The sequence below is a fragment of the Rugamonas aquatica genome (genome assembly GCF_009380215.1).
In the GTDB taxonomy this organism is placed as follows: Bacteria; Pseudomonadota; Gammaproteobacteria; order Burkholderiales; family Burkholderiaceae_D; genus Rugamonas; species Rugamonas aquatica_B.
This window is the reverse complement of record NZ_WHUG01000002.1, coordinates 516140-569859: the sequence shown is the minus strand read 5'-3', so window position 1 is coordinate 569859 and position 53720 is coordinate 516140. Positions and strand designations below refer to the sequence as shown.

At 63.4% G+C, this 53720-nt stretch carries 60 protein-coding genes and 1 other RNA gene (1 of these 61 cut by a window edge); 25 read left to right on the top strand and 36 right to left on the bottom strand.

What is annotated here, in order from left to right:
* The 3 genes in view from ccmB to GEV02_RS06830 are tightly spaced (each overlapping or abutting the next) and all read right to left on the bottom strand, a layout consistent with a single transcriptional unit that may run on beyond the window.
* A protein-coding gene (ccmB, locus tag GEV02_RS06840) for a heme exporter protein CcmB (RefSeq protein ID WP_152837316.1) crosses the window boundary here: on the bottom strand, positions 1-445 show its 5' portion. 224 nt of this gene lie to the left of the window's left edge; 445 of the gene's 669 nt are visible here — the first part of the coding sequence; the start codon lies at positions 443-445; its stop codon lies off the left edge, out of view.
* Positions 439-1089: a cytochrome c biogenesis heme-transporting ATPase CcmA gene (ccmA, locus tag GEV02_RS06835; RefSeq protein WP_152837315.1), complete on the bottom strand. Its 651-nt coding sequence runs from the start codon at positions 1087-1089 to the stop codon at positions 439-441. Before ccmA ends, ccmB begins: the two co-directional genes overlap by 7 nt.
* A complete protein-coding gene (locus GEV02_RS06830; RefSeq protein ID WP_328595743.1) occupies positions 1089-2222 on the bottom strand; it encodes a sigma-54 interaction domain-containing protein in 1134 nt (377 codons plus the stop codon). The genes ccmA and GEV02_RS06830 overlap by 1 nt, the downstream gene beginning before the upstream one ends.
* 291 nt (positions 2223-2513) lie before the next feature.
* Here GEV02_RS06830 and GEV02_RS06825 point away from each other — a divergent pair, with 291 nt between their 5' ends.
* On the top strand, positions 2514-3383 hold the full coding sequence (locus GEV02_RS06825) for an RNA polymerase sigma-70 factor (RefSeq protein ID WP_152837314.1): 870 nt from the start codon (positions 2514-2516) through the stop codon (positions 3381-3383).
* A gap of 98 nt (positions 3384-3481) precedes the next feature.
* On the top strand, positions 3482-3946 hold the full coding sequence (locus tag GEV02_RS06820) for a carboxymuconolactone decarboxylase family protein (protein WP_152837313.1): 465 nt from the start codon (positions 3482-3484) through the stop codon (positions 3944-3946).
* A gap of 2 nt (positions 3947-3948) precedes the next feature.
* Here the strand turns inward: GEV02_RS06820 and GEV02_RS06815 are convergent, their stop codons facing one another.
* From GEV02_RS06815 to GEV02_RS06800, 4 genes are all read right to left on the bottom strand, one after another.
* Positions 3949-5058: a DegT/DnrJ/EryC1/StrS family aminotransferase gene (locus tag GEV02_RS06815; protein ID WP_152837312.1), complete on the bottom strand. Its 1110-nt coding sequence runs from the start codon at positions 5056-5058 to the stop codon at positions 3949-3951.
* Positions 5059-5170: 112 nt separating this feature from the next.
* Complete coding sequence (locus GEV02_RS06810) at positions 5171-6241, bottom strand: S41 family peptidase (protein WP_174999002.1); 1071 nt, start codon at positions 6239-6241, stop codon at positions 5171-5173.
* Positions 6242-6335: 94 nt separating this feature from the next.
* Positions 6336-7088 carry a LytR/AlgR family response regulator transcription factor gene (locus GEV02_RS06805; protein ID WP_152837310.1) on the bottom strand — a complete coding sequence of 251 codons (753 nt, stop codon included), beginning with the start codon at positions 7086-7088 and terminating at the stop codon, positions 6336-6338.
* Complete coding sequence (locus tag GEV02_RS06800; protein ID WP_152837309.1) at positions 7088-8419, bottom strand: sensor histidine kinase; 1332 nt, start codon at positions 8417-8419, stop codon at positions 7088-7090. The genes GEV02_RS06805 and GEV02_RS06800 overlap by 1 nt, the downstream gene beginning before the upstream one ends.
* Before the next feature lie 572 nt (positions 8420-8991).
* On the opposite strand from GEV02_RS06800, the gene GEV02_RS33095 reads away from it, so the two are divergent.
* The 10 genes from GEV02_RS33095 (at position 8992) to GEV02_RS06750 (ending at position 15541) form a co-directional block, all read left to right on the top strand.
* Positions 8992-9348 (top strand): superinfection immunity protein, encoded by a 357-nt coding sequence (locus GEV02_RS33095; protein WP_152837308.1) that lies wholly within the window; start codon positions 8992-8994, stop codon positions 9346-9348.
* Positions 9349-10519: 1171 nt separating this feature from the next.
* Entirely contained in the window at positions 10520-10732 is a 213-nt protein-coding gene (locus tag GEV02_RS06790; RefSeq protein WP_152837307.1) for a hypothetical protein, read from the top strand.
* Positions 10733-10751: 19 nt separating this feature from the next.
* On the top strand, positions 10752-11180 hold the full coding sequence (locus GEV02_RS06785) for a hypothetical protein (RefSeq protein WP_152837306.1): 429 nt from the start codon (positions 10752-10754) through the stop codon (positions 11178-11180).
* A gap of 137 nt (positions 11181-11317) precedes the next feature.
* A complete protein-coding gene (locus GEV02_RS06780) occupies positions 11318-11551 on the top strand; it encodes a hypothetical protein (protein ID WP_152837305.1) in 234 nt (77 codons plus the stop codon).
* Positions 11552-11553: 2 nt separating this feature from the next.
* Positions 11554-11874: a hypothetical protein gene (locus GEV02_RS06775; RefSeq protein ID WP_152837304.1), complete on the top strand. Its 321-nt coding sequence runs from the start codon at positions 11554-11556 to the stop codon at positions 11872-11874.
* Positions 11867-12079, top strand: a complete 213-nt coding sequence (locus GEV02_RS06770) for a hypothetical protein (RefSeq protein ID WP_152837303.1) — start codon at positions 11867-11869, stop codon at positions 12077-12079. Before GEV02_RS06775 ends, GEV02_RS06770 begins: the two co-directional genes overlap by 8 nt.
* Positions 12079-12561: an HNH endonuclease gene (locus tag GEV02_RS06765; RefSeq protein WP_152837302.1), complete on the top strand. Its 483-nt coding sequence runs from the start codon at positions 12079-12081 to the stop codon at positions 12559-12561. Before GEV02_RS06770 ends, GEV02_RS06765 begins: the two co-directional genes overlap by 1 nt.
* A gap of 364 nt (positions 12562-12925) precedes the next feature.
* Positions 12926-13450: a hypothetical protein gene (locus GEV02_RS06760; RefSeq protein ID WP_152837301.1), complete on the top strand. Its 525-nt coding sequence runs from the start codon at positions 12926-12928 to the stop codon at positions 13448-13450.
* A gap of 436 nt (positions 13451-13886) precedes the next feature.
* Positions 13887-14480 (top strand): recombinase family protein, encoded by a 594-nt coding sequence (locus GEV02_RS06755; RefSeq protein ID WP_152837300.1) that lies wholly within the window; start codon positions 13887-13889, stop codon positions 14478-14480.
* A 386-nt stretch (positions 14481-14866) separates the two neighbouring features.
* The gene (locus tag GEV02_RS06750) at positions 14867-15541 is read left to right on the top strand and encodes a DUF2971 domain-containing protein (RefSeq protein ID WP_152837299.1); all 675 of its coding nucleotides are present in this window, start codon (positions 14867-14869) and stop codon (positions 15539-15541) included.
* A 4-nt stretch (positions 15542-15545) separates the two neighbouring features.
* Here GEV02_RS06750 and GEV02_RS06745 read toward each other — a convergent pair whose 3' ends face one another.
* The gene (locus GEV02_RS06745; protein ID WP_152837298.1) at positions 15546-16088 is read right to left on the bottom strand and encodes a hypothetical protein; all 543 of its coding nucleotides are present in this window, start codon (positions 16086-16088) and stop codon (positions 15546-15548) included.
* Between the two features lie 262 nt (positions 16089-16350).
* Here GEV02_RS06745 and GEV02_RS06740 point away from each other — a divergent pair, with 262 nt between their 5' ends.
* Positions 16351-16566, top strand: a complete 216-nt coding sequence (locus GEV02_RS06740; protein WP_152837297.1) for a helix-turn-helix transcriptional regulator — start codon at positions 16351-16353, stop codon at positions 16564-16566.
* Positions 16567-16605: 39 nt separating this feature from the next.
* On the opposite strand, the gene GEV02_RS06735 is transcribed toward GEV02_RS06740, so the two are convergent.
* Both GEV02_RS06735 and ssrA read right to left on the bottom strand, forming a co-directional pair.
* A complete protein-coding gene (locus GEV02_RS06735) occupies positions 16606-17877 on the bottom strand; it encodes a tyrosine-type recombinase/integrase (protein ID WP_152837296.1) in 1272 nt (423 codons plus the stop codon).
* Positions 17878-18038: 161 nt separating this feature from the next.
* Positions 18039-18398, bottom strand: a transfer-messenger RNA (tmRNA) gene (gene ssrA / locus GEV02_RS06730).
* Positions 18399-18699: 301 nt separating this feature from the next.
* On the opposite strand from ssrA, the gene GEV02_RS06725 reads away from it, so the two are divergent.
* Genes GEV02_RS06725 through GEV02_RS06715 form a run of 3 tightly spaced genes read left to right on the top strand, consistent with a single transcriptional unit; the run spans position 18700 to position 20013 of the window.
* Entirely contained in the window at positions 18700-19344 is a 645-nt protein-coding gene (locus GEV02_RS06725; protein ID WP_152837295.1) for a TetR family transcriptional regulator, read from the top strand.
* Positions 19345-19371: 27 nt separating this feature from the next.
* Positions 19372-19671 (top strand): antibiotic biosynthesis monooxygenase family protein, encoded by a 300-nt coding sequence (locus GEV02_RS06720; RefSeq protein ID WP_152837294.1) that lies wholly within the window; start codon positions 19372-19374, stop codon positions 19669-19671.
* A 39-nt stretch (positions 19672-19710) separates the two neighbouring features.
* Positions 19711-20013, top strand: coding sequence for a hypothetical protein (locus GEV02_RS06715; RefSeq protein ID WP_152837293.1), 303 nt, complete (start codon positions 19711-19713; stop codon positions 20011-20013).
* Here GEV02_RS06715 and GEV02_RS06710 read toward each other — a convergent pair whose 3' ends face one another.
* The 5 genes from GEV02_RS06710 to GEV02_RS06690 form a co-directional block, all read right to left on the bottom strand.
* The gene (locus GEV02_RS06710) at positions 20014-22314 is read right to left on the bottom strand and encodes an EAL domain-containing protein (protein WP_152837292.1); all 2301 of its coding nucleotides are present in this window, start codon (positions 22312-22314) and stop codon (positions 20014-20016) included. It lies immediately after the preceding gene.
* Between the two features lie 242 nt (positions 22315-22556).
* Complete coding sequence (locus GEV02_RS06705; RefSeq protein WP_152837291.1) at positions 22557-23399, bottom strand: LytR/AlgR family response regulator transcription factor; 843 nt, start codon at positions 23397-23399, stop codon at positions 22557-22559.
* Complete coding sequence (locus GEV02_RS06700) at positions 23396-24493, bottom strand: sensor histidine kinase (RefSeq protein WP_174999000.1); 1098 nt, start codon at positions 24491-24493, stop codon at positions 23396-23398. The genes GEV02_RS06705 and GEV02_RS06700 overlap by 4 nt, the downstream gene beginning before the upstream one ends.
* Before the next feature lie 155 nt (positions 24494-24648).
* On the bottom strand, positions 24649-25866 hold the full coding sequence (gene pncB / locus GEV02_RS06695) for a nicotinate phosphoribosyltransferase (protein ID WP_152837289.1): 1218 nt from the start codon (positions 25864-25866) through the stop codon (positions 24649-24651).
* A complete protein-coding gene (locus GEV02_RS06690; RefSeq protein ID WP_152837288.1) occupies positions 25863-26750 on the bottom strand; it encodes a cysteine hydrolase family protein in 888 nt (295 codons plus the stop codon). The genes pncB and GEV02_RS06690 overlap by 4 nt, the downstream gene beginning before the upstream one ends.
* Positions 26751-26875: 125 nt before the next feature.
* Between GEV02_RS06690 and GEV02_RS06685 the strand changes: the two genes are divergently transcribed.
* Positions 26876-27406, top strand: a complete 531-nt coding sequence (locus tag GEV02_RS06685) for a DUF3455 domain-containing protein (RefSeq protein WP_152837287.1) — start codon at positions 26876-26878, stop codon at positions 27404-27406.
* An 84-nt stretch (positions 27407-27490) separates the two neighbouring features.
* Here GEV02_RS06685 and GEV02_RS06680 read toward each other — a convergent pair whose 3' ends face one another.
* On the bottom strand, positions 27491-28102 hold the full coding sequence (locus GEV02_RS06680) for an FMN-dependent NADH-azoreductase (protein ID WP_152837286.1): 612 nt from the start codon (positions 28100-28102) through the stop codon (positions 27491-27493).
* Between the two features lie 128 nt (positions 28103-28230).
* Here GEV02_RS06680 and GEV02_RS06675 point away from each other — a divergent pair, with 128 nt between their 5' ends.
* On the top strand, positions 28231-29373 hold the full coding sequence (locus GEV02_RS06675; RefSeq protein WP_152837285.1) for a LysR family transcriptional regulator: 1143 nt from the start codon (positions 28231-28233) through the stop codon (positions 29371-29373).
* On the opposite strand, the gene GEV02_RS06670 is transcribed toward GEV02_RS06675, so the two are convergent.
* The 4 genes from GEV02_RS06670 to GEV02_RS06655 form a co-directional block, all read right to left on the bottom strand.
* Positions 29351-29668: a chaperone modulator CbpM gene (locus tag GEV02_RS06670; protein ID WP_152837284.1), complete on the bottom strand. Its 318-nt coding sequence runs from the start codon at positions 29666-29668 to the stop codon at positions 29351-29353. The genes GEV02_RS06675 and GEV02_RS06670 overlap by 23 nt on opposite strands.
* A gap of 3 nt (positions 29669-29671) precedes the next feature.
* Positions 29672-30622, bottom strand: a complete 951-nt coding sequence (locus tag GEV02_RS06665) for a DnaJ C-terminal domain-containing protein (RefSeq protein WP_328595742.1) — start codon at positions 30620-30622, stop codon at positions 29672-29674.
* Between the two features lie 67 nt (positions 30623-30689).
* Entirely contained in the window at positions 30690-31025 is a 336-nt protein-coding gene (locus GEV02_RS06660) for a beta/gamma crystallin-related protein (RefSeq protein ID WP_152837283.1), read from the bottom strand.
* A 49-nt stretch (positions 31026-31074) separates the two neighbouring features.
* Positions 31075-31731, bottom strand: coding sequence for a beta/gamma crystallin-related protein (locus GEV02_RS06655; protein ID WP_152837282.1), 657 nt, complete (start codon positions 31729-31731; stop codon positions 31075-31077).
* 177 nt (positions 31732-31908) lie between these two features.
* Here GEV02_RS06655 and GEV02_RS06650 point away from each other — a divergent pair, with 177 nt between their 5' ends.
* A complete protein-coding gene (locus GEV02_RS06650; protein WP_152837281.1) occupies positions 31909-33303 on the top strand; it encodes an MATE family efflux transporter in 1395 nt (464 codons plus the stop codon).
* 145 nt (positions 33304-33448) lie between these two features.
* Positions 33449-35662: a S9 family peptidase gene (locus GEV02_RS06645; protein WP_152837280.1), complete on the top strand. Its 2214-nt coding sequence runs from the start codon at positions 33449-33451 to the stop codon at positions 35660-35662.
* 59 nt (positions 35663-35721) lie between these two features.
* On the opposite strand, the gene GEV02_RS06640 is transcribed toward GEV02_RS06645, so the two are convergent.
* From GEV02_RS06640 to GEV02_RS06630, 3 genes are all read right to left on the bottom strand, one after another.
* The gene (locus tag GEV02_RS06640) at positions 35722-35913 is read right to left on the bottom strand and encodes a CsbD family protein (RefSeq protein ID WP_152837279.1); all 192 of its coding nucleotides are present in this window, start codon (positions 35911-35913) and stop codon (positions 35722-35724) included.
* 119 nt (positions 35914-36032) lie between these two features.
* Positions 36033-36656 carry a class I SAM-dependent methyltransferase gene (locus GEV02_RS06635; RefSeq protein WP_152837278.1) on the bottom strand — a complete coding sequence of 208 codons (624 nt, stop codon included), beginning with the start codon at positions 36654-36656 and terminating at the stop codon, positions 36033-36035.
* A 194-nt stretch (positions 36657-36850) separates the two neighbouring features.
* Positions 36851-38887: a M13 family metallopeptidase gene (locus tag GEV02_RS06630; protein ID WP_152837277.1), complete on the bottom strand. Its 2037-nt coding sequence runs from the start codon at positions 38885-38887 to the stop codon at positions 36851-36853.
* A gap of 232 nt (positions 38888-39119) precedes the next feature.
* On the opposite strand from GEV02_RS06630, the gene GEV02_RS06625 reads away from it, so the two are divergent.
* Together GEV02_RS06625 and GEV02_RS06620 are read left to right on the top strand one after the other, a co-directional pair.
* The gene (locus GEV02_RS06625; RefSeq protein WP_152837276.1) at positions 39120-39947 is read left to right on the top strand and encodes an HDOD domain-containing protein; all 828 of its coding nucleotides are present in this window, start codon (positions 39120-39122) and stop codon (positions 39945-39947) included.
* Between the two features lie 162 nt (positions 39948-40109).
* Positions 40110-40388, top strand: coding sequence for a flagellar protein FliT (locus GEV02_RS06620; protein WP_152837275.1), 279 nt, complete (start codon positions 40110-40112; stop codon positions 40386-40388).
* 122 nt (positions 40389-40510) lie between these two features.
* Here the strand turns inward: GEV02_RS06620 and GEV02_RS06615 are convergent, their stop codons facing one another.
* Complete coding sequence (locus GEV02_RS06615; RefSeq protein ID WP_152837274.1) at positions 40511-41737, bottom strand: aminotransferase class I/II-fold pyridoxal phosphate-dependent enzyme; 1227 nt, start codon at positions 41735-41737, stop codon at positions 40511-40513.
* Between the two features lie 90 nt (positions 41738-41827).
* Entirely contained in the window at positions 41828-43324 is a 1497-nt protein-coding gene (locus tag GEV02_RS06610) for a type IV pilus assembly protein FimV (RefSeq protein ID WP_152837273.1), read from the bottom strand.
* 154 nt (positions 43325-43478) lie between these two features.
* Between GEV02_RS06610 and fumC the strand changes: the two genes are divergently transcribed.
* Positions 43479-44870, top strand: a complete 1392-nt coding sequence (fumC, locus tag GEV02_RS06605; protein WP_152837272.1) for a class II fumarate hydratase — start codon at positions 43479-43481, stop codon at positions 44868-44870.
* Positions 44871-44872: 2 nt separating this feature from the next.
* On the opposite strand, the gene GEV02_RS06600 is transcribed toward fumC, so the two are convergent.
* Complete coding sequence (locus GEV02_RS06600) at positions 44873-45793, bottom strand: hypothetical protein (protein ID WP_152837271.1); 921 nt, start codon at positions 45791-45793, stop codon at positions 44873-44875.
* A 191-nt stretch (positions 45794-45984) separates the two neighbouring features.
* Here GEV02_RS06600 and GEV02_RS06595 point away from each other — a divergent pair, with 191 nt between their 5' ends.
* Together GEV02_RS06595 and GEV02_RS06590 are read left to right on the top strand one after the other, a co-directional pair.
* Entirely contained in the window at positions 45985-46203 is a 219-nt protein-coding gene (locus tag GEV02_RS06595; protein WP_008446085.1) for an RNA-binding S4 domain-containing protein, read from the top strand.
* A 149-nt stretch (positions 46204-46352) separates the two neighbouring features.
* Entirely contained in the window at positions 46353-46643 is a 291-nt protein-coding gene (locus GEV02_RS06590) for a DUF883 family protein (RefSeq protein ID WP_070361578.1), read from the top strand.
* Here GEV02_RS06590 and GEV02_RS06585 read toward each other — a convergent pair.
* From GEV02_RS06585 to GEV02_RS06540, 10 genes are all read right to left on the bottom strand, one after another.
* On the bottom strand, positions 46640-47098 hold the full coding sequence (locus tag GEV02_RS06585; RefSeq protein WP_152837539.1) for a DoxX family protein: 459 nt from the start codon (positions 47096-47098) through the stop codon (positions 46640-46642). The genes GEV02_RS06590 and GEV02_RS06585 overlap by 4 nt on opposite strands.
* A 30-nt stretch (positions 47099-47128) precedes the next feature.
* Positions 47129-48808, bottom strand: coding sequence for an MNIO family bufferin maturase (bufB, locus tag GEV02_RS06580; RefSeq protein WP_152837270.1), 1680 nt, complete (start codon positions 48806-48808; stop codon positions 47129-47131).
* 23 nt (positions 48809-48831) lie between these two features.
* Entirely contained in the window at positions 48832-49104 is a 273-nt protein-coding gene (locus GEV02_RS06575; RefSeq protein WP_152837269.1) for a BufA1 family periplasmic bufferin-type metallophore, read from the bottom strand.
* Between the two features lie 283 nt (positions 49105-49387).
* Positions 49388-49588, bottom strand: a complete 201-nt coding sequence (locus GEV02_RS06570) for a YjfB family protein (RefSeq protein WP_152804488.1) — start codon at positions 49586-49588, stop codon at positions 49388-49390.
* Between the two features lie 53 nt (positions 49589-49641).
* Positions 49642-50187 carry a molybdopterin-guanine dinucleotide biosynthesis protein B gene (gene mobB, locus GEV02_RS06565; RefSeq protein WP_152837268.1) on the bottom strand — a complete coding sequence of 182 codons (546 nt, stop codon included), beginning with the start codon at positions 50185-50187 and terminating at the stop codon, positions 49642-49644.
* 66 nt (positions 50188-50253) lie between these two features.
* A complete protein-coding gene (locus GEV02_RS06560) occupies positions 50254-50448 on the bottom strand; it encodes a hypothetical protein (RefSeq protein ID WP_152837267.1) in 195 nt (64 codons plus the stop codon).
* Positions 50449-50517: 69 nt separating this feature from the next.
* Entirely contained in the window at positions 50518-51201 is a 684-nt protein-coding gene (locus GEV02_RS06555) for a general secretion pathway protein GspB (RefSeq protein ID WP_152837266.1), read from the bottom strand.
* A 1-nt stretch (position 51202) separates the two neighbouring features.
* On the bottom strand, positions 51203-52870 hold the full coding sequence (locus GEV02_RS06550; protein WP_152837265.1) for an ExeA family protein: 1668 nt from the start codon (positions 52868-52870) through the stop codon (positions 51203-51205).
* 18 nt (positions 52871-52888) lie between these two features.
* Positions 52889-53404: a hypothetical protein gene (locus tag GEV02_RS06545; RefSeq protein ID WP_152837264.1), complete on the bottom strand. Its 516-nt coding sequence runs from the start codon at positions 53402-53404 to the stop codon at positions 52889-52891.
* Positions 53404-53589 carry a hypothetical protein gene (locus tag GEV02_RS06540; protein ID WP_152837263.1) on the bottom strand — a complete coding sequence of 62 codons (186 nt, stop codon included), beginning with the start codon at positions 53587-53589 and terminating at the stop codon, positions 53404-53406. Before GEV02_RS06540 ends, GEV02_RS06545 begins: the two co-directional genes overlap by 1 nt.
* Positions 53590-53720: the final 131 nt, after the last annotated feature.

Genomic DNA, 53720 nt, shown 5'->3' with positions numbered 1-53720 from the left:
CGATGGCGCCCACCAGGCTCAGTGCCGGCGTGCCGACCAGCAGGCTCAGTGCCAGCGACGTTGTCGCCTGCCCGTCCAGGCCAAACTGCAAGGCCAGCAAGGGCGTCAACAGCACCAGCGGCAGGCCGCTGATGAGCCAATGCGCAGCCACCTTGCCGGCCACGATCAGCACCAGCGGTTCGGACGACAGCAGCATCTGCTCCAGCGTGCCGTCGGCGTGATCGAGGCCGAACAGGCGGTTCAACGCCAGCGTGCTGGCCAGCAGCGCGGCGACCCACAGCACGCCGGGGCCCAGTGTGCGCAGCAGTTCCGGCTCCGGCCCCACGCCCAGCGGGAACAGGGTGCAGACGATGACGAAAAACGTCAGCGTGCTCAGAATGTCGGTGCGGCGGCGGAAGGCCAGCAACAGGTCGCGCCGTATCACATGCGCCAGCGCGGTCAGCATGGCAGTAGCCGGTCCAGGTCGAACTGCTCCAGACGCCGCGCCTGCAAGGCCTGCGCCTGGTGCGTGGTGTAGATCAGCATTCCGCCCGACGCCAGGTGCCGGTTCAACGTGCGGCACAGGGACTGCACCGCCGTCTGGTCCAGCGCGACGAATGGTTCATCCAGCAGCAGCAACGGCGGCAGCGGATCGATCGCCAGCCGCGCCAGAGCGACCCGGCGCCGCTGCCCTTGCGACAGCGCGCGCGCAGGCAGGTCGGCGGCGCTGCCCAGTCCCACGCTGACCAACGCCACCACGGCCTGCTCACGGCTGCATGCGGTACCGGACAAGGTGCTGGCGGTGGCGACGTTCTCCCAGGCTGACAGGTCGTCCTTGACGGCGCTGGCGTGGCCGCAGTAAATCAGCTGGCGGTGGTAGTCCTCGCGCAGTTGCTGGATAGGACGGCCGTTCCAGCGCACCTCCCCCGCCAGCGGCCGTCCCAGGCCGCACAGCAATCGCAGCAGGCTGGTTTTGCCGCTGCCGTTGCCGCCCTTGAGCCACAAGGCTTCGCCGCTTTGCAGTTCGAAATTGAGATCGCTGAACAGCTGCCGCTCGCCGCGCGCGCAGGCCAGCCGGTGCGCCTGTAGACGCATGGTTGCGGCCCCCATCAATGCTGCAGCAGTTCGCCGTGGCCGGCGGCGCCGCCCACCGCACCCAACTCGCCCACCGCTTCGAAGCCGATCAGGCCAAAGCGCTTCAGGTGCGTGCGCAGGATGTTGCGGCTGATACCCAGCACCCGCGCCGTCTGCACCTGGTTGCGGTGGCAGGAGTCGAAGGCGGTGCGCACCACGGCTTCCTCGAAGCGGTCGAACAGGTCCGGCTGGTCGCTGTCTATCATGCTGTTGACCAGCGCCGACAGCTGCTGCTGCAAGCTGTCCGCACTCGGAGGCGGCAGCGCGGGCGGCGCCTGACGCGCAAGGTGTGTGTGATGGCGGTGCGAGATGCCGGTCAGCTTCAGGTCTTCGGCCTGGATCTGGTTGTCGCGGCAGACGATCAGCGCGAAGTGGATGACGTTTTCCAGCTCGCGGATATTCCCCGGCCATTCGTAGGACAGCAGCGCCACCTTGGCGTCCGACGACAGCGTGACATCCTCCAGTTTCAGCTTGCCGCTGTAGACGTCGATGAAGTGGCGGGCCAGCGGCAGGATGTCGCCGGTGCGTTCGCACAGCGGCGGCAGGTGCACGGTCGCCACGCCGAGGCGGTAGTACAGGTCGGAGCGGAAGCGGTCGGCCGCAATCGCCTTGTGCAGGTCGACGTTGGTGGCGGCCACCAGCCGCACGTTCAGCGGTATCGGCTGGCGCGCGCCCAGGCGCACCACCTGCCGCTCCTGCAGTACGCGCAGCAGCTTCACTTGCAGCGCCAGCGACAGGTCGCCGATCTCGTCGAGGAACAGGGTGCCGCCGTTGGCCGCTTCAAACCAGCCGGAACGCGCCTGCGTGGCGCCGGTGAAGGCGCCCGCTTCGTGGCCGAACAGCTCCGCATCAATCAGCGTTTCGCTGAAGGCGCCGCAGTTGACCGCGACGAAGGGACCGCGCCGCCCGCTCTGGTTGTGGATGTGGCGCGCGATCAGCTCCTTGCCGGTGCCGGTCTCGCCGACGATCAGGGTGGTGGCGTCGCTGCGGGCGATACGCTCCACCTGCTGCAGCAGTTCCGACGAGCGCGGATCATGGAATAGCAAGGCCTTGGCGCGGATCGACAAGGTCATCCCGGACTGGTCGGGGAAGGTAAGTAGTTTGTCCACGGCGGTTCCCGTTATTGTTGAGTAGTCATGTCAGAGTAGGGAAAATTTGTTGCGCCGCACACGAATCATTACGTACATCTAAATTCACATTCTGGATAAAGAGGCATCACCACTGCTGTGCATTGGTGCGGTTTGCGGCGGGAACGTAAAATGATTTTTCGGACAGTGTTGTATTTCATTTGCTGCACTGCGGGGTGCTGCAAAACCAACACGGGATCAACAGTTGTGCAACACTGTCACAAAATGGAATGCCGCCACGTCTAAGCTGGACGACGACTACTTTTACCCGCCATGACAGACACCATCGCCTTCGACGCCCTGCGTCCACGACTGTTCTCCATCGCCTACCGCATGCTCGGCACGCGCGCCGACGCCGAGGACGTGGTGCAGGATGCCTGGCTGCGCTGGCACGGCAGCGCGCAGGAGGCCGTGCAATCGGCCGAGGCCTGGCTGGTGACGATCACCACCCGCCTCGCCATCGACCGCCTGCGCGGGCGCATGGCGGAGCGCGAGTCCTATGTCGGCTGGTGGCTGCCGGAACCCATCGTGGAGCTGGACGAGCGCACGCCCGAGAGCAGCGCGGAGATGGCGAGCGAGGTGTCGGTGGCCTTCCTGTGGGTGCTGGAGCGCCTGTCGCCGGAGGAGCGCGCGGCCTTCCTGATGCGGCAGGTGTTCGATCACGACTACGCCGATATCGCCGATGTACTGGGCAAGAGCGAGGCGGCGTGCCGGCAGATGGTGCACCGCGCGCAGGAGCGCGTGCAGCAGCAGAAGCCGCGCTTCGACGTGCCGAAGGACCGGCACCGCGACCTGCTGGGCAAATTCATCGAGGCGGCCAAGGTCGGCGACCGCGCGGCCATGAAGGCGATGATGGCGGGCGACGTGCAGCTCGTGGCCGACGGCGGCGGCAAGGTCAACTCCTTCCTGCACATCCTGCATGGCGCGGGGCGCGTGGCCGGCGTGTACTGGTCGCTGGAGCACCAGAATCCGAACAAGGTCGCCTACCGGGCGGCGCGCGTCAACGGCGCTCCGGGGCTGGTGCGCTACGTGGGCGGCAAGCTGGAGTCGGCGCAGTCCTTCCTGGTGGAGGATGGCCGCATCGTGTCGATATTCATCGTGCGCAATCCGGACAAGCTGACCGGCGTGCCGCAATTTATTTGAGATTTTTTCTGAAAAGCTGTCACAGCATGGAAAGCCGGGGCGTCTAACAGGTATGGAGGGCGCAATGGTGTGCCCTCAAACGACCGAAAGGCACCATCATGAACCACTCCGCACGCATCCCCTTCTTCCAGCTCGCACATGCCAACCTGCAGGCGATGATCGCGCTGTCCGGCACCGTCAAGAAAAGCTCGCTGGGCCCGCGCCTGGTGGAGCTGATCAATCTGCGCGTATCGCAGATCAACGGCTGCGGAGTGTGCATCGATATGCACTGGCGCGATCTGATCAAGCAGGAAGCCAATCCGCGCCACCTGAACGCCATCGCCGGCTGGCGCGAGGCGCCCTTCTTCAGCGACCGCGAACGCGCTGCGCTGAACTGGGCCGAGGTGGTCAACGCGCTGCCGCACCAGCATCCGAGCGATGACGATTTCGCGCTGCTGCAGCAGCACTTCACAGACAACGAGATCGCCGAAATCAGCTACACCATCGCCGTCATCAAAGGTTGGAACACCATCAACGCCAGCCTGCGCAACCAGATCCCTGAAGTGCCGGCGCCCGGCATGTAAGGTCAGGCCTTGAGGACTTGCGCGACCACGGCGCACACGTGGTCGACATCCTGCGCCGTCATCGACGCGTGCAGCGGCAGCGTGACGGTTTCGCGCGCGATGCGTTCGGCGTTGGGGAACTGGCCGTCGGTGTAGCCGTAGCTGCGGCCGACGGTGGTCAGGTGGCAGGCCTCGTACGACATGCCGGTGCCGACGCCCTGCTCCTGCAGGGCGGCGCGGAAGCTCTTACGGGTGTGGCCGAACTGTTCGTAGGGGATCAGTACGTTGAACATATTCCAGCTCTGGCGCGGCACGCCTTGCGGCGGCAGCACTACGCCTGGCACTGGCGGGAATTTTTCGAAATAGCGTTCCACCAGTGCGGCGCGCTGCGCCAGGAAGCGCGGCAGCTGCTTCAACTGGTGGACGCCGATCACCGCCGAGACATCAGACATATTGAATTTGCCGGCGGCGACGGCGACATCGCGCGTGTCGTCGGGCAGGCGCTGGATGCCGTGGAAGCGCAGCAGGTCCACCAGCTTGGCCTCGTCCTCGCTGGCGACGACGATGGCGCCGCCTTCGATGGTGGTCATGTTTTTATTCGGGTGGAAGCTGAAGGTGGCGATGTCGCCGAAGCCGCCGATCGGCTGATCCTTCCAGTAGGAGCCCTGTACCAGCGCGGCGTCTTCGATCACGCGCAGCTGATGGCGCCTGGCCAGCGCGTACAGTACGTCGATGTCGCCGAGCGCGCCGGGGAAGTGGGTCGGCATGATGGCCTTGGTGCGCGGCGTGATGGCCGCCGCCACCTGCGCCAGGTCGATGGCGCGGGTGTGCAGCTCGCAGTCGACGAACACCGGCGTGGCGCCGACCTTGACGATCATGTTCATCGCGGAGAAGAAGCTTTGCGCGGAGGTGATCACTTCGTCGCCGGGGCCGATGCCGCATACTTGCAGCGCGATTTCCATCGCCCCCGTGGCCGACGTCAGCACGCGCGTTGGGCGGCCGCTGAAGCTTTCCGACAAGGCGCGTTCCAGTTCAGCCACGTTGGGGCCGGTGGCGATCCAGTTGGAACGCAGCACGGCGGCGACGGCCTGGATGGTGTCTTCATCGAGTTGGGGCTGGGCGAATTTGAGCATGGGGCGGGGCTTGGGCTGTGGAGGAATTGGGGGACAATTCTAACAGCGGCTTGCCACTTCCGCCCTGTGGACGGAAGCATCCGCGCCTTTCGCCTAACCGGTCAGCAGAGATTTACAAAGCCGTTTCCAACTCGGCGAGCTTTTTCTCAAGCATAGTCCGCTCCCTCGGGTTGCTGATTTTCGGCAGCACCTGACGTAGGGCCAGTGCATTTGCCTTAGTCATGGCCTTGTCTGCGGCGACGGCAACATCGGGTTTAACTCCGCTTCCTTCCCAATCGCCTTTTGTGATCAGGTTGATTGAGCGTCCTACCGGTATCATGGCGACCAGGTTCGGATCGATACGGAATGGCTGGACCGGATGCGCACCACCTCCGGTCGTTTCACCAACGACAGTGATGCGCTTGATAGCCTGGAGGTTGTACGTGAAATCTTCGGCTGCGGAAAAAGTTTCGCCGCTGGTCAACACATAGACCGGCTTGTCCGCGCCAAAGCGCGCGCCTGGAACGGCGGGATCACTCCAGAACGAATTGGTTTCGTTCTCGGCGCGGAAGTAGATGTCCGACAGATGAACCTTGTGATCGCCAAGCAGGTAACTTGCCACATGGGCCACCATGCGCGGGTCGCCGCCGCGGTTTTCGCGCAGGTCTATGATCATCGCGTTGCCATTGGCTGCCAGATTCATTGCGGCTGTAGCGGCTGCCTTGCCGATATCCGCTTCAAAGAACCCGTTGAGCTTGAGGTACATAATATTGCCAGGTAGGCGCTCCACCTTTTCAAAAGCGAAATTCAAGTATTGCCCCATGTCGGTTATACGCTGCCGCATTTCGGCAGGCATGCCTTGGTTAAGTGAGGGCCGAGGCCGATCAGGTGGCGCGTTGAGGGCATAGCGGATGCTCAAGTGTTTGTCCGGGTGGGCAGCCTGGATATGGGTCGTCAGCAAGCCGGCGAATTCAGCACCCGTCGCAGCCTTTTCGTAGTCGCCCTTGAGCAAATGATCGCGGACGGCGGCGGCCATCTTGCTGCCTTCGTCAGCGAAAACATATTTGTCGGACAGGCGTTGGGCTAACAGGTCTACGGCAGCGGCCTTGTCTGCTGCGCTCAACGACCGGGACTGTTGCTCGGTTGCGGCAGGCCGCTGTTCTTGTGCGCCTGCGATGGGGAGAGCGATGACGCAGAGGATCATGACTGCTGCGGAAAGGAGGTGTCGCATAATAGGATTTGGCTCCATAAAAAATGAATCAATCAAAAGGCGAAAACGCGGTATTGCTCTTGCTCAGCTACATCTGGCGGAACTGCCTGGTAAAGGCTTCACTCACAGTCAGGCGCTCGGACCGGCCTTTCAGTATCACCTCCAGGCCGGCGCCGCCGCGCCCTCCGTGCTCGCTGCGTTCGATCCGGTCGACAGCCTGGAGGTTGATGATGGCGCTGCGATGGATTTGCGCGAACAGCTGCGGGTCCAGCTGCCCGAGCAGGGACTTGATCGGCAGCCGTATCAGCGCATCGCCTTGCTCCGTCACCACCCGTGTGTACTTCTCGTCCGACTGGAAGTACAGCACTTCGCTCACCATCACCAGCCTCACCGTATTGCCGCTCGAAGCCTTGATCCACTTGAGGTAGACCGGCGCGCTCTCCTGCTCGAACAGCTTTTCCCACACGGCCGGCGGCGGGCTGGCGGCCGCGCGCGACTTCAGGCGGCGGATCGTCTGCAGCAGGCGCGCGGTCGTCACAGGCTTGACCAGGTAGTCGGCCGCGCCGGCATCGAAAGCGGCCAGGGCGTAGTCCGCGTAGGCCGTGACGAACACCACCTGGCAGGACTCGGGAATATGGCGTGCCACCTCCATGCCGTTCAGGCCGGGCATCTGGATGTCCAGGAACACGATGTCCGGTTTCAGTGCATCGATGCACGCCACCGCGTCGATGCCGTTTTCGGCTTGGCCCGCGATATGCAGCTCGGGCCACAGGACGCGCAGCTGGTCCGTCAGCTCCGCCCGCAGCAGAGGCTCGTCTTCAACGATCAGGGCGTTCGGCATCAGGCTTGCTTTCCTGCCACAGGCACCGTCAGCACGGCGCGCACGCCTTGTCCGTCGCCGGGCTCCACGACCAGGCTGGCCTCGCGCCCGTACAGCAACAGCAGGCGTTCTACGATATTGGCCAGCCCCGTGCCCTGCCCGGCCTGTTCGGTCAAGCCGACGCCGTCGTCGACCACATACACGCTCAGCAGCTCGCCTTCTGCCTTGCGCTCACCTTTTGCGCTGATGGCGATCAGGCCCGGCCGGCTGGCCCGCTCCAAACCGTGTTTGACGGCGTTTTCCACCAGCGAGATCAGCATCGCCGGCGGGAACGGCAGGCGGCGCAATTGCTCGTCGACGTCGACTGAGAAACGTAAGCGCTCGCCCATGCGGATACGCATCACCGCCAGGTAGTCGCTGACCAGATCCATTTCTCGTCCCAGGGTCGACGACACCGAGCGCATATCCGGCAGCGCGTTCTGCAGGTAGCCGACCAGGTGGTCGAGCATGTCCTGCGCGGCCTGCTGGTTGGTGCGGATCAGGTACTTCAGATTGGCCAGGGTATTGAACAGGAAGTGCGGCTCGACCTGGGCCTGCAAGGCCGAGAGGCGCGCCTGCAGCGAGGTGCGTTCCAGCTCGCGTTCACGCCGGGCCGCATCCAGTGCGCTGGCATGCCGCGTGAGGTGCTGGCGCAGCTGGACGCTGACCATCTCGGCGGCCCTCAGCGACTCGCCGCGCTGGATCGCGAACCAGGCCAGGCCCGGGCGGCAGCGCAGCTCGACGTGGCAGCTGGGACCCAAATCGGACGATACCCTCACCTCGACGTGGCGCCCCAGCGCCAGCGGGCGCCAGCGGCCGAGCACGATCCGGCCCTTGAATGGGTCGTGGAAGAACGCCGGCGGGCCGGCGTAGCCGAGCGCCGTGCCGAGCGCGAGTCCCGACAAGGATTCGGTGCACAGGTCAAAGGTGGTGTAGGGATTGAACGGCGCATCGATGCGGCGCGTCACCGAGGACGCCATGCTCTCGGCACACAGCGGCTTGCCCTCCTCGACCAGCCGGGCAAGAAAGCTGCGGGCGATCCCGCTCGACATCAGCGCGAACCAGGCCATCACCGCCAGCACGACGCCGCCGATCATGTAGGGATTCAGCTTGCGGGCCCCGAGCTCACCCGGCGCAGCCGTGCCGAAGTTCAGCCACAGCGGCATCAGCGCGATCGCCAGCGACAGAAACAGCAGCGAACCGGCGTTGAAGCGCAGCGCCGATTGCAGCAGGTAGCGGCGCACCAGGCGGCGGTCGTGCCTGACTTCCGGTACGGGAGGAGCGTTGAACGGCAGAAATGCGGGAGAACTCATTGAATCCCTCAAGTTGAACTAGTCCCGCCATTCTAGCGGCTCGGCTGCGCGTGTTTTCGCCCATGCGACGAATGCCCGCAAATCGGGGAGGAATCCGGTGCCGGCCGGATGAATGCCGCCGGTCGAATCGCTGCCTGGAGGAAAGTCCGTACCGGACGCGGATTCGATTCCCGGCCAGCGCCAGCGATAGGATTCAAAACAAAGGCCCCCGTGCTTTCGCACGGGGGCCTTTGTTTTGAATCCAGTGGTGGAGACGGCGTCACTCAAACTCAACCACGAAATTCTCTTTAACTTCATGTACTTACATGATTATAGCAGGGTTCGATTTTTCATAGTTACCCCCAGTGTTACCCCCAGATTGATTGGTCTGCTCTGGACTCGTCTGGACTATCTATCGACAGTGCAATTACCTTGCCTCGCGTTGTTTACCGCCAACAGACTACCGACGAAGTTAAGAGAAAGAGAAGAAAGATTGCTAACGCGCAACCGGGTCTGTATACTTTTCCACAGACCAACAATCACAGCGGTCGAACCATAACGCAGTCCCGGCACAACCTCACTTTGGAAACCAAATGGAAGCACTGTTACCGTTCCTCGTCGTATTCTTCATCGCCTTCTACATGCTGCCCCTGATCGTAGCCATGAACAGGAAGCACACCAACACTACGGCCATCGCCGTCCTGAACGTGCTACTGGGCTGGACCTTGCTGGGCTGGGTTGGTGCTCTGGTGTGGGCGTTCTCGTCCCAGCCTGCGGCAGAGGAAGCAGCTACGGACGGTGCTGCACCTGAAAAAGCCGTTCCCAAAAATTTGGGGGCCGCTTCTGACGACCTGAAAGACTGCCCGTTCTGCGCTGAACCGATCCGGGTTGCTGCTATCAAGTGCAAGCACTGCGGGTCCAGCCTGACCACCGAAGCACAGCCAGCCTAACCCCGCCATACAGCTACGGGGCCATCCGGCCCTGTACGCTTCTCGCAGCACCTTCCCCAGCAAATCAAGTAGACGCCGTTAGAAATTACGGCGTTGGCAATTCATCCACTCCCGTTTGCTTCCCCGTCTTGGGAAGCAAAGGCGAGATGCCCTTCACCTCAAGGGCGTTGTCAGTTTTGCATTTCCCCCAAGTTCGGGGAATATTGCGCTTCCGAGACTTCGGACGCTCAAACCGGCCTCGACATCGCCTATCGACACTTGCCAGCAGTCAAGGATGGGCCTGCGGCTTGAATATAGCCCCGTGGCGACGACTTCTCCACCCACTGACTACCCTCGTATACCCTTGGCACGAAAATCGCTTACAGAGCCTCTAAATCGTTCTTGATGGGAAGGTGTTGGTTGGCAGGACTGCCGGGGATGGTGGAGTGTGGGTAGCGACCTACGCCGGGATAGCTCTTGAGTAGTATGACCACTGTAGCTACTCATGTTGTACAGCCTTGGTATATAACTAGGTTCTCTATACAACTACACACTACCACTCTATAAAATAACTAAGAGTTATACCTTATGTAGTACAACTTATTACATAAGTTATATAACATAAGTCACTCGCTGCGCTCGTTCCGGGGTGAAGTGTATCATGCCGACTGAGCTCTGTCAAACAAGCAACTTCATCTGCTTGAGCATCATAGCACACTGGAATCTGATCGTGCAAGACCTTGGACCGTGCCAATCGAAGTTTTCCGGCTTCGGTTGCTCAATCAGTAGGCAGTTGACGTGCAAGGTAGCGACTTTCGTAGGTTGGCATCAACGCTCGCTTGGTTTAACAATACCCCCTGTTTTCCCACATATAGCTGAAATCCCATTTTTTCACTGGAAAGTTGCTTCTTTTGCCACTGAAATGCAGCCGGAAGCCGCATTCTGTCGTCGCAGTTGCCAAATTTACACCCCTCCGAAACACCCTGAAAATGACCGTTTTTGACCGTTTTCAGAACCTCAAAATAACGCTTGACAGATGCTATAACTGGTGATCTATTTACTTGACAAAGTAGCCGACTTGTCGTATAATGTGTACATATGTTGATGAGTGTACAGACCTATCAACAGCCCTCCTTGCAGCACCCCATTCCCACGCCAATCCGATCAATCCTGAACCATAGGAGCTACAGCTATGCCCGCACTACAAGCACCGCCTACGTTCGGCGGAAAACTGAACAACGACCGCTACTACGAAGCGGTAATGAACACGATTAACGCGCTACGCCCAGCCTCATCGCTGCGCGCTATCGCCAACCACCTGACCGCAGCCGGTTTCCTGACCCCTACCGGGTTGCCGTGGAACCGCCTCCGGGTAGCAGCATTCATCCGCAACACAACCCTCTAACGTTAATAGGAAAGCAACCATGACCAACCAAACCGAACCAGTCGCACAAGCAGTCCAAGCACGCCCTTACCTGATCCAGATTCACGACTACGCCCCAGCCGCATTCGATCAATCTGCGGTTCATGTCCGTAACGGCTATCACTTCGATCCAACAATGGCCCCGCAGTTCTTCGACACGAACGGGCAAGTCGCTATCACGCTGGTGCTTGGCTCCCCATCCCCGGAAGCCGTTACCGCCGCTGCTGCCACCATCAGCATCACTACGCAATTGATGGAGGCAGCGCGTCAGCGCGAAATCGAAGCAGCAGCTAAGCAGATGGCTACCGCCATGCGACTTGACGATGACATGGCTGGCATCAAGGCTCAGATCGCGGAGCAAGAGAAGGTCATGCGCAAGCTGAAGGACGAGGAAACGAAGAAGCGCAAAGAGCAAGCCGCAAACACCTAAGCATCACGTCCCAGCCTTCGGGCATTCCTGGGCGTCCTGCCCACCGTACTACCAATCACACCCCTGCCGCAGTCGTTCCCGTCAATCCGGCTGGATCGTCACGTCTGCGCGCAGGCCAAGAACAAAGGAAAACACTAATGAACGTAACTCACCAACGGGCGAAAACAAGCGCCCTCTCCATGCACCCACGAGCGCAGCGCGCTGCCCGTGTTGCCAACGCGCCAGTAGTCACGCAACGAGCGGTACACATGAAAGCGAGTGCATGGGAGGCGTTGCAGCGCCTGTGCAACTCCTACGACACCAGCGTAAGCAAAGTGATTGAAAGCCTCGTGATTGAGGCCGACCACTTCCACGCATCACAAGAGGATTGAACATGAAGAACGAATACCGCAAGACAGCAGCACCAGCAGCGAAAGCCACAGCACCAGCCGCAATCCAAGCCCCGGACTTCGCCAAAATGCGAGCGATGGCGCAGGAAATCACAGCTAAGCTTGACAGTGTGAAACAAGGATTTGAAGCAATCGGCACCGAGCTTACCCAGATCGGCACCGGGTTTGCGGACATCCGCAAGAAGCTGGCGACACTGAAGGTTCAGACATCAGCACCGAAGGCCACCACGCCTTCACAGACCCGGTTTGATGCCTTCGTGAGCAAGCACTTCGCCCACTACACGAAAGGGGCGTCGAATGCTTGAGAAATACACCCCGTTCCACGAACCACACCAGCAGCGCCGCACTGTTCAAGGCGATACCGGCGCACTTGAGCGGGGCATCATCATGCTACCGCCTGCCACATGGCGCGCTCTGAACCGGCTTAGTAAGGCCCAGCAGCGCACCGGCAGCGACATCATCGGCTCACTCATCAACTTAGCCGACAAGGCGCAAGGAGGTGGACGGTAATGACAGCAACGATCAAACGAGTGCGCAAGGTAAAGCGCGCCTCAAAGTGCATGCTGTGCGATGCCACCACCGGCCTGCACCGGCACCACGTCAAACCCCGCTCACTGGGCGGGACCGATGACCCGGACAACCTGATTACACTGTGTGAGCGCCACCATGACGTAGCTCACAGCTTAGACGACGAGTTCAGCCGTTCCAACCTGACCAAGATAGGGCTTGAGAAGGCGAAGGAGCGGGGCGTCGTGATCGGCAACCGCGTCAACCTGAAAGAAGCCGGTATCAAGGGTGGAGAGACAACCAAAGCCAAGTCTGATGCCTTCGCGCAGCGCTTCCGCCCTATCATCGTGCGATTGCAGCAGACAGGCATGACCCAGCAGGAGATTGCAGACCAGTTCAACGTGATGGGTGTGCCAACACTGCTGAACGGGCTGTGGCGTCAAACGACGGTCAGCGGCGTACTGAACCGACCAACGTATCATTGATGCGCAAACACTAGATATAGTGCCTCAGAGCTTATTTTGTCGCCTCAGAACACTATATGGCCGTAAGTAGCTAGGTAAGTAGGTAAGTAAGATCACAGAAAATTGAATTCGTCAATACTTTCATAAAAAAATGTTTGACGGTATACAATCTTGCCAGTTAGAATGACTTCATCAGTGCAGCAACACCGCTTATTGACGCTTGCCAGTTCTGTTGCTCCCCGCTTCATCCTGCCTGCTTCTGCCAACTTCCCGGCATCGCTGTACCTATCCCACGTCCCGTACACAACTGAAACTTGCACAGCCCACTGTGGGACTAAGCACGTCTGTACGGGGCGCTTTCAACCCAAACTAGGAGTATCAAACCATGACCAAACACATCACCCCTGCTATCGCCTTTACCTTCCGCAATCTGGGCTTCACCCCAGTAGACGCAAGCGAGGTAATGTCCCTCAACGACGCGGAACCACTGGCCGACGCTGACATGCCAGCCATTTTCTACCACGCCGGTATCGACACCTACGTTGCTTACGCCTCGGAAGTCGTGGACGGCATGTATGACGGGAACCTGCAAGGGCTGCGCGCAATCGCTGTTGTTGATAACGACGTGTCAGCAGCGAACATCACCCACTTCCGTGATGTCCCGATGGAACTGATTGCCGTGGGCGACCTCGCAGAGTTTGTAGCACAGCGCGCCTTCAGCCCGAAGTTCTTTGACCTTCGCGTTGCAAAGCAGTGCGTTGCCCACGCTAAGCAGGAACTGCGCGACTTGCACGGCGACCTGAACCAGACCCGCGACGACTTCCACCAGTGCCGTAAGAATCTGGACGAGGCTTTAACGCATCTGCATGCCTTCCCTGTGCCACGCTACGACGCGGTAGTGGCGATCTAACCCAGTAGCGCCCAGCGAGGCCGGAACTGACCCTCACAGGTTGGCTCCGGCCTTTGTCGTTTCTACGGCCAGCGTATCGTATGCACGATCTGCACTGTCAGCAGCACGACTATCAGGATAGGCCGCACTTGGTCAGCCAGCTTCGATAGTTCATCCAGACTCATGATTGCCCCTTGTGGCGTCACCGGATTGATGACAGGCCGAATGTATGACCGACCTACCCAGCGCTGCAATAGCGCAGGCCCGAGCCTGTGTACCCCACCCATCGACGGAACCTGAGCGCTTGCGCTGTCTGTCAGTCTGTGCATCAGGGTAGCTCAACAGGGTATACCGTAGCGCACCTAGTCAAATGAGCCACCCACCTAGCTCAATAGGGTTGACTGTGTGTGAGCCAGTGTGTATTATTGAGCCACTTACCCAACTGAGCCACCCAGCCATGAAAACGATCTACTACGGACGCATCAGCACCACCGAAGGACAGACCAGCGCCAGCCAGTACGAGGACGCAACCAAGCACGGCGTACAAGCCAAGCACACACACATTGATGAAGGCGTGAGCGGCTACCACGTAGCGCCTATGGACCGCGCAGAGTGGAAGCGGGTCATGGACAAGCTGTCTGACGGTGGTGTGCTGTACGTCCGCTGGTTGGACCGCATCAGCCGTCGCTACGACGAACTGCACACGGTCATGCAAACCCTGATGAAGATGGGCGTCAAGGTGGTCTGCACCCTGAACGGGATGGAGTTTGACGGCACCGCTACGGAACCGATGCTGAAGGCTACTCGTGATGCGGTGCTGGCCTTCATGGCTGCACAGGGCGAGGCTGACTACATCAATCGCAAGGAGATGCAGAAGCGTGGTATCGAGGTAGCCAAGGCAGCAGATGACGGACGCTACAAGGGCCGTGCTAAGACGCTGGACCCTGCTACGGTCAAGGCATGGCGCGCTGAACAGAAGGCCAGCATAGCCACCACTGCCGAACACTTCGACATCTCGGTAGCAACCGTCAAGCGGTACTGTGCAGCATAGGACGCGATAAGAGGCCGTAGGAGCCTCGTTAGTCGGTGGGCAGTGCAACGCTGCCTACCAGCGCCAGCAAAGCGCCCACAGATATTTTAAAAAGCTGTGTGGCGCATTCTCCCCGGTCCACAACGCATTAAGCAACCCGGTGGACCTCCCGACTTTCCAGACCACGCCCGAATCCCTACAGATATCTTGCTGCGCTTGACGACGGTTTCTGTACGGCTGGCAAGGTGTTTAACGAAACGCTGGAACTCCCGACTTTTCCAACCCTTCGATTCCTGGCCCTCTATCGAGTGCCAGTTCTGAAAATTTTTATTATTTTTTCAACCGGGAAACTCACTCTGTCACCACTTGCTGTAGTATGGCAGTTAATACATTATTGAGGATAAGCGATGCGCGTCTATTACATGACCTCTTACGAAACTGCTACTCAGTATATTCTCCCAGAGCATCGCATGAGATTATCAAGATTCGATAAATTGAACGATCCCTTTGAGCTTCATAGTGTACGAGTAGAGGGAAAAAGAGGACGCGCCGAACTAAAGGACATAATCAAAGATTGGCATAACCAGATAGGCATTATCTGCACCGGGAGGCATTGGAAAAGCCCGGTAATGTGGGCGCATTACGCTAACAGTCATAGTGGCGTGTGCCTAGGGTTCGACGTGCCGGATAAAGTTGCGCATCAGGTAGTGTATGCCCCAGAGCGCCCGATACTCAAGCTGAACCCCAAGCTGCCACTAAACGGCATTACCGAAGATATACTCAAGACAATGTTAATGACCAAATACGCTCAATGGTCATACGAGGAAGAATGGCGATTATCGTATAAACTCACAGACCCTGACCCAGTTAACGGATGCTACTACATTCCATTTGGGGAGCACTTAACCTTGCGAGAGATTATTATAGGTGCGAGGTGCAAACACTCTGCGATAGATTTCGATAAGCCACTTGGAAGCGTCGATCAGTCAATTACCATTATAAAGGCCCGTCCTGCATTTGAATCTTTTACGATGGTTCAGCAATTGAAAGTTACGCCGGTGATTATTAAGACGAGGAAGTAACTACTTACGTTTCTTTTTTGAGACGGTCCCATTCTCGCTTTAACACCGTCTTACACAAGCCTCTGGCCTCATCCACGAGATCAGGGACGAATATATGCCGACGACCGGGCTCGTTTTGTTGAAAGCAGCCACGGCGCACGCGATTCAGGGCGTCCATCAGCGCAATATGATCGGCCTCTTTCGGGTTGAGCATCATATCTATTTGGTTGAGCATAAAGACCATCTTACGATCCACCTGCTGTATTTGCAGTGACTCGTGTTCTTCAAACTTATCCTCATCATCAGGCGATGGGATGACCTGATCGCCGCCAGCGACGTAGTACCAGTGCGCTGTACTCAGAAATTCCGCAACCCGATCCCGCAACGAGTCGATCCACTTCTGACGCATCGGCGCTATTACCTGCTTCTGCGCCACTATCAGGGATGTCTTAGCTTGCCGTTTCGCCACTTGCCAGCTTACGAACGGGGCAACCACGATGGCAAGCGCCGCGACGATGAGGGAGCAGATAGGTAGCCAGAAGGCAAGCGCGGGATCGGTGGGTTGCATCAATGTCCTTTAAGTGGGCGACCAATCATAATCTAACATGACCAAGCTAACCCAGCTAAGGCAGCAAGTACGCATTCCCAACTCGCCTGACAGCAATAGGGGTGTTGCGCCCCAGCGTCGTATCAAATCTAAACGGGTCCAGAATGCACTTGTGCGGCCTGTAACGCCTCGTTATGATGGCACCCGCTTGGCAGGCATCAGCCTACCAGCACCAACCCCAACCACTCTTAAGGAGCCGATAAACACGTAACAAGGAGGTACAATGCAACACGAATTCCAAGAACATCGCCACATCCAACTGCTCACCGACAAGCAGGTTGCCGGACTACTCGGCATCAGCAAGTCCGGCGTCTGGGCCAAGGCCAAACAAGATTCCGGCTTCCCCCAGCCATTCAAACTCTCTGAAAATCAAACACGCTGGAAGCTGTCAGCGGTTGAAGCCTTCATCGACCTGAAAGCAAGCAGCACCATGCACTAACAAAAAAGCCGCTACGACATCGCAGCGGCTTTGTGCTTTCTACGCAGCTTCCGCTACGGGTGGCCTGTGCATCGGGACCACCTTCCCGCCTCGCTGGGCGGCAGACAACTGCTCTCCCCACCACTTGTACAGCGCAATACGCTGCTCAAAGCGTTCCCCACGGTCGTAGGCCCGTACTACCTCGTTGTCATGGGCGTGATCCAGCGCCAAGTCCACGACATCACGCTCAAAGCCGTTATCACGCGCCTGCGTCGTTAAGGCGCTGCGCCAACCGTGCGGAGTGTGCTTATTCCTCAGATGCAGCGTTTCACGATACAACTTTTCGACGGCTTCACAGCTGATGTGCTTGCTGTTGTCAGTGGGCGACGGGAATAGGATGCCCCGACCGCCGATCAAATTACGCCATTGACGCAACTCTTCAGCAATCTCTGGGCAGAGCGGAAGGCGATGATCCAGTTCCCGGTTCTTGAACTTCATCTTATGGCGCGGAATCGTCCAGACTGGCTGAACGCTGTCCAGATCAAACTGACGCCACTCTGCCTCAATTACGTTACCGATCCGTGCGGCGGTGAAGGCACACAGGCGATGCGCCATGCGGACGGAATGCGATATTCGAGCCAACTCAGCACGGCGCAGCAGATCGCCCAGTGACACGAAATCAAGCAGTGCTGGCATACGTGCGTTATCCTTCTTGCGGGGCAGCACCTCACGCGCAGCTAATGCCGGGTTGTCGCGAACATGCCCCTTCGCTTGGGCGTACCTGAATACCCCGTTCAAGTGCTGAAGGATGCGGGTAGCGGTTTCCAGTACATCGCGCTTGTTGATCGCCAAGACAGCAGTAGCGACTATCGCAGGCGTCAGGCTGCTTATCGGCAGCTTGCCCAGCGTGGGGTACAGATCGCGCTCAAACGCCCGCACCGACTTGACGTAGTGGACATCGCTCCACTCCTTCTTCTTCATCGCAAACCACTCGGCAGCAACGATCTGGAAGGTGTTGTCGGAACTGGCAGCATTAGCAGCACGGTTGACCTGTCGATTGCTTACGGGGTCTTTGCCTTCCAGCAGCAGCGCCTTCACCTCCCCCAGTTCGACACGCGCAGCAGCAAGCGACACTTGCGGGTACGGTCCAATCGAGAACAGCTTTTCCTTGCCTTCAATCCGGTACTTGATGCGCCATGTAGCGCTGCCAGCAGGCGTAATGAACAGGTGCAGGCCACCGCCGTCTGCCAGCTTCTTGCCCGGTTCTGCTGCGGTTGCGAACGCCTTCACAGCCTTGTCACTCAGCTTCGATAACCCGATACCCCCAGCCATCCAATTCTCCTTGGTTCGTTTTCCGGGGATACCCCCGCTAATACCCCCATTGTGCTTGGACTGGGCTGGACTTGGCAAGACTTGCTTGGAGGGTAAGTGCTTGAACTTACAAAAGAAAACGCCGTCACTTGGACGGCGTTAGATGCTACTAGATGATTCGGTGGTGGAGACGGCGGGAATCGAACCCGCGTCCGCAAGCACTCTACAGACAGTTCTACATACTTAGCACTATCATTTAATTTAACCAGTACAACACGGACGTGCACGTTTTGGACTAGCGATTCACCTTAGATTTAGCACGGATTGAAGTGACCCCTCACAGTGCGATTCCCTGTAAATGACTCCATGACTTTTAACGGTCCGCCCCAGGGAAGAAGCGTTTAGGAGCTAACAGCAATTAAGCTGCCAGTGCGTACGAGTTATCGTTTGCAGTTAAGTTTTTCTGGGTGTATTTACGAGGTAGCCAGGCCTCGGTATGCCCTGTTCTGCTTTGCAACCCACGTCGAAACCAGGTCGTCCCCACAGATCTCCATTCTACCGCACTTTGCCCGGCCACGCACCTTCCCTCTGAACAGCACGTCAAACGCCCGTCATATTTGCCCGTTATAGTGGGCGCAGTTCTCACACAGAACGACCAATTAGCGCCTCTTGAGGCGGCTACTACCGGCGCCGGCGGTCGGGAAATATACCGGCACCAATTCCCCCCAATCTGCCATTTTGCTGCGGCGCAACACAAAATCTCGCGCCACGGACGAGATTCTGCAACTTGCCCGAGTCCCTGCATTAAAATGGCAGCTATCATCTCTGCGCCTGCCCTACGCCATGCCCGATGCCGCCATCCATGCCGCCCCCAGCCCGAAGAAACGCGGCCGGCCCCAGAAAGGGGAAGGCGGCGGCTTGCGCGCGGAATTGATCGAGAAATCGGCCCAGCTGTTCCGCACCAAGGGCTACGACAACACCACCGTGCGCGATATCGCGGCCGCCGCCGGCATCCAGGCCGGCAGCTGGTTCTACCATTTCAAGACCAAGCAGGACATCCTGGCCGCCATCATGGAGCAAGGCCTGGCCCATTCGCTGGCCGAGATCGAGGCCATCGCCCGCCAGCCGCTGCCGCCGTGCGAACTGCTGCGCAAGCTGGTCGAAGCCCACCTGCACACGCTGCTGGCGCCCGACCACCATTTCATCGCCGTGCTGCTGTACGAATGGCGCTCGCTGGACGCCGCCTCGCGCGAACGCATCGTCGCGCTCAAGGACCGCTACGAGGCCGTCTGGGACCACGCCATCGCCGCCCTGCACCGCTCCGGCGACTGGGCCATGCCTTCGCAATTCGACCGCCTGCTGATCTTCGGCGCGCTGAACTGGACGGTCCAGTGGTACAAGCCCGGCAGCGGCGCCGATATCCAGCAACTGACGCAACAGGCGATGTTGTTCATCCTGCGCACGCCGGCCGCGCTTGAGGCACAATAGAGGCATATATCTTGAAAGGAATGCCTGATGATTTATGAAGTCGCCGAGCTGTACATCAAACCCGAATCGCACGCAGCCTTCCAGGCGGCGGTGGCCGAAGCGGTGCCAGTGTTTAAGAACGCCACCGGCTGCCTGTCGATGCGCCTGGACCGCGATATCGAGGTGCCCGATACCTATCATCTGGTGGTGGGCTGGCAGACGATCGAGCATCATACGGCAGATTTTCGCGGCAGCCAGGGCTTCCTGGCCTGGCGCGGGCTGGTGGGCAGCCATTTCGCCCTGCCACCGAAAGTGGAACATTTCGAAACCGTGGTCTCCGGCTTTTAAGCCGCCCACGGCCGTGCAGTCTCAAGAAGGAGGCTCATCATGACCCGCACCATCCATCGCAACTTCGAACAGGTGACGGACGCCGAGAGCGCCCGCAGCGCCCTGCTGGCCAGCGGCTTTCCGCCGTCCTGCGTCAAGCTGACCAAGCATACGACGCTGCCGCCGAGCGTGTCGACCAGCATGGTCGGCAACCTGCTCGACTCCCTCACGCCGGGCGGCCCGGCCGCCGCCGCGCAAGCCCGCCAGCGCAGCGGCGCCATGCTGACCATCGATATCTACGATGAAGACGAGGGCCAGAAAGCCGACGCCATCATGGGCGGCTTCGGCTCCCAGGCGGCGTAGTCAGCCGGCCAGCAGCCCGGCCACTCCGCCGCTGTCGGCGCCGGCCTGCTGGCGCCGCATCCATTCGCCGGCGTCGGCCACCGTCAGCGGCCGCGCGTAGAAGAAGCCTTGCAGCGCGTGACATCCGGCGTCGCGCGCGGCCACCGCTTGCTCCAGCGTTTCGATGCCTTCGGCCACCACTTGCAGGTCGAGCGCGGCCGCCAGCTGGCAGATCGCCATCACCACCGCCACCGCGTCCGGCGCCGGCAGCGGGTCGATCAGGCCGCGGTCGATTTTCACTGTGCTCAGCGGCAGCTGGCGCAACATGCTCAGCGACGAAAACCCCGTGCCGAAATCATCCATCGCCACATCGATGCCCAGCGCGCTGAGCTGCTGCAACTGCAGCTGCGTGTCGTCGAGGTTGTCGACCGCCGCGCTTTCGGTGATCTCCAGCGTCAGGCAGCGCGGCGGGATGCCGGTCTCGCTCAGCACGCGTTCGACCAGTTGCAAAAAGCCCCGGTTCAGCAGCTGCATCGGCGAGACGTTGACCGCCACCGGCATGCAGTCGCCCAGCTCGGCGCACCAGGCGGCGATCTGGCGGCAGGCTTGCTCCAGCAACATGGCGCCCAGCTCCGGGATCAGGCCGGTGCGCTCGGCGATGGCGATGAATTCCACCGGGCTGACCATGCCCACGCCCGGCCGCATCCAGCGCGCCAGCGCCTCGAAGCCGAGCAGCCTGCCGCTGACGGCGTCGATCTTGGGCTGGTAGTCGAGGTAGATTTCGTGGTTGCGGATGCCCTTGCGCAGCGCCTGTTCGTTGTCCAGCGACTTGCTCGACATCTGCTCGAAGCGCTGCTCGGCCATCGCCAGCGCCGTGCCCGGCGTGCGCTTGGCCTGGTACATGGCGGCGTTGGCGGCGCGCAGCAGCGCTTCGGCGTTGCCGGCGTTCTCGGGGAAGACCGCCATGCCCATCGAGGCGTCGATGAAGTATTCGCCGGCCGGCACCTTGATCGCCTGCACGCAGGCGCTATGCAGGCGCTCGGCGATGTCGCGCGCATTGCCTTCGTCGGGGTCGACGATGGCAAATTCGTCGCCGCCCAGCCGTATCAGTTCGGCGCGCGCGCCCAGCGCTTCCTTGAGCTTGGCGGCGAAGGCTTTCAGCACGTGGTCGCCGGTGACATGGCCCTGGCTCTGGTTGAACAGCTTGAAGCGGTCGATGTTCAGCACCACCAGCGTGCAGTGCAGCGAGCCGTCGGCCAGATAGCAGTATTCGCGCAGGCGCTGCATCAGCACGGTGCGGTTGGGCAGGCCGGTCAGCTTGTCGTGCGTGGCCTGGTGCACCAGCGCGCGGGCGCTGGCGTTGCGTTCGGTGTCGTCGGTGATCAGGATTTGCGTGGCGGCCACGCCGTCCCATTCGACCCGCCACGCTTCGAAGCGCAACTCCAGCTCGCGCCCGCCCGCCACTTCGCGCCGGCCTTCCCAGTTGGCGATGTCGAGCTTGCCCTCCTGCAGCAGGCGGTGCTGGCGCTGCAACTGCTCGTCGCTGAAGCTTTCCGGCGGCAGGTCGGCAAACACCACGTAGTTGCCCTGCCCCAGCGGCATGCCGTAGATGCCGCGCACCGCCGGGTTGGCGTACAGGATGCGCAGGCCGTCGGTGACGACCACGCCCTGCACCGAGTGTTCGGTCAGCAGCTGGAAGCGCGCCGCCAGCTTGCCGGCGTCGCGCAGCGCGCCTTCCAGCGCCGACAGCACGGAGACGGTGCCGATGGCGGCGCGCAGCAAGGTGGCGAAGAAGATGTTGGCGGCCACGCCCCGCTCGCCGTACAGCACCAGCAGCAGCTGGTTCAGCGCGAGCAGGATCAGCAGCGGTCCGACCAGCCGTTCCAGCGCATGGGTGCGCCACAGCCAGCGCACCGCCAGCACGCCGGTGCCCATCAGCACGGCCATGTTGAACAATGGCCAGAACAGCAGCTTGTCGGCCGCCGCCGGCGCCAGCAGCGCGACGGCGGCGCCCACGCCGATGGCGATGGCGGCGTTGCGCGGCAGGCGGCGGGCCGCCAGCTGGGTCACGCTGGACGCGAGGAAGATCAGGTTGCCGATGGCGCCGGCCAGTATCAGCGGCAGCCCCAGCATGCCGTACGGCGCGGCCGCTTCGGTGTGCACCAGGTAGCCGAACGCCAGCAGCGAGGCGAACAGCGTCGAGCAGCCCATGTCGCGGGCGAAGCCCTGGCTGCGGTGGCGGCGCCACACCAGCAGCAGCGCCACCCCGATCACGACAAACATGGCGGCGTTGGTCAGATAGAGGTAGCGCATGCCGTCCATGTCAGGCCGCCCGATGCTGGCATGCCCGGCGCATGGCGGCCAGGCAGGTGAAATCCATACCCTGCGCGCGCTGGGCGCGCGCGCCATGGACATGGCTGCGTGGCCCGCCAGCGTAGCGAATTCGGCAGTCGGTCAATATCCTTGGCATAAAGTCATTCTAACCGTAAATCGGGCGTGGATGTCCATGGCCTGGCGATGCAGCGGGACGGCATGGCCAGATTCGCGCCTCATTGTTGCTGAACTCACATCTGGCGGAACAGATGCGCGAACAGCGGACTGACCGGCAACCTGGCCGCCGTCCCGCGCACGTGCAGTGTCAGCCGGCCGTTGTCTTCGCGGCTGGCCGCCGTCAGGTGCTGCAGGTTGGCGATGCAGCTGCGGCTGATCTGGGCAAATTGCGCGCTGTCGAGTTGTGCCAGCAATTCCTTCAGGCTGACGCGGATCAGCGCATTGCCTTCGACGGTGACGACCTCGACATACTTGTCCAGGGCCTGGAAATACAGCACGTCCGCCACCGGTATCAGCCGCACCATATTGTTGCCCACCGACGCGCGGATCACGTTCAGCCGCGCCTTCGCCGCTGTGGCCGGCGCAGGCAGCAGCGCGCGCATTTGCGCCGCCAGCCGCGCCAGGCCGTCGTCGCCGAGCCATGCCGGCGCTGCCGGCGCCGCGTCGGCCGCCAAGCGGGCTTGCAAGCGATGGACGGTGCGCGCCAGGCGCGCGGCGTCGACCGGCTTCAGCACATAATCCAGCGCCGCCTGCTCGAACGCCTGCACCGCGTAGCCATCGTAGGCGGTGACGAAAACGATCAAAGGAAAGGCGCCGCCGTCCCAGCGCTCGGCCAGTTGCTGGGCGGCCTCCAGTCCCGTCTGGCCGGGCATCTTGATGTCGAGGAACAGGATGTCGGGCCGCAGTGACAGCGCCGTCTCCACCGCGGCGACGCCATTGGCCGCGATCGGCAACAGTGCAAGCTCCGGCCACAACTGCCGCAGCGTTTGCGCGAGCACATCCGCCAGGATCGGTTCATCTTCGGCGATCAGCGCGCGGACCGTGCGCGCTTGCCGTTCAGGGCTGGTGGCGTTCATGCAAACTCCAATGGCAGTGTCAGGCGGGCCAGCACGCCGTGTGGTTGATGGGCCGCCAGCACCAGGCTGGCGCGTTCGCCGTACAGCACCTGCAGGCGCTCGCGGGTGGTGCCGACGCCGACGCCGCGGCTGTCGTCGGCACCGGGCGCGGCGGCGTCATCGTCGGGCAAACCCAGGCCGGTGTCGATCACGGTGATCTGCAGCGCGCCGTCGCGCTCGGCGGCGACCACGGCGATCTCGCCTCCTTCGATCTTCGGTTCCAGGCCGTGGACGATGGCGTTCTCGACCAGCGGTTGCAGCAGCATCGGCGGCACTTGCGCGGCGCGCAGCGGCTCCGGCAACACGCAGTGGTAGCGCAGGCGCGCGCCCATGCGCATGTTCATCAGCGCCAGATAGGCTGCGATCGCGTCGAACTCCTGCGCCAGCGCGATGTGCTCGCGGCGCGTCGCGGCCAGGTTGGCGCGCAGGTACAGCATCAGCTGGCCGAGCATATGCGTGGCCTGGCGCGGATCGCGCTCGATCAATCCCTGCAGATTGGCCAGGGTGTTGAACAGCATATGCGGTTCGATCTGCGCCTGCAGCAAGCGCAGCTGCGCCTGCAGGGCCTGGCGCTCGACGGCGTCGGCGCGGGCCCGCGCTTCGCCGCGCTCGGCGCTGATGCGCTCCAGCCGCTCGCGGTTCAGTATCAGCAACATGGTCGCGCCGACCGACAGCAGCGCGAACAGGATGGTATGGAATTTCCAGGCCGGATAGCGCGCCTGCGCCGGCCAGCTGTCGCCCATGACCAGCCCGCCGATCAGCAGCGCGCTGAAATGGCCGACCAGCGCGCTGGCGACGCCCAGCGCCAGCAGCGGCATGCGCCAGCGCCGCTGCTGCGCCGGATGGTCCCCCAGCAGCAGCCGGGCGCCGTCGATGATCGCCACCGCGACCACGCCGACCGTCAGCGAGTACACCACCTGGCTATACAGCTCTTGCCGCTGGCCGAACACCAGGTCCACCAGCACGCCGGCGCAGGTGTTGAGCAGGATGGTCAGAAGCAGGTCGTCGGCAAAGCGGCGCCAGCGCGACCTGGACGGTGGGGTAAGCGGGATCATGATGGATGTCTGGATGGATGTCTGGATGGGCAACGCCCGACAGTGTGCCGGATGCGCCCCGGGGCAACAAGGCCGGTGCGACCAAGCCGGGTCAAACCGGCGTGTAGCGGGCGCCATGCGGAGCGAAAGTCCGCGGGCCCCCGCCCCCGGGGCCGCTAGCGGCTGCCGCCGACGTCGAACACGCTGCGCAGATAGGCGAGGAAGGTCTGGTCGTCGCAGATGGTCTTGCCCGGCGAGTCGGACAGCTTGGCGACCGGCTTGCCATTGCAGCGCACCAGCTTCATGACGATTTCCAGCGCCGGGAACTGCGGGCCGAAGTCGTGGGTCAGGTTGGTGCCGATGCCGAACGCGACCTGGGTGCGCGGCGCGAAGCGGCGCCACAGCTCGATGGATTTTTCGACGTTGAGACTGTCCGAAAACACCAGCAGCTTGGTGTGCGCATCGATGCGCAGCCTGGCATAGTGGGCCAGCGCCTTCTCGCCCCACTCGGCCGGATCGCCCGAGTCGTGGCGCAGGCCGTCGAACAGCTTGGCGAAGTACAGGTCGAAGTCGCGCAGGAAGGCATCCATGCCGACCACGTCGGTGAGCGCCACGCCGAGATCGCCCCGGTACGTCTGCACCCAGGCCTCCAGCGCCGCCTTTTGCGAATTGCGCAGCGGCACGTCGTGCACGGCTTGAAAAGTCTGCATGAATTCATGGGCGACCGTGCCGATCGGCGTCAGCCCCAGCTTCATCGCCAGGTAGACGTTGCTGGTGCCCTTGAACAAGCTGGGCACCTGCGCCACCAGCGTCTGCACGACTTCCTCGTGCCAGTCGCTGCTGAAGCGGCGGCGCAGGCCATAGTCGGCCAGGCCGAACGGGTGGACATCCTCCAGCGTGGCCGCCTCGGCTTCGAAGGCGCGCAAGCGCGCGATCTTGGCGGCCAGCCGGCGCCGGCCCTCTTCCAGCGCAGGCTGCTGCGGATAGCGGCGGGCGTGCAGCTGGCCGACGATGGCCAGTATGAAAATCTCGAAGAACATCACATGCATCTGCGGTCCGCGCGCGACGATGTCCAGTCCCTCGCCGTTCACTTCGATACGGATGAAGCGCTGCTGCAAGCGGAAGATGGACAGGAAGTCGACAAAGCTGGACTTGATGTAGCGTAGCGAGCGCAGGTAGTTGAGCTCTTCCTCGCGGAAGCTCAGCGAACACAGGTGCTCCACCTCGCGCACCAGGGCGTCCTTGAGTTCCGCCAGCGGCATGGCGGGCGGCTTGCGGCAGACGAAGCGGTATTCCGCCTCGTTGTCGTTGTAGGCGCTGGTGAACAGCGCCTGCCACATGGTGAATTTGTATAAATCGGTTTCCAGCAGGCTGCGGATGATGGGCTGGTTCATGCCGGATCCGTTCCGAGCCCGCGGCTGGCGTTGGCCAGCAGTTCGGGCAGCACGTCGGCCGCCTGCATCAGTTGCACGCCGCGCGCCTGCATCGCCTGCAGGAAGGCCTGGTATTGCGGCGCGAAGCCGGCGACCGGGCTGATGCAGTCGGTCAGCAGCACCAGCTTGGACAGCGGCTGGCCCAGGTGCTCGACGATGTGCTCGACGGTGGCCTTGACGCAGTGGCTGCCGGCCTCGCCGGCGATGTAGACCTGGTCGGCCTCGGCCAGCGTGGCGATGAAGCCGGTGTTGAGCTGGGTGTCCGGGTCGTCGGCGTCCGGCACTTCGGCCATGACGGCGGAATAGTGTTCGGTCCACGGATTGGAACCCTTGGCCAGCTTGGCGACGATGCCCAGCGACGCTTCTTCCCAGGCGCCGTAGGCGGCGCGCACGTCGTCGTGGACGTTGTTGCCCCAGGTGCCGATTTCGCAGTGCACCGGCCACACCATCAGGCGGTAGCGGCCGGCCGCTTCCAGCTTGTCGAGGTAGTTCAGCGCCAGCGGCAAGGCGGCCGGATGGCGCGGCAGGAATTTTTCCGCCCGCACGTCGGCCGCGCTGATCTCGGTGAACGGCGCCACCGGCGCGCCGTCCCGGGCGATCCAGAAGGTCGGGTGGGCGATGTCGAAGCGGTGGTGGGAGTCGAGCGTGATGCTGATGGCGGTCAGGCCGGCGCGGCCGCGGTTGATCAGGCCGGCCAGGCGCAGCATGTCCTGGTGGGCGCCCGGCACCGGCAGCGCCGGCGCGTGGCGCGCGCGGGTGGCCGGGTTGTCGGGCAGGTAGCTGGCCGGCAGATCGCAAAAATCGTTTTGCGGATCGATAATCAGCAGATGCAGGTTCCGTTTCATGTGGGCTCCGAGGCTTGCTTAACTGTAGGTGATTTTGCCCGATAGCGCGGGCCGATAGTGATGATTATCGGTCAAGCCGCAGGAATTTGCGTAAAATGCTTTTTCAATAAGATGAAGGGAAACCTATGAACGCTCGCATTTTCCACGCCGCAGCCATTGCGGCGGCCCTGTCCGGCTGCGCCAGTGCCGCTTTCCCGCCGGTGGCGGTGCCGGACGCGCTGCAGCCGCCGGCCGGGCAGCGGCTGTCGCTGGAGGCCAACGCCACCGGCGTGCAGATCTATGTGTGCAGCGCGGCCAAGGCCGGTCCGGCGCAGGCCGAATGGGTGTTCAAGGCGCCCGAGGCGGCGCTGTTCGACGCCGCCGGCGCCGTCATCGGCAAGCACTACGCGGGGCCGACCTGGGAGGGCAATGACGGCGGCAAGGTGGTCGGCGAGGTCAAGGCCAAGCAGGACGATCCGGCCGGCAAGGCCATCCCGTGGCTGCTGCTGGCGGCCAAGTCGGCCAGCGGCGACGGTGCGTTGGGCCGCGTCAGCTACGTGCAGCGCGTGGCGACCGAAGCCGGCAAGGCGCCGGCCGACGGCTGCACCGCCGCCGACCTCGGCAAGCAGGCGCGCGTGCCGTACAAGGCGCTGTACCGCTTCTACGTGGCCGGCTGAGGCGCCGCGCCGCAGCGCGCCGGACGCAAAAAAACGCCCTGCCGGCGCAAGCCGGCGGGGCGTTTTGCATGGCGCGGCCGGCAATTAGGCGGCGATCGCTTCGATCTTCGAGCGGCCCTTGGCGACGGCGGCGGCCACCGCTTCTTCGCCCATGGCCACGCCTTCGGCCACGACGAAGGTGATGTCGGTCATGCCGAGGAAGCCCAGCACCGAGCGCAGGTAGGTGGTGACGTGGTCGTAGGCGGCGGCAGGGCCTTCGCTGTAGACGCCGCCGCTGGCGACGAACACGATCACTTTCTTGCCGTGCACCAGGCCTTCAGGGCCGTTGGCGCCGTACTGGAAGGTGCGGCCGGCGCGCGCGATGTGGTCGATCCACGCTTTCAGGCCCGAGGTGACGGAGAAGTTGTACATCGGCGCGCCGATGACGATGGTGTCGGCGGCCAGCAGTTCGTCGACCAGCGCGTCGGAAGTCTTGATGGTGTGGGCCTGGTCGGCGTTGCGCTGCTCGGCCGGGGTGAAGTAGGCGCCCATCATCTGCTCGGTCAGGTGCGGCACCGGGCTGCTGGCCAGGTCGCGCGTGACGACCGTGCCCGACGGGTTGGCCGCTTGCCATTTGGCGACGAACTCGCCGCCCAGCTGGCGCGACAGGGAGCCGTTTTGACGAACACTGCTGTTGATGTGGAGTACGGTTGCCATGATGCTAAACCTTTCGTGTGGGGAGGGATTGCTTACATCATAGAACGGGTTTAATATCGACGAAATACCATAAATTTAAATCCTACCTATCGATATATTCGATATCAAACCTCCAACAAGGTGTACTTATGCGCGATCCCGGCCTGCCTTCCCTCGACCAGCTGCGGGTGTTTATCGCCGTCATCGACCATGGCGGTTTCGCCCACGCGGCGCGGGCGCTGCACCGCACGCAGTCGGTGATCAGCTACACCATCGCCAACCTGGAGGAGCAGCTCAACGTCGAGCTGCTCGACCGCAGCAAGCGCAAGCCGGTGCTGACCGAGGCCGGCAAGGCGCTGCTGGCCGACGCCCGCGCGGTGTCGCTCAAGGTGGACGGCATGCGGGCGCGCGCCAAGGCGCTGTCGGCCGGGCTGGAGGCGGAAGTGTCGGTGGTGGTCGATGTGATGTTCTCGACCTGCAAGCTGGTGCGCATCCTGCACGCCTTCCAGAAGGAATTCCCGACCGTGGCGATGCGGCTGCGCACCGAGGCGCTGGGCGCGGTCACCGAGCTGGTGCTGGAGCGCGAATGCCACATCGGCATCAGCGGCTGGATGCCGGGCACGCCGGACACCATCGAGCGCCAGAGCTGCGGCTTCGTCACCATGGTGCCGGTGGCTTCGCCCGAGCATCCGCTGGCGCAAATCGAGGGCAAGATCCCGAGCGCGGTGCTGCGCGAGCACACCCAGCTGGTGCTGACCGACCGCAGCACGCTGACCAAGGGCCAGGACTTCGGCGTGCTGGCCCTGCGCGACTGGCGGCTGGGCGACCTCAGCTCCAAGCACGCGCTGCTGCGCAGCGGCATCGGCTGGGGCAATATGCCGGTCGAGTTCGTGCAGTGGGATCTGGATGCGGGACGGCTGGTGCAACTGCACATCAGCGAGGGCAGCGCGTTCAGCTTCCCGCTGTACGTGATACGGCGCGGCGACGAGGAGCCGGGCCCGGCCACGCGCTGGCTGATGCAGCAATTCCTGGAGCTGGAGCAGTCCGGCCAGCCGCTGCCCAACCACGACATGCGGCCGGTGCCGGTGCCCGGCGACGCCAGCCTGAGCCATATGTATCACCGGCTGCGCGACGGGGCCGAGCCGGACCAGCCGGCGCCGGTGCCGGCCAAAGCCAAAGCCCAGTCCAAAGCCAGGGCGGGCGCCAGGGCCAGGCCCGGCCCGCCGCCGCCGAGGGCCGACGCCCCGGCCGGCCTGAGCGCGCCCGCCCCTATTTCACTCCGGCGGCGCTGAGCTTGCGGCGCAGGCGGCGGATCTCTTCCGACAGATCGACCACCAGCGCGGCGACGTCGTCGTTGGCGTCAAAGTCGCGCTCGACCTGGCACAGCCGGCGCGCGCGCACCAGGTCGGCGCTGGTGAAGCGCCAGGCGACCACGTCCGCGCAGTCCGGCTCGGTACTGTCGAGCAGGATGCCGGTGCGCACCCGCTGCACCACCCAGTCCGGCTCGACGGCGCAGGCTTGCGCCAGTTCTTCCACGGTCAGCGCGGCGTCGTCGACCAGCACCGCATCCAAGATAGCCTGTCCCATCGTTCATCCTCCCGCGCGCGGGTTGAAAGCCAGATCGCGCGCCATCGCTTGATACAGTTCGCGTGCCTTGTCGGTGCTGGCCGGCGGCAGCACCACTTCCAGCAGCAGGTATAAATCGCCGGCCTGTTTGCCGGGAATGCCGCGCCCGCGCAGGCGCAGCTTGCGCCCGCTCTGCGAGCCGGCCGGCACCGTCACGTTGACCTTGCCCGACGGCGTGGCCACTTCGATCTCGCCGCCCAGCGCCATTTCCCACGGCGCCACCGGCACCGTTTCGTAGACGTCGCGGCCGTCGATGCGGTAGCGCGCGTGCGGCCGGAACTGGATTTCCAGATACAGGTCGCCCGGCCCGGCGGCGCCCGGCTGGCCCTGGCCCGACAGCCGCAATTGCTGGCCGGCCGTCACGCCGGCCGGGATGTTGACGCTGAGGTTGCGCTCGCGCGTGACGATGCGGTCCTGGGCGTCGCGCTCGGCCACGGTCAGGGTGATGGTGCGGGTCGCGCCTTGATAGCTGTCGGCCAGGTCGATGGTGATGGACGCGTGGCTGTCCTCGCCGCGCTGCGGCGGCGCCTGGCGCCGGCGGCCGCCGCCCAGGTTGGCGAACAGGTCGGCAAAGAAGTCGCTGCCCATGGGATCGCCGCCGAAGCCGCCGGCGCCGGCATGGCCGCCCGCCCCGCCGCTGCCACCGAAGCCCCGGCCCCAGTCCGGCGGCGGACGGAATTCCTGGCCGGCGCGATAGTGCTGGCCGCGCCCGAGCTCGTCGTAGGCGGCGCGCTTTTCGGCGTCGCCCAGCACGCCGTAGGCTTCGTTCAATTCCTGGGTCTTGCCCTGCGCGTCCGCCTCCTTGCTGACGTCCGGATGGTATTTGCGGACCAGCTTGCGGTAGGCTTTCTTGATGTCATCCTCGGTGGCCGTCTTCGGCACGCCCAGGGTCTGGTAGTAATCCTTGTATTCCACGTTGCGCGCTCCTGTATTGCGTCAGCCACAGTCTAGCGCCAAATGGCCGAAGGCGGCGCCCGCCGCCTCACTTGTGCCCGGGCTTGTCCTTGGCGGCCGGCCTGGCGTCGACTTCGCGCACCGACGACATCATGTCGTTAAAGTTCTTGAGTTCGGCGTATTCGCCCTTTTCCAGGATCAGGCATTTACCCTTGTAGTGCTTGTTCTCGCACACTTCCCAGGTGCCGTTCTGCACGATCACGCTGGAGGTGCGGTCGTTGAAGCCCAGCTTGTCCAGGTCGGGCTCCGAGCCGTGCAGCTGCAGCGCCGGGCCGCCGAAGTGCGTGCGCGTGTACAGCGTGATGTCGCCGGCCGGCGCCGCCGCGGCGGCGCCCAGCAGCGCCAGGCCTAGAATTCGCTTCATGAACGGTACTCCGAAAAGTGGCGGTGTCCCGCATGATAGCGCACGCCGCTCAACGGATGCGGCGCAGCGAGGAGATGCGGTTGTTCATGTCGTCGAGGAATTCGTAGCGGCCCGGCTCCAGCACGATGCAGCGGCCGCCGAAGTCGGCGTGCTCGCACAGTTCCCAGCGGCCTTCGTTGACGATGACGGAACCGGCCACGTCGTTGAAGTCGTAGCGGTCCAGCGTGCGCACTTCATTGTTGTGCAGCTCCAGCCGGGCGCCGTTGAAGCGCGACTTGGAGAACAGGATGATGGCTTCGCGGCGTTGGCCGTAGCCGCGGTCGTCGTAGCCGCCACGGTTGTCGTCGCGGTCCCAGCGGCCGCCACGGTCGTCGCGGCCGCCGCCGCCGACTTCGCGCACCGACGAGATGACGTCGTTGAAGCCAGGCAGCGATCGATATTCGCCGCGCTCGACGGTCATGCAGCGGCCGCGGTATTCGGAATGTTCGCACAGCTGCCAGGTGCCGGAGCGCACGATGACGCTGGAAGCGCGGTCGTTGAAGCCGAGCGGGTCGAGGTCGGGCGCGCTGCCGCGCAGCGTCAGCGGCTGGCCTTCGAAATTCGAGTCGGTGAACAGCGTCAACTCTCCGGCGTGGGCCGACAGGGCCAGCAGGGGGGCGGCCAGCAGCAGGGCGGCGCGGGTCAGACGGTGCAGGAATGGTTTCATGATAGGGATCGCCAAGGTAAAAAAGTTAATCGGCCGGTGCATGGACCGACAACGCGCATGCTAACGTTTCAGACGACACGCCAGTATGGCTAAATTGCAAGAAATTGTAATGATAGCCTCTGCAGGCAAAATAGTGCCGGGGTAAAATGATCGCCCGCCCTTTTCCGATCGCCGCGCATGCCCCACTCGTTCACGCTGCCCAACCTCCGTCGCGAAGCCGCCGCCCTGTGGCGCCTGGCCTGGCCCATGCTGATCGGCCAGCTGGCCACGGTGGGCATGGGCGTGGCCGACGTGGCGATGACCGGCCACGCCAGCGCCGACGAGCTGGCCGCCGTGTCGCTGGGCGCGTCGATCTGGTCCATCATCCTGGTCACGGTCAGCGGCACCATGATGGCGATTAACAGCGTGGTGGCGCACGACGTCGGCGCCGGCGAGCTGGCGCGCATCCCGCACGCGGTGCGGCAATCGCTGTGGAAGGCGCTGGGCGTAGGCGTGCTGGCGATGCTGCTGGCCAACCTGGCGACGCTGCTGTTCGAGCACCTGTACCTGACACCCCATGTGCAGCGCCAGGCCACGCTGTTCGTGCACGCTATCAGCATCGGCCTGCCGCCGTTCGCCGCCTACCGCGCGCTGTACGGCTACAGCACCAGCATCAATGAGACCAAGCCGGTGATGCTGATCGCCATCCTCGGCCTGCTGTTCAACGTCTTCGTCAACTGGCTGCTGGTGTTCGGCCACTGGGGCCTGCCGCGGCTGGGCGGGGTCGGCTGCGCGGTCGCGACCGGCCTGTGCATGTGGCTGATGCTGGCCGCCATGCTGGTCTGGATGCGCCTGGCGCCGGCCTACCGCGCCACCTACCCGTTCACCCACTGGGAATGGCCGCACTGGCCCGAGATCCGTTCGATGCTGCGGCTGGGCCTGCCGATCGGCGTGACTTACTTCGCCGAAGTCAGCGCGTTTGGCGCGGTCAGCCTGCTGGTGGCGCGCTACGGCGTGGTGCAAGTGTCGGCGCACCAGATCGCGCTGAATTTTTCGTCGCTGGTGTTCATGGTGCCGCTGAGCTTTGGCATCGGCCTGATCACCCGCGTCGGCCAGGCCGTCGGTGAAGGCAATCCGGTGCGGGCGCGCTTCGTGGCCTGGGTCGGCGTGTGGATGTCGCTGGCGTTTGCCGTGCTGTCGGCGCTGTTCATCGTGCTGTGCCGCCGGCAGATCGCCGCCGCCTACACGTCGGACGCGGCGGTGCAGGCGCTGTGCGAGCAGCTGCTGCTGTTCGCCGCCCTGTTCCAGCTGTCGGACGCCACCCAAGTCGCCACCTCGTGCGCGATCCGCGGCTACAAGGTCACGCGCCAGCCGATGCAGATCCAGCTGCTGGCGTTCTGGGGCTTCGCGCTGCCGCTGGGCTGCTGGCTGGGGCTGGCGCCGCAATGGCTGCCGTGGTCGCCGGCGCAGCCGATGGCGGCGGCCGGCTTCTGGATCGGCCTGGTGATCGGGCTGACGGTGGCGGCGGTGCTGCTGAGCTGGTCGCTGCAGCGGCTGTCGCTGGCCCGTGTGGCCGAGGGGCGGACCGGCTGAGGGGCGGACCGGTTGAGGTCCGCCGGCCGAAGCGCTACCGAAGGAAAAACGGTTTTCCTGCGCGGATTCAGAACATTGCCGTCTCGCCACAGGCGGGCCGGTCTGGTATCGTCTTGGGTTCTGATAACCAAGAGACACTCACTCCATGCGCTTCATCCTCTGCTTCCTCGCCCTGCTGGCCGGCTCCCAAGCCTCGGCCGAAAAACTGACCCTGGACCGCCTGCATTCCGACCCGTCGCTGAGCGGCCCCGGCGTGCGCAGCCTGAAAGTGTCGCCGGACGGCGCCCGCGTCACCTTCCTGCGCGGCCGCGACGACAACCAGTTCCAGCTCGATCTGTGGGAATACAACCTGAAGGACAAGACCACGCACCGCCTGGTCGATTCCAAGATCCTGGTGCCGGAAGAGAACCTGTCGGACGCCGAAAAGGCCCGCCGCGAACGCGAGCGCACCGCCAGCCTCAAGGGCATCCTCAGCTACAGCTGGTCGCCGGACGGCAAGCAGTTGCTGGTGCCGATCGCCGGCAATCTGTACCTGATCGACGCCAGCAAGCCGGACGCCGCGCGCATGGTGGCCTCGGGCAATGTGCTCGATCCTAAGATTTCGCCTAAGGGCCGCTACGTGTCCTTCGTGCGCGACCAGAACCTGTTCGTCATCGACCTGAGCACCGGCAAGGAAAAGCAGCTGACCACCGACGGCGCCGGCACCATCCACAACGGCGAAGCCGAGTTCGTGGCGCAGGAAGAAATGGGCCAGACCAGCGGCTACTACTGGGCGCCGGACGACTCCGCCATCGCCTACAAGCGCTACGACGAAGCGCCGGTGCCGGTGGTGCGCCGCTTTGAAATCTTCGCCGACCGCACCGACGTGGTCGAGCAGCGCTACCCTGCCGCCGGCGATCCGAACGTGCTGGTGCAGCTGAAGATCGTGTCGCCGACCAGCGGCGAGATCCGCAACGTCGAGCTGGGCGCCAACCCGGACATCTACCTGGTGCGCGCCGACTGGAGTTCCAGCGCCAAGGCGCTGCTGTTCCAGCGCCAGAGCCGCGACCAGAAGACGCTGGAACTGGTGTCGGTCGACGCCGCCACGCTGGCGCAGAAAGTGCTGATCACCGAAACCTCGCCGACCTGGGTCAGCATCTTCGACGACCTGCGCTTCCTGGGCAATGACAAGGGCTTCGTCTGGGCGTCCGAGCGCAGCGGCCGCAAGCACCTGTACCTGTACGACATGAACGGCAAGCTGCAGCACGCCATCACCAGCGGCGAATGGGGCATCGACCGCCTGCTGGCGCTGGACGAAAAAGGCGGCCGCCTGTTCGTGCAATCGAACCGCGACGCCGTGGTCGACAGCCAGACTTATATGCTGAAACTGGACGGCAGCAGCGCCAACAAGCCGGTGCGCATCACCCAGGGCGACGGCTGGCACGATTCCTCGTTCGCCCGCAACGGCGAAGTGTTTGTCGACACCTACTCCGATCCGGACACGCCGCCGCAGGTCAGCATCCGCCGCCCCGATGGCGCGATGATCAGCTGGCTGGAACGCAATGAGCTGAACGCTTCGCACCCGTACGGCAAATACCTGGACGCCCACCTGCACACCGAATACGGCACGCTGAAGGCCAAGGATGGCCAGACCTTGTACTACTCGATGATCAAGCCGAGCGGCTTCGATGCGTCGAAAAAATACCCGGTCTACCTGTCGACCTACGGCGGCCCGCACTCGCAGCACGTGGCGCGCAAATGGGGCAACTTCTTCGACCAGTACATGGCGCAGCAGGGCTTCGTGGTCTGGCGTCTGGACAACCGTGGTTCGTCGCGCCGCGAGCGCGTGTTCACCGACGCCAACTACCACAACCTGGGCAAGGTCGAGGTGGAAGACCAGATCACCGGCATCGAATGGCTGGGCAAGCAGAGCTTCGTCGACGCCAAGCGCGTGGGCGTGTTCGGCTGGAGCTACGGCGGCTTCATGACCTTGCGCCTGCTGGCGGAAGCGTCGGACAAGATCGCGATGGGCGTGTCGGTGGCGCCGGTGACCGACTGGTCGCTGTACGACACCCACTACACCGAGCAGTTCATGGGCACGCCGAAGGAAAACGCGGCGGGCTATGCATCGGCGGGCGTGTACTCGCATCTGGACGGCTTGAAGTCGCCGCTGCTGCTGGTGCACGGCATGGCCGATGACAACGTGCTCTTCACCAACACCACGCGCATGATCGACGCGCTGGTCAAGCGCAATGTGCACTTCGAGCTGATGACCTATCCGGGCGCCAAGCACGGCATCTCGGGACGCGGTCCGCAGCGCCATGTGTACGGCAACATCGAAGCCTTCTTCAAGAAGAACCTGATGCCTGAAACGAAGTAAAAAAAACCACGTGGCTTGGGACGGCCTTGGCCGTCTTAAGCGCACGTGGTTTTTTACGCTTAGTTGCGGTTGCCTTTAGCGATATCTTTGACGGCTTCTTGGGCGTCGCCCAGGCCTTTTTGCAGCTTGCCTTCAGCTTGCTTGTTCAGGCCCTTGGCTTGCTGCTCCGAGCTGCCGACCAGTTTGCCAGCCTCTTCCTGGATTTTGCCGCCAACTTCCTTAGCCGTACCTTTAACTTGATCCTTGTTCATGGTGAACTCCTTAGTGGGTGATGAAGCTACAGGACACGCAGCGATGTGCTGTGTGCATGGGTTCCACTATAGGCAATCGGCCGCCGAGGCTCTGTGCGCTTACGCACCCTGCACGGCAATCAGCTTTTACGCCAGACGCTGGCCAGCCAGGGCTGCTGTTCGCGCGGCAGGCCCGCCGGGCGGTAGTAATGTTGGACTGCGATAAAACCCGCTGCCAGCAAGTAACGCTCCCAGGTTTCGTAATCGTAGTAGCTGCCGTAGCGCGGGCCGTTCCAGCCTTCGCGGTTGTCGCCGCGCGGGTTGGAGCTGAACAGCACGCCGCCGGTTTTCAGCGCGGCATGCAAGTCGCGCAGCACTTGCGGCAGCGCGGCGCTCGGCACGTGGAACAACGAGGCGTTGGCATAGACGCCATCGAAAAAACCGGCAGGCAGATCGAGTTTGACGAAGTCCTGCTGCCAGGCCTCGCAGCCGCTGTAGGCGCGCGCCATCTCGACAAATCGCGCCGAGCCATCAACGCCGATCGCTTCGTGCCCCATGTCCTTGAAAGTCTTCAAATCGCGGCCGGGGCCGCAGCCCAGGTCCAGCAGGCGGTACGGCGCCGGGCCGTGTATCGCCGCCAGCAAGGCGGCGATGTTCTGGCTCACATCATGGTCGATGGTGCCGGCGAAGAATTGCTCGGCGGTGCGCTCGTAATGCTGCAGCGTGGTCTGCGTGATCTGCTCGATAGGGTCGTCGGGTTCCATGCCGCCAGTATATACGGCGGGTGCGAAATTCGGCCTGTGCGGCATTCGTGCTCGTTTGGATGTCTCGTTCTGTCTCGTTTTGACTCGTTTGAACTTTGTGCAGCGCACAAGATCTAACGAGACAGAACGAGACAAAACACGACACAACGAGCAAGGAGAACGAGCATGAATGCCGCACAGACCCGTGAGCTAACTTACCAGACCCGCACGCGGTCCTTCGGTGCAAGGTACAAGGTCTGCCCCGGCTGTACATTGAAGGCCTGATACCACGCATCCATATTGCGGACGGTGGCCGTACGCCACTTGTCCGGCGCATGGCCGTCGGTCAGGATCGCGCGGCGCAGCGCCGCTTCGCGCGACTTCTCGCGCCAGCTCATCGCATAGCCGATGAAGAACTGCTGGTCCGCCTCCGCCGCCGCGCTCTGCTTGGACAGCGTGGCCCGGTAAGCATCATGCGATGCCGCCAGACCGGCCAGATCGGCCAGGTTCTCGCTCAAAGTCTGCTGACCGTTGATCGCCAGATCCGGGAACGGCTTGTACGCCGAATACTGCGCCGCCAGCGCCGCCGAAGCGCGCTTGAAATGTTTGCCGTCGGCCGCCGTCCACCAGTCGCGCAGACGGCCTTTGGAATCGAACTGCGCCCCCTGGTCGTCGAAGCTGTGGCTGATCTCGTGGCCGATGGTCGCGCCGATGCTGCCATAGTTCACCGCGTCGCTGGCCTGCGGATCGAAGTACGGCGCCTGCAGGATCGCCGCCGGGAAGTTGATGGCGTTCTGCATCGGCATGTTGACCGCGTTGACCAGCTGCGCCGGCATGCACCACTCGCCACGATCCACCGGCTGCTTCAGCTTGGCCAACTGCTGCTGCGTGTGCACGCGTTCCGAGCGCAGCAGATTGCCCAGCGCATCGTCCGGCGTCACTTCCAGCTGCTCGTAGCTGGCCCACTTGTCCGGATAGCCTATGCCCACGTACAAGGTCTTGAGCTTGGCGTGCGCTTCCAGCTTCGTGGCCGGGGCCATCCACGCCAGCTGGTCGATGCGGGCATGGAAGGCGTCGACGATCTTGCCCACCATCTGCTGCAAGCGCTGCTTGGACTCGGGCGGGAAATACTTGGCGACATACACCTTGCCCAGCGCATCGGGCATGGCCATGTTGACGGCGTTCAGGCTGCGTTTCCAGCGCACCGATTGCTCCGGCGTGCCGTTCAGCGTGCGGCCGTAGAAATCGAAGTGCTGCTCGGCCAGCGCCTTGGGCAGCGCGCTGCTCACACGGTTCACGCTGTGGAAGGCGAGGAAATCCTTCCACGTTTCCAGCGGCACCGACTGCACCAGCCTGGCCGCGCCCACCACCGCGCCCGGATGCCAGACGATGAATTTTTTCTGCTCACCCAGACCGGCGCTGGCAAAGAAAGCCTTCCAGTCCAGCCCCGGCGCCTTGCGCGCGAAATCGTCGGCGTTCCAGTTGTTGTTCGCCTTCAGCACGTCGGACGACACTTCGCGGCTGGCGTGCGCCATGGCGATGCGGCGTTCCAGTTCGAACACGCGGGCGGCGCGCGCATCGGCGTCGGCGATGCCGGCCAGCTTGAAGGTGGCGGCGATGTGCGCCTGGTACTGGCCGCGCAGCTTTTTCATAGCCGGTGCGTTGTCCAGATAGTAGGCGCGGTCCGGCATGCCCAGCCCGCCTTGCAGCAGGTAAGGCGTGTAGTGTTCCGAATCTTTCAGGCCCTGCGCGATCCACAGGCCGAACAGATTCTCGGTGAAGAAGTTGGTGGCGTTGAGCGGGTCGACATCGGCCCGCAGCGTGCCGCCCAGCGCCTTGGCCAGCTCGCCCTTGTCGCGGATGGCGGCGATCTGTTGCAGCAGCGGTTGCAGCGGCGCCAGGCCCTTGGCTTCGATGCCGGCTTCGTCCATGAAGCTGGCGTAGAAGTCGGCGATTTTTTTCGCCTCGGCGTCGGCCGGCTGCGCCGCCATCGCTTCGATCAATTTGACGAGGCGCTGATTGGTGTCCTCGATCAGCGCGTTGCCCACGCCCCAGCCGCTGCGGTCGGCCGGAATCTCGACGCTGTTGAGCCAGTCGCCGTTGACGTAGTCGAAGAAATCGTCGCCCGGCAGCACGGCGGTTTTGGTGGCGGCGGCCGGCGGCGCGGCGACGGCCGGCTCGGCGCGCAGCGGCGCGGCCAGCATCAGGGTGGCGCAGACGGCCAGGCGTAAAGCGGTAGCGGATGGGTGCATAAAAGTCCCTTGATAATGGATCTGGTTGGATGACAGGCGTGATACGCCAGCCTGCACTCTATCGTCTGCGCATGCACGCCGCCGCCGGTTTGCGACGAACGGCGGATTCCGCGGAACAGAAGGTCGCTACACGGCAGAAAAGAGACGCTCCCCCAGCAAAATTGCTTCATTCATTTTACAAATCGCTATATAGTTAGCCTATAGCAACGCGCTAACCACCCAGGAGATAAATATGAAACTTGATGCCCTGTTCCAGAATCCAACTGCGTTGCCCACCGCGCCTAAAGTCGTGGAAGAGCTGATCAGCAGTTTCGACAAGGCCAGCGTCTCCACCGAAGAGATCGCGAAGAAATTGTCGACGGACCCGGTGCTGAGCGCCAAGCTGCTGCGACTGGCCAACTCGGCCTACTACCATGTCTCGCGCAGCATCGGCACGGTGGAAGATGCGGTGCTGATGCTCGGCTTCGTCACCGTGCGCACGCTGGTCATCAGCTCCGGCCTGGTCAGCGGCTTCAAGACCGTGCCCGGTCTCGACCTCAAGCAATTCTGGCGCTACAGCCTGCACACCGCCGTCTGCGCCAAGTGGATCGCCAAGAAAACCAAGGAAAACACCGACCTCGCTTTCACCATCGGCATGATGCACGCCATCGGTCAGCTGGTGATCCACTCGGCGATGGCCGAACAGGCGATGGCGCTGGATAAAGTGGCCGGCCCGATGGACGCGCGCCGCCTGGACGCCGAGCAAGCCTCGTTCGGCTTCACCTTCGCCGATGTCGGCGCCGAACTGGCCAAACGCTGGAAATTCCCGCTCACCTTCTCGGAAACCATCATCGCCTTCCCGGAACCGCACCACAACGGCGAGCTGAACCGCCTGGCCGCCGTGGTCTCACTGGCCGCCTGGCGCGCCCGCGTCGAGCAGGCCCAGCTGAGCGACGAGGAAATCGCCGCCTGCTACCCGGCCGACCTGGCCGAGGAACTGGGCCTGGACGACAACGCCCTGATCGACGACATGCCGCCGCCGGACGAGCTGAGCGCGGGCCTGGAGGAGCTGGTCAAATAAGCCAGCTTGCCTGAACAGCCACAAGAAAAGCCGCAGGTTACGCACCGCGCGGCTTTTTTTTTCGATTTTTTCAAATATTTTTTCAAAACACCCTAAAGTTCCCATTGAAGGCGACGTTAATCAGGACATGCGGTAATCCGTTTAACTAGCCAGGGTGAGAACATGACCTCCACCGAAGTCCTCTCGATGTACGAAAACATTGCCGGTTTGACCAATCAGATGGCCGCCGCCGCACGTCTGGGAGACTGGGACGGCCTGAACCGCCTGGAAGCACAATGCGCCACCGAAGCCCGCGCAGCCGGCAACGGCACGCCAGCACTGAGCGGCGCCCCGCGCCTGCGCAAGATCGACCTGCTGAAACAAATCCTGGCCAACGACCGCGAAATCCGCGACGTCACCGAGCCATGGCTGAACAACGTTCCCGGCATGGCTCGCCAATAAGCATTACCCCCACTGCCCCAAGCGCCTCCCCGGCGCTTTTTTTTCGTCCGCATCAAACGTCAAGGGCCGGATCCCTGACGAGATCCGGCCCTGTTTTACCGCTGCCGCCCCGCGGCGCGGAATCAGGCGCCCAGCGCCACCCGCAGCGACAGCGCGATACCCTGCGCCGCCTTGGTGATCTCATCCAGCGAAGGGAAGCTAGGCGCGATGCGGATATGGCTGTCCTTAGGATCGTTACCATAAGGGAAAGCCGCACCGGCCGGCGTCAGCGTGATGCCGGCTTCCTTGGCCAGCGCCACGGTGCGCTTGGCCGAGCCTTGCGGCGTGACCAGATCGATGAAGTAGCCGCCCTGCGGACGGGTCCACGACACGCCCGGCACCTCGCCCAGATAGTGCTCGAACTGCGCCAGCACCGCTTCGAACTTCGGCTTCAGCAGCAGGCGGTGCTGTTCCATCAGCGCCTCCACCGTCGCCACATCCTTCAGCAGGCGCACGTGGCGCAGCTGGTTGATCTTGTCCGGGCCGATGCTGCGGATGCCCGCATGCTTGGTCCACCACGCGATATTGGCCGGCGACGCCGCCAGCGCCGCGATGCCCGAACCGGCCCACGTCACCTTCGACGACGACGCGAACACGATCGCGCGGTCCGGGTTGCCGGCCTGGGCGCAGGCGTCCAGGATGTTCGCCACTTCCAGCTTCTGCTCGCCCAGATGGTGGAAGCGATAGGCGTCGTCCCACATCAGGCGGAAGTCCGGCGCGGCGGTCTTCATCGCCGCCAGCCGGGCCACCACGGCGTCGGAGTACACCACGCCGCCCGGATTGCTGTACTTCGGCACGCACCACATGCCCTTGATGCTGGCGTCCTCGGCCACCAGTTTTTCCACCAGGTCCATGTCCGGGCCGGCTTCGGTCATCGGGATGTTAATCATCTTGATGCCGCGCGCCTCGCAGATGGCGAAGTGGCGGTCGTAGCCCGGCACCGGGCACAGGAAAGTCACCGGCTCGCGCACCCACGGCGCATTGCCGGGCGTGCCGTTGAGCAGGCTGTAGATAATCACGTCGTGCATCAGCGACAGGCTGGCGCTGCTGTCGACCACCACCTGGGCGGCCGGCACGTCCAGCAGCTTGCCGAACAGCTCGCGCGCTTCCGGCAGGCCGATGGTGCCGCCGTAGTTGCGGCCGTCGGTACCGTCGACGGCTTTGTAGCCGTCCAGCGACGCCATCAGGGCGTTCGACAGATCCAGTTGCTCGGGGGCTGGCTTGCCACGGGACATGTCCAGCTTCAGGCCGAGTTGCTTGAAAGCTTGGTATTGCTCGTGATGCTGAGACGGGAGATCTACTGCGGTCATAAGGCTCTTTCAGGGATGGTGGGAATATAGGCGTCGAATACTATACCCCAGAACGTCCCGCTTGGATAAGAGCCGGCAGTTATATGCTTATTACCGTTCCACCATTGATTCCGGCGTGACTTCGTGCAGTGGCGGCGCCTCCACCGGGGGCGCTTCCTCGGCGGCGGGCTTTTTCTTGCGGAATCCTTGCCAGATTTTCAATGGCCCGCTGCCGCGTTTCTTGCGCAGATAGAAGTAGCCGCCGGCGCCGAGCAGCAGCGCCAGCACCCCGGCGCCGGCGCCGAGCAGCGGCAGATTGCTGGAAGGCTGCTCCGGCGGCTTTTCCTTTTTGTACTTCAGCTTGGGCAACACGCGCACCTTCTTGACCGGCGCCGACGCCTCAGCCGCCGACGCCGCAGATGCCGCCTCGCCAGCCGAGGCCGACGCGCCATGCTCATCGGCATGCCCCTCGGCGCCTTTGGCCGCCGCCGAGCCATGCTCAGCCGACGCAGACGCGGAATGTGCCGCCGATGCCGCTGGCGCACTCGATGCCTCCGACGCAGCCGATGCAGCCGGAGCAACTGATGCTGCGTGCGCCGCAGAAGCCGCCACGGCATGCCCGGTAGCCGGACCACTTGCAGCTCCGCCATGCGCGCTCGAAGCCGCCGGCTGCGCAGCCCCACTGGCCGCCCCGCCCTTCGCCGCCAGCGCGCCCTGCAGCACTTTCACCTTGTCCTCCAGCTCAACCAGCTTGCTGGACAACTCCACACTATGCGTATCCAGCACCGCGCATTCCTTCGCGCTCATGCCGGACGGTGTACAAGCCGCCGGAGCCGCCGGCCGCTTCACGCCCTTAGGCAACGGCAACGGAGGCAAGGGCAACAAAGCCTGCGCCACTCCCAGCGGCACACCGCCATCAGCCTGCGCCGCCTCGCCACTAGCCGCGGGCTTGGGCGGCACGGAACGCACCGCCGGCCGCCGCGTGGCCGCGGGCGCAGGCGCGGGCGCCGTCCTCAAGCCGCCCGGCTCGCCCACCTCCGACTCATGCGCCGACGGCATCGGCGCCGGCCGCGTCCGGTCGCGCACAGGCGCCGGCGCCGGATCAACCGGAGCAGACGCCGCCACCTCAGCCGCCTTGGCCGCCCGAGCCTGCGCTGCCATCTGCGCCGCCGTCAACACCGGCGCCGCCAACGGCAACGGCGCCGGATTCGGATCCGGCTGCAACCACACCGTCGCCGCGCGCACGTCATGACGCCCGGCAGCACTCAGCTCCAGGAACAAATGGACATATTCCGCATCGATATTGCGGGTCGTCGTCAGATGCAGGAACTGGCGCCCGTCGCGCCGCACCACCGACATATGAACGCTGGCCAGCGCCGGATTCATCGTAATGCTGGCGCCGCGGAACACATCCGGCTGCGCCAGCCGCACCTGCAGCGCCGACACCTCGTCCGGCGCCAGCTGCACCAGCTCGATATCCGCCGACAAGGGCTGGCCGATGAACGAACGCACCGCCACCTCCCCCAGTTCCGCCGCCGAAGCGGCAGCCGCCAGCGACAGCGCGCCGGCGCAAGCAAAGATCAAGGTCAGGAATGGTGTGCGCTGCATGTTGTGGTCGCTTGGTCGCGAATTCTAAAAGTGTATCAGCTATAACGGCTGAATTTCCCGGTTTTGTAGCCCTAGGTTAATTTTTCCAGACTGCGCTACACTAGAAAGCACTTAGCAAACGCACATGATTGCCTAACCGCGCAGAGGAAAAACCATGAACACCAGAAGTGAACGTGACAGTTTTGGCCCGATCGACGTCCCCGACCACCAGTTGTGGGGCGCGCAAACCCAGCGCTCGCTGGAGCATTTCCACATCTCCACCGAACGCATGCCGCTGGAGCTGATCCACGCGCTGGCCAGCGTCAAGCGCGCCGCCGCCCGCGTCAACCTGGACCTGGGCCTGCTCGAAGGCGCCAAGGCCATCGCCATCACCCAGGCCGCCGACGAAGTGCTGGCCGACAAGCACCCGAGCGAGTTCCCGCTGGCCGTGTGGCAGACCGGCTCCGGCACCCAGTCGAATATGAACATGAACGAAGTGCTGGCCAACCGCGGCTCCGAGCTGATGGGCGGCGTGCGCGGCGAAAGCCGCAAGCTGCACCCCAACGACGACGTCAACAAAGGCCAGTCGTCGAACGACATCTTCCCCACCGCCATCCACGTCGCCGCCGCGCAGGCGCTGGCCAACACCGTGCTGCCGGCGCTGCGCCAACTGCGCGACAGCCTGCACGCCAAGGCCGACGCCTTCGCCGACATCGTCAAGATCGGCCGCACCCACCTGCAGGACGCCACGCCGCTGACGCTGGGCCAGGAATTCTCCGGCTACGTCGCCCACCTCGACTTCGCCGAGCGCGCCATCAGCACCGCCCTGCCCGGCGTGCTGCAACTGGCGGCCGGCGGCACCGCCGTCGGCACCGGCCTCAACGCGCACCCCGAATACGCCCACCGCATCGCGGCCGAACTGGAGCACACGCTGGCCCTGCCCTTCCGCAGCGCCGACAACAAATTCGCCGCGCTGGCCGGCCACGACGCCCTGCTGCTGGCCCACGGCGCGCTGAAAACCCTGGCCGCCGCGCTGATGAAAATCGCCAACGACGTGCGCTGGATGGCGTCCGGCCCGCGTTCGGGCCTGGGCGAAATCACCATCCCTGAAAACGAGCCGGGCAGCTCCATCATGCCGGGCAAGGTCAACCCGACCCAGTGCGAAGCCGTCACCATGCTGTGCTGCCAGGTATTCGGCAACGACGTCGCCATCACCATGGGCGGCGCCTCCGGCAACTTCGAACTGAACGTCTACAAGCCGCTGATCGCCCACAACTTCCTGCAAAGCGCGCGCCTGCTGGCCGACGGCATGCGCAGCTTCGAAGAGCATTGCGTGCACGGCATCGAACCCAACCGTGGCCGCATTGCCGAGCTGATGGAGCGTTCGCTGATGCTGGTGACGGCGCTGGCGCCGCACATCGGCTACGACAAGGCCGCCACCATCGCCAAGCAGGCGCAGCACGAAGGGACAACGCTCAAGCAAGCGGCGCTGGCGCTGGGTTACGTCAGCGCCGAGCAGTTTGAACAGTGGATTGTGCCGCTGGACATGACCCGTCCGGGCACCTGAGGCTAGAAGCCGTACGAGTAGCGGACGCCGGTCAGCCAGTCCGGCCGCGCGTTGGCGTCGTGGCCGGGATTGACGCGCCACATCACGGCGCCGGTCAGCTTGCCCATGCGGCCATCGCGGCCAAACATGGTGGTGTAGCCGATCTCCAGATCGCGCTCGGTGGCGGTCGGCCGCAGGTTCAGCGTCGGCGCGCCGAAGGCCGGTGCGCCGGGGTCGCCGTTCTGCGGCGACGCGCCGCTGTATTGCAGCGTGCCGGTCCTCACCTTGGCCGGCACCGACAGGGTGATCGCCAGGCGGTCGTGACTGTTGAACACCTGGCGCGTCGACAAGCCCATGCTGTAGGCCACGGTGCGCACCGACGATACCTGCGCGATCAGGCTGTCAGGATTGCCGATGCCTTCGGTGCGGCCATAGGACGCCATCAACATCAGCGCGCTGCGCGAACTGAGCGCATAGCCGAGCGAGAGCGAGGTGAAGGTGGTGGTGGGACGGGTGTTCATGGCCAGCGCCGGCGACTGCTGCGAACCCAGCGCCGAACCGGTCTCGCGCAAAATACCGATGGTCACGATGCCGACCGCGCGCCCCATTTTCTTTTCAAAATCCGCGCTGGTGAGGAAACGCTTGCTGTGTTCGTTAAGCACCGGCCCCAGCGGATCGAGCAAGGTCAGATTGCCCGGCAAGGCGCCGAAATGCAGGTGCGGCCCGCCGTTGTAGCCGGCGCCGTAGCGCGGCGTGCTATCGCCCTGCAACTGCTCGCTGAGCGCGGACTGCCGGTCCGCCGCCTCGAACAACAGCGATGAATTGGCCCGCTTTTCAAACGCGGTCGGCAATCGTTGGGGGGAAAAAGGGTCGGATGCAGCGGCGCTCACCAAACCGGAAAGCGGGCAAAGCAGGACGGCCAGGGGCCAGATGAGCTTATTCATGATGCAACTCGCTGAGGGCAAATCATGCTGCACAAATATTCAGCAGTTAACTCAGGATAGCAACTTTTTTTCTCAACGGCAATCTGAACCGTGAGGTATTCGTCGAGTAAACTGCGGCCCTGTCGGAATGCCGCTACACTACTGAAAGTAAGCAGCAGAGCCGATTTCACATCATAGCAACAGAGGATAAAATGCAGAGAGTAAGTTTTGAATTGAGCGGGGAATTTGTTGAGTTAAATCAGTTGTTGAAGCTGGTGGGACTGTGCGACAGCGGCGGCGCCGGCAAGATGATGGTTGCCAGCGGCACCGTCAAAGTGGACGGCAAACAAGAGTTGCGCAAGACCGCCAAGATCCGCGCCGGCCAGCAAGTGACCGTGGGCGACATCCGCATCAGTGTTGACGGAGTGTGATTTAGTCTTGCATTTGAGCAATAATAGCCTAAGCTGAGGTCATGCGGGGTTGCGCGTTTGATCGAGCGCAAACCGGCGGACCTGACCATCGCTATATTGGGATAGCCCGCCAGCCGGCTTTTTCAACTTTTTACGACCAGGGGAACGTCATGGACGATCCTGCCAATAACATGCAAACGCAGGAACGCCTGCTCGACGATCTTCGGCAGGTGATTGAAAACGCCGAAGAACTGCTGAAGAACACCGGCCAGTACCACGGCGTGCTCTATCAGGCGGCCCGCGCCAAGCTGGCGCAGGCGCTGCTGACCGCCACCGAGGAACTGGCGCGCTTCGAAAACGTCCAGCTCGACCGCATGATCGAGCTGACCGCCGCCGCCAACCGCCTGCACAAGGACCTGACCGGCGAGGCCAAGCTGCTGCGCGCCTTCAGGCCGACTTAACGGCGTCGCGCCAGCCACGCATCGAGCGACACCTTGCCCGGGCCGAAGGCCACCAGCACCAGCAGCATCGCACCCCAGTAGAAATGGTCGTTGATCGCGGCCGGGCATTCAAAGCTCAGCAGCTGCGGATACGAAATCACCGCCATCGCGTTCACCAGGAACAAGGCCAGCGCCGCCGGCCGCGACGCCAACCCCACGAACAGCAGCACCGGCAGCACCAGCTCGCCGGTCGCGCCCGCGTAGGCCGCCAGTTCGGGCGGCAACAGCGGCACCATGTACTCGTCGCGGAACAGCGCCAGCGTCGCGCTCCAGTCGCTGACCTTGACCATGCCAGCCTTGAAGAATTGCCAGCCCACATAGCAACGCAGCGCCAGGCTCATCAGGGAACCGCCCCACGCGGTCAGTGCCGCGTCGTAGCGGGATAATTGTTGGTGCAGTCCGAGGATAGTTTTCATCATTGCGCTTTCAAAATTAGTTAGTCGCCGTTAGACGTCTATCCTGACAATCAATGCGAAATCTATCCATTGCTGCAAATTGGCGGCGAAGTCGTAGTCTTCGTCAAGCTCGAAGGCAGCGTCCAGCGCCGCGCCGAACTCGCCTCCCGCCGCCAGCACCGACAGCGCCGCGTGGCTGGCCGCGCTCAGCGGCAGGACCTGGGTTTTCCAGTGCGGGCGCGTCACCAGTCCATAGCTGGGCAGCGCCAGCTCGGGCGGAAACGCCACCTCACCATCGGCCTGGTGCGCCTGCCACAGCGGGATCACCGCCCACGCCGAGGCCAGCAGCGTGCATGCCGGATGCAACTGCAAGCGCGCCGCCTCCACCTGCTCCGGCGACAGCGCCGCCATCTGCTGCGCCGTCACGCCTTCCGCCGACGGCGCGTAGTGAGCGCGGTGCAGGGTCCACTCCAGCGTTGCCATATCGGGCAGATACGGATAGTCGGCCACGTGCGGGAAGGCGCGCAGGAAGTCGGCGAAGTGCGCGCCAAAGCGATTCAGGTCGCCGCTGTCCGACGGCTGCGCGCGGCCGTAGGCTTGCGCCAGGCCGCCGAAGAATTCCTCGCCCACCAGCATCTGGATCACCGGATAAGCCGCGCCCAGCGTTTTGCCCCAGGTCGCGCTCAGGTTGCCGCGATACAGGGCGTAGCGATGCTCGCTGTGTTCGCCTTTGAATTGCGCCAGCGCCGCCGGCGCCAGCACGGCATCGAACAAGCCGGCGGCGAACGCCTGCTGATCGGTGGCCAGCGTCAGCGTGGCCTCCAGTTCGTCCGCCGTGGCGACCGCAGTGGCCGATGCCGTGGCCAACTCTGCTGCCGAGGCAGGCCACGGCACAACCGCCGCATGACGACGCTGCAATGCCTCAGCCTTGCCCGCCTCGCCCAGCAGCACGTCGAGCTCGGGAATATCGGTATCCCACTCGATCAGCGTCGGCACCGCGCCGAAGCGCTGCAAGGCCGCCTCGTACAGGCGCCATACCGGCTCAGCCACCGTATCGCCATGGTGGTCGATCACCGCTTGCGGCGTCACCAGATGGCCGGCCAGATGCATCTCGCCCACCATGTCGGGCCGGATCGCGGCCAGCGCAGCCAGCGCGTCCTCGCCGTGGTTGCATTGATTGACGTACAGATTATTGATGTCCAACAGCAGCCCGCAACCGCTGCGCGCCGCCAGCTCGGCCATGAACTCCGCCTCGCTCATCGAGTCCCGATGGAAGCGCACATAGGTCGACACATTCTCCAGCAGCAGCTGGCGCTTCAGCGTGTCCTGCACGCGGCCGACGCGCGCGCACAGCAGGTCGAGCGCGGCCCGGTCCAGCGTCAGCGGCAATAAATCGTTGAGCTGCCGGTCGCCGACGGCGCCCCAGCACAGGTGTTCGGACACCAGCATCGGTTCGGCGCGCTCGACCAGACTGCGCACGCGTTCAAGATGATGTTCGGAGAACCCGCGCGCCGAGCCCAGTCCCAGGCCGACACCATGCAGGCTGATCGGGTAATCGCGCCGCAATTGCTGCAGCACGTGCCAGTCCCAGCCGGCTTGATCGAGATAATTTTCGGTATGAACTTCGAGCCAGGCGGCGCGCGGCCGCTGCTCGACAAACTGCCGGTAGTGCGGCGCCCTCAGCCCCACGCCCACGCCCGGCAACTGCTGCGCTGGACGTGGCAAGGACATGGCTCCGCGACCGGCTGCGCTGATTACTTGGCTGGCGCTGCGGTTTTGCCGCCGGCTTTTTCGCAAGTGCCCTTGGCGACATATTTCCACTCGGCGGCGCCGTTGTCGGTCTTCGACTGGCCGGCGCAGGAGTGCGAGCCATTGGCCGAGGCGCAATCGTTCTGGCCGGCTTTGGCGATGCCGAAGCATTTCTCTTTTTCAGCGGCGGCCGACGCGGTCGCGGCGGAAGCGGTGCCGACGGAAGCGGCGCATACGGTGGCCAGGGCGGCGGCGATCAGGGCTTGACGTTTGTTCATGGTAAGTCTCCTCAGTGGAAAGTTAAGTTTGATGTGCAACGCAATCGTCTGCAACTGTACGGTAGTCGGCCAACAAGGGTCCAGCCTTACAGGTTTTTTTAAAATATTTTCGCAAGACCCCGTAAGCAGACGCAGCGTACCAGCATTAACGGATATACGCATCATTCTGTTGACTGGATTCAGATGAGGAAGTTCATCGGGCGCAGCAACGCGCCGACACGCTGCGCACCGGTCGGCGCGCAGGCGGGGAGATGCGGAGCCGAACGGGCCGCAGCGATGCCGGTCAGGCAGTCGTGTTGATCGTGTTGCCGAGATGCGAAGGCAGATTCGGCGCCGACGGCACCGGTGGAATCGCCTCGATCAGGGCAGCGGCGCTCGACGCCTGGATATCCTGGGCTTTTTTCAACACAGCGATGCCAACGGCCTGCTTGGTGCCGGTGTCAGCGATCGTGGTTGCTGCTTGAGCAATACCTGAAACGTCCATGTGATTCTCCAGTAAGGCGTATCACTTCTTTTACGGACGTTACGCGCGTAACTTTAGGCGTTCGATGAAACTTTTTTCAAATAATCGCCCAGCCAGGCCAGCACCGCCTGCGGCTGGTTCAAATCCAGCCAGGCCACCGACGGCGGCAAGTCCGGCGGCAGCGGCTGGTCGGAGGCGACCGCGATCACCAGCGGATCGTGCGGATACAGCGGCGGCTTGCCGGAGGCGGGCCGGTAGACCTCCAGCTTGGCGATCGGATAGGCCTTGAAGCCTTCCAGCAGGGTCAGGTCGGCGGGCGCCAGGCGGTCCAGTTGCTCGTCCAGCGACGGCTCGGGGGCGCCGCGCAGTTCGCGGATGATCGCCATCCGGAACGGCGACGCCACCATCACCTCGGCGGCGCCGGCCATGCGCAGGCGGGCGCTGTCCTTGCGTGGCGGCTCCAGTTCCAGGTCGTGGTGGCTGTGCTTGATGACATTGACCTTCAAGCCCTGCCCTGCCAGCCCGGCGATGAGAAACTCCAGCAGCGTCGTCTTGCCGCTGCCCGACGTCCCGGTGATCGCCAGGACAGTGCGCTTGCGCGCGGGAATTTCTCTCTGCATTGCCTACCTCTCCACGACATCTTGTTGCCGCCATTATACGCAGCAACATCGTGGCAGGCCGGGGGCTTACTCGTCGTTCAGGGCCTTGAACGGTTCGACGCGCGAGCTGCGCGCGCCCAGCAACAGCAAACCGAGGCTGATGGCGGCGGCGACATAAGTGCCGGTGTCCTGCTGGGCCGACGGCGTCTGCTCGGCGGCATGGGCGCGGGGGACGGCGAAGGCGGCGGCTATCAACAGAGGCAGCAATTTCAGGTATTTCATCGTGTTTCCCGTGCATGTATGTCAATGATAGAAAAATATCATGCACACATGACGGGCCTGTGACAGCTTTCAATACGGAACGCGGTAGCGATAACCCTTGAAACTGAATACCGCCTCGCGCGGCTGCAGTTTTTCCAGCATCAGCCCGGGCGCGACTTCCTCGCCTTCGTGGCGCAGGATCTTGTCGATCAACAACAGGCGGTCGGCAGGATTCTTGGAATAAATGTAGCCGCCGACAGTCACGTGCGGGATCGAACGCTGTATCGGCTCCGGCAGGTCGCGCAGGTTCTGGACCGGCTCTTCCGGCGCGGCGACCGGTTTGACCGGCTTGTCGGCCGCCACCGCCGGCGCAGGTGCGGGCGCCTCTTCGGCCACCGGCTGCGGACGCGGTTCGGGGGTGACGGTGGCTACCGGCGGCGGCAAGGCGGCGACCAACGGAGCGCCCCCGGCCTGCGCCGGCACGGCAGCTGGCGCAGCTGCGGCAACAGGGGGCGCCACCGGTCCGCCCGCAGCGACGGCAACCGTCTGCCGGGCGACAGCCGGCGGCTGTTGCTGCGCCGGGCGCAACACCAGCGCCAGCAGCACCACGATCACCACGCCCATCGCCAGCGCCGCCAGCACCAGCGGCCTGCTCAAAGCGCTGCCGGCCGCCTTGCGATCCGTCCCGTGCAACGCGGGTGCGTGCAGCGTCGGCGCGCTGCCCAGTTGACGTTCCGCCTGCGCCTTCTTCAGCGCTTCCAAAATGTAAGACATATTATTCCCCTGCTCCCGCCATGCTGCCGGCGTTCGCGCGGGCCAGCAGACGCGGCTCCTGCACGCCGCCCAGCTGATACAGCCGGATGAAAGTTTTCGGACCGGCCACGCCGTCCGCCTTGAGATGCTGCTCGGTCTGGAAATCGGTCAGGCGCGCGCGCAGGCCTGCGCTCAGCGGCTGATCGTCCTGCGGCTTCTTCAGGCCATAGATTTGCGCCAGCCGCCGCGCCAGCCAGTCCACGTCCGGCCCGTGATCGCCGCCCGAGACTTCATCCCGCCAGCTGCGCGGCGCGCGCCAGAAGGTCGTGAACTCGCCGCCGAAGCGCGCCGCCAGCGCATCCAGGCTAATACTCTGCGGCTTGCCGCCGGGCGCGACGATGGTTGCGCTGCGCTCGTCCATCGCCGTCAGCAGCACGTAGTTGGCGGCGATGGGATCGTCGTGCAGCGTCAACATCGCCGGGCGATCCAGCAGGCGCAATTCGGCGATACCGCCCCTGACCTGCAAGCAGCGCAGATTCAAGCGGGCCGCCGTCGGACAAGGCTCGCCGTCCGGCAGCGCCAGACCCCAGATCGCCGCCAACTGACGCAAGGCCGCCGCGCTGCCGCCAACCGCCGCCGTGGCAGGCGCAGGCACAGGCGCCGCCGCTGCAACCGACGGCGCAGCAGCAACCGCGCTGACCACCGGCTTCGCCGGTGCCGTAGCCGCCTGCGCAGCCGGCTTGAAGCCCGGCGCAGCCAACTGCCAAGCCGCCGCACTCAGCACCACCCCGGCCAGCACGCCTGCCGCCACCAGCGGCCAACGCGCGCCGCCGAGGGCCATCTTGCGCTCCCCGCCGATCACCGCATCCGGCCGGGCAAACACTTCCGCCGCCGCCTTGCGCAGGATGTTGCGCGTCACCTGCGGCTGATTCTCCACGTACGCGCCCAGCAAAGCCCGGTCGCACAGCAGATTGATGCGACGCGGCACGCCCTTGGCCAGACTGTGCACCAGCCCCATCAACCGACGCGGAAACGGCGCAATCGCCGCCGCGCCCGCCACCGCCAGCCGATGCTCGATATACGCCCCGGTCTCCGCCTCGCTCAGCGAGCCCAGGTGGTAGCGCGCAATCACCCGCTGCGCCAGCTGCTCCAGCTCCGGCCGCGCCACCATCGCCCGCAGCTCCGGCTGGCCGATCAGGATGATCTGCAACAGCTTGCGCTCGCTGGTCTCCAGATTGGTCAGCAGGCGCAGCTGCTCCAGCACTTCCGCCGACAAATTCTGCGCCTCATCGATAATCAGCACATTGTTGCGCCCCTGCGCGTGACTGGCCAGCAGATAGGCATTGATCGCATCCACATAACCCTTGACGCTGACCGCCCCCGCACCCGGCGGCGCCAGCGCGATGCCGAACTCGTCGCAGATCGACAGCAGCAGCTCCTCCACCGACAGCTTGGGATTGAAGATGTAGGCCAGCTTGCAGTTCTCGGGGATCTGCTCCATGAAACAGCGGCACACGGTAGTCTTGCCCGCGCCGATCTCGCCGGTCAGCAGCACGAAGCCGCCGCCGCTGCCCACGCCATACAGCAGATGCGCCAGCGCCTCGCGATGGCGTTCGCTCATGAACAGGTAACGGGGATCGGGCGCGATGGAAAACGGCGACTGCTTCAGATTAAAGAAATGCGTGTACATGAAGGCCCTGGCAAAGCGCTACTTCAAGCGCTGGCGTACCGGCGGCGGCTGCACCGGCGGCAAGGGCTTGAACTTGGCGCAGTAAATCTTGGATTTGGTATCGAAATACACGATGCGGCTGGCCGGCTTGGCTTCGCGCACCGGATAGGCCGAGCTATCGATTCTCGCATAATGCAAGCCAACCTGGCGAATGATGGCCTGCTCCAGTTCCTCCGGCTTGGCCTCGGCCACGGCGCCGACGAAGATGTAGGTGCTGGTATCGTCGCTGACCATGACCTCGGAAATCGCCGTGCCCCACAGGTTGGCGCCATCGGTCTTGAACCAGTAGGCGCCGCCGTCATGCTTGTACGCCGGGCCGAAAGCCTTCAGCAGATAATCGTAGTAGTACAGGTTGTCGGTCTGGTCGCGGCACAGCAGGCCGTTGCCGATGATGGTGCCAAAGGTGGTCGGCACCGCCTGGGCGCCGGCGGCGCAGCAAGCGGCGGCCGCGGCGGCAGCCAGGGCGCCGCGCAGCATGCACAGGAAGGACGGCATTATAATTTTTGCAGCCAGGACCGGTTGGCGCTGATGCGCGCCTTGGCCGTGGCCGGAAGGGCTTCGTAACAGCCAGGATATTGTTTCAAGGCGCTTTCCCGAATTTCCTTCTGCAAGCCATTAATCAAAAAAATATACAGCACCGAGCCGTCGCCTGTATTTCTGGTTCCCATATACCTGATCATGTGCGCTCCTTTGACCCCGGCAATACGTATTTGCGTTCATTATGACATTAACGGTAGCCGCGTACCGAAGTTGAATCACGGTTCAGCACCGTTTTTTTGCAGTTGATCCCCCCGTTCCGCGCGTCCATCCC

Excerpts from the sequence above, each read along its gene's own strand:
- pncB (WP_152837289.1), bottom strand. The coding sequence starts at position 25,866 with ATGAACCAGCCCATCATCCGCAGCCTGCTGGAAACCGATTTATACAAA.
- GEV02_RS06705 (WP_152837291.1), bottom strand. The coding sequence starts at position 23,399 with ATGAACGCCACCAGCCCTGAACGGCAAGCGCGCACGGTCCGCGCGCTG.
- ccmA (WP_152837315.1), bottom strand. The coding sequence starts at position 1,089 with ATGGGGGCCGCAACCATGCGTCTACAGGCGCACCGGCTGGCCTGCGCG.
- GEV02_RS06810 (WP_174999002.1), bottom strand. The coding sequence starts at position 6,241 with ATGATCCTCTGCGTCATCGCTCTCCCCATCGCAGGCGCACAAGAACAG.
- GEV02_RS06785 (WP_152837306.1), top strand. The coding sequence starts at position 10,752 with ATGACCAACCAAACCGAACCAGTCGCACAAGCAGTCCAAGCACGCCCT.
- GEV02_RS06710 (WP_152837292.1), bottom strand. The coding sequence starts at position 22,314 with ATGGACGGCATGCGCTACCTCTATCTGACCAACGCCGCCATGTTTGTC.
- GEV02_RS06760 (WP_152837301.1), top strand. The coding sequence starts at position 12,926 with ATGACCAAACACATCACCCCTGCTATCGCCTTTACCTTCCGCAATCTG.
- GEV02_RS06815 (WP_152837312.1), bottom strand. The coding sequence starts at position 5,058 with ATGCTCAAATTCGCCCAGCCCCAACTCGATGAAGACACCATCCAGGCC.
- GEV02_RS06765 (WP_152837302.1), top strand. The coding sequence starts at position 12,079 with ATGACAGCAACGATCAAACGAGTGCGCAAGGTAAAGCGCGCCTCAAAG.
- GEV02_RS06640 (WP_152837279.1), bottom strand. The coding sequence starts at position 35,913 with ATGAACAAGGATCAAGTTAAAGGTACGGCTAAGGAAGTTGGCGGCAAA.
- GEV02_RS06715 (WP_152837293.1), top strand. The coding sequence starts at position 19,711 with ATGACCCGCACCATCCATCGCAACTTCGAACAGGTGACGGACGCCGAG.
- GEV02_RS06670 (WP_152837284.1), bottom strand. The coding sequence starts at position 29,668 with ATGGGACAGGCTATCTTGGATGCGGTGCTGGTCGACGACGCCGCGCTG.
- GEV02_RS06650 (WP_152837281.1), top strand. The coding sequence starts at position 31,909 with ATGCCCCACTCGTTCACGCTGCCCAACCTCCGTCGCGAAGCCGCCGCC.
- GEV02_RS06800 (WP_152837309.1), bottom strand. The coding sequence starts at position 8,419 with ATGAGTTCTCCCGCATTTCTGCCGTTCAACGCTCCTCCCGTACCGGAA.
- GEV02_RS06630 (WP_152837277.1), bottom strand. The coding sequence starts at position 38,887 with ATGCACCCATCCGCTACCGCTTTACGCCTGGCCGTCTGCGCCACCCTG.
- GEV02_RS06600 (WP_152837271.1), bottom strand. The coding sequence starts at position 45,793 with ATGAATAAGCTCATCTGGCCCCTGGCCGTCCTGCTTTGCCCGCTTTCC.
- GEV02_RS06660 (WP_152837283.1), bottom strand. The coding sequence starts at position 31,025 with ATGAAGCGAATTCTAGGCCTGGCGCTGCTGGGCGCCGCCGCGGCGGCG.
- GEV02_RS06685 (WP_152837287.1), top strand. The coding sequence starts at position 26,876 with ATGAACGCTCGCATTTTCCACGCCGCAGCCATTGCGGCGGCCCTGTCC.
- GEV02_RS06720 (WP_152837294.1), top strand. The coding sequence starts at position 19,372 with ATGATTTATGAAGTCGCCGAGCTGTACATCAAACCCGAATCGCACGCA.
- GEV02_RS06540 (WP_152837263.1), bottom strand. The coding sequence starts at position 53,589 with ATGATCAGGTATATGGGAACCAGAAATACAGGCGACGGCTCGGTGCTG.
- GEV02_RS06750 (WP_152837299.1), top strand. The coding sequence starts at position 14,867 with ATGCGCGTCTATTACATGACCTCTTACGAAACTGCTACTCAGTATATT.
- GEV02_RS06790 (WP_152837307.1), top strand. The coding sequence starts at position 10,520 with ATGCCCGCACTACAAGCACCGCCTACGTTCGGCGGAAAACTGAACAAC.
- GEV02_RS06755 (WP_152837300.1), top strand. The coding sequence starts at position 13,887 with ATGAAAACGATCTACTACGGACGCATCAGCACCACCGAAGGACAGACC.
- GEV02_RS06675 (WP_152837285.1), top strand. The coding sequence starts at position 28,231 with ATGCGCGATCCCGGCCTGCCTTCCCTCGACCAGCTGCGGGTGTTTATC.
- GEV02_RS06805 (WP_152837310.1), bottom strand. The coding sequence starts at position 7,088 with ATGCCGAACGCCCTGATCGTTGAAGACGAGCCTCTGCTGCGGGCGGAG.
- GEV02_RS06825 (WP_152837314.1), top strand. The coding sequence starts at position 2,514 with ATGACAGACACCATCGCCTTCGACGCCCTGCGTCCACGACTGTTCTCC.
- GEV02_RS06770 (WP_152837303.1), top strand. The coding sequence starts at position 11,867 with ATGCTTGAGAAATACACCCCGTTCCACGAACCACACCAGCAGCGCCGC.
- GEV02_RS06625 (WP_152837276.1), top strand. The coding sequence starts at position 39,120 with ATGAAACTTGATGCCCTGTTCCAGAATCCAACTGCGTTGCCCACCGCG.
- mobB (WP_152837268.1), bottom strand. The coding sequence starts at position 50,187 with ATGCAGAGAGAAATTCCCGCGCGCAAGCGCACTGTCCTGGCGATCACC.
- GEV02_RS06615 (WP_152837274.1), bottom strand. The coding sequence starts at position 41,737 with ATGACCGCAGTAGATCTCCCGTCTCAGCATCACGAGCAATACCAAGCT.
- GEV02_RS06740 (WP_152837297.1), top strand. The coding sequence starts at position 16,351 with ATGCAACACGAATTCCAAGAACATCGCCACATCCAACTGCTCACCGAC.
- GEV02_RS06545 (WP_152837264.1), bottom strand. The coding sequence starts at position 53,404 with ATGCCGTCCTTCCTGTGCATGCTGCGCGGCGCCCTGGCTGCCGCCGCG.
- GEV02_RS06690 (WP_152837288.1), bottom strand. The coding sequence starts at position 26,750 with ATGAAACGGAACCTGCATCTGCTGATTATCGATCCGCAAAACGATTTT.
- GEV02_RS06655 (WP_152837282.1), bottom strand. The coding sequence starts at position 31,731 with ATGAAACCATTCCTGCACCGTCTGACCCGCGCCGCCCTGCTGCTGGCC.
- GEV02_RS06620 (WP_152837275.1), top strand. The coding sequence starts at position 40,110 with ATGACCTCCACCGAAGTCCTCTCGATGTACGAAAACATTGCCGGTTTG.
- GEV02_RS06725 (WP_152837295.1), top strand. The coding sequence starts at position 18,700 with ATGCCCGATGCCGCCATCCATGCCGCCCCCAGCCCGAAGAAACGCGGC.
- fumC (WP_152837272.1), top strand. The coding sequence starts at position 43,479 with ATGAACACCAGAAGTGAACGTGACAGTTTTGGCCCGATCGACGTCCCC.
- GEV02_RS06585 (WP_152837539.1), bottom strand. The coding sequence starts at position 47,098 with ATGAAAACTATCCTCGGACTGCACCAACAATTATCCCGCTACGACGCG.
- GEV02_RS06645 (WP_152837280.1), top strand. The coding sequence starts at position 33,449 with ATGCGCTTCATCCTCTGCTTCCTCGCCCTGCTGGCCGGCTCCCAAGCC.
- GEV02_RS06635 (WP_152837278.1), bottom strand. The coding sequence starts at position 36,656 with ATGGAACCCGACGACCCTATCGAGCAGATCACGCAGACCACGCTGCAG.
- GEV02_RS06735 (WP_152837296.1), bottom strand. The coding sequence starts at position 17,877 with ATGGCTGGGGGTATCGGGTTATCGAAGCTGAGTGACAAGGCTGTGAAG.
- GEV02_RS06775 (WP_152837304.1), top strand. The coding sequence starts at position 11,554 with ATGAAGAACGAATACCGCAAGACAGCAGCACCAGCAGCGAAAGCCACA.
- GEV02_RS06575 (WP_152837269.1), bottom strand. The coding sequence starts at position 49,104 with ATGAACAAACGTCAAGCCCTGATCGCCGCCGCCCTGGCCACCGTATGC.
- GEV02_RS06680 (WP_152837286.1), bottom strand. The coding sequence starts at position 28,102 with ATGGCAACCGTACTCCACATCAACAGCAGTGTTCGTCAAAACGGCTCC.
- GEV02_RS06550 (WP_152837265.1), bottom strand. The coding sequence starts at position 52,870 with ATGTACACGCATTTCTTTAATCTGAAGCAGTCGCCGTTTTCCATCGCG.
- GEV02_RS06560 (WP_152837267.1), bottom strand. The coding sequence starts at position 50,448 with ATGAAATACCTGAAATTGCTGCCTCTGTTGATAGCCGCCGCCTTCGCC.
- GEV02_RS06555 (WP_152837266.1), bottom strand. The coding sequence starts at position 51,201 with ATGTCTTACATTTTGGAAGCGCTGAAGAAGGCGCAGGCGGAACGTCAA.
- GEV02_RS06590 (WP_070361578.1), top strand. The coding sequence starts at position 46,353 with ATGGACGATCCTGCCAATAACATGCAAACGCAGGAACGCCTGCTCGAC.
- GEV02_RS06820 (WP_152837313.1), top strand. The coding sequence starts at position 3,482 with ATGAACCACTCCGCACGCATCCCCTTCTTCCAGCTCGCACATGCCAAC.
- GEV02_RS06595 (WP_008446085.1), top strand. The coding sequence starts at position 45,985 with ATGCAGAGAGTAAGTTTTGAATTGAGCGGGGAATTTGTTGAGTTAAAT.
- GEV02_RS33095 (WP_152837308.1), top strand. The coding sequence starts at position 8,992 with ATGGAAGCACTGTTACCGTTCCTCGTCGTATTCTTCATCGCCTTCTAC.
- bufB (WP_152837270.1), bottom strand. The coding sequence starts at position 48,808 with ATGTCCTTGCCACGTCCAGCGCAGCAGTTGCCGGGCGTGGGCGTGGGG.
- GEV02_RS06570 (WP_152804488.1), bottom strand. The coding sequence starts at position 49,588 with ATGGACGTTTCAGGTATTGCTCAAGCAGCAACCACGATCGCTGACACC.
- GEV02_RS06745 (WP_152837298.1), bottom strand. The coding sequence starts at position 16,088 with ATGCAACCCACCGATCCCGCGCTTGCCTTCTGGCTACCTATCTGCTCC.
- GEV02_RS06780 (WP_152837305.1), top strand. The coding sequence starts at position 11,318 with ATGAACGTAACTCACCAACGGGCGAAAACAAGCGCCCTCTCCATGCAC.
- GEV02_RS06700 (WP_174999000.1), bottom strand. The coding sequence starts at position 24,493 with ATGATCCCGCTTACCCCACCGTCCAGGTCGCGCTGGCGCCGCTTTGCC.
- GEV02_RS06610 (WP_152837273.1), bottom strand. The coding sequence starts at position 43,324 with ATGCAGCGCACACCATTCCTGACCTTGATCTTTGCTTGCGCCGGCGCG.